The 56834-nt window shown below is 64.9% G+C and carries 52 protein-coding genes (1 of these 52 cut by a window edge); 27 read left to right on the plus strand and 25 right to left on the minus strand.

Going from position 1 to position 56834, the window contains the following annotated elements:
- Together gatA and gatC are read right to left on the minus strand one after the other, a co-directional pair.
- Positions 1–946, minus strand: the 5' portion of a protein-coding gene (gatA, locus tag E1742_RS20080) for an Asp-tRNA(Asn)/Glu-tRNA(Gln) amidotransferase subunit GatA (RefSeq protein ID WP_134386918.1). Its footprint begins 539 nt before the window's first position; 946 of the gene's 1485 nt are visible here — the first part of the coding sequence; it begins with the start codon at positions 944–946; its stop codon lies off the left edge, out of view.
- A gap of 86 nt (positions 947–1032) precedes the next feature.
- Positions 1033–1332, minus strand: a complete 300-nt coding sequence (gene gatC, locus E1742_RS20085) for an Asp-tRNA(Asn)/Glu-tRNA(Gln) amidotransferase subunit GatC (RefSeq protein ID WP_134386919.1) — start codon at positions 1330–1332, stop codon at positions 1033–1035.
- A 280-nt stretch (positions 1333–1612) separates the two neighbouring features.
- Between gatC and E1742_RS20090 the strand changes: the two genes are divergently transcribed.
- From E1742_RS20090 to E1742_RS20115, 6 genes are read left to right on the plus strand one after another with little or no spacing between them, the layout of a single operon-like run.
- Complete coding sequence (locus tag E1742_RS20090; protein WP_050409489.1) at positions 1613–2656, plus strand: rod shape-determining protein; 1044 nt, start codon at positions 1613–1615, stop codon at positions 2654–2656.
- Between the two features lie 46 nt (positions 2657–2702).
- Positions 2703–3842: a rod shape-determining protein MreC gene (gene mreC, locus E1742_RS20095; RefSeq protein ID WP_134386920.1), complete on the plus strand. Its 1140-nt coding sequence runs from the start codon at positions 2703–2705 to the stop codon at positions 3840–3842.
- Positions 3839–4351, plus strand: a complete 513-nt coding sequence (mreD, locus tag E1742_RS20100) for a rod shape-determining protein MreD (RefSeq protein WP_134386921.1) — start codon at positions 3839–3841, stop codon at positions 4349–4351. Before mreC ends, mreD begins: the two co-directional genes overlap by 4 nt.
- A gap of 7 nt (positions 4352–4358) precedes the next feature.
- Positions 4359–6617 (plus strand): penicillin-binding protein 2, encoded by a 2259-nt coding sequence (gene mrdA / locus E1742_RS20105; protein WP_134386922.1) that lies wholly within the window; start codon positions 4359–4361, stop codon positions 6615–6617.
- A gap of 1 nt (position 6618) precedes the next feature.
- Positions 6619–7734 carry a rod shape-determining protein RodA gene (rodA, locus tag E1742_RS20110; RefSeq protein ID WP_134386923.1) on the plus strand — a complete coding sequence of 372 codons (1116 nt, stop codon included), beginning with the start codon at positions 6619–6621 and terminating at the stop codon, positions 7732–7734.
- Positions 7731–8768: a septal ring lytic transglycosylase RlpA family protein gene (locus tag E1742_RS20115; protein ID WP_229466126.1), complete on the plus strand. Its 1038-nt coding sequence runs from the start codon at positions 7731–7733 to the stop codon at positions 8766–8768. The genes rodA and E1742_RS20115 overlap by 4 nt, the downstream gene beginning before the upstream one ends.
- Here the strand turns inward: E1742_RS20115 and E1742_RS20120 are convergent.
- Genes E1742_RS20120 through argS form a run of 7 tightly spaced genes read right to left on the minus strand, consistent with a single transcriptional unit; the run spans position 8765 to position 14970 of the window.
- Positions 8765–9502, minus strand: coding sequence for a hypothetical protein (locus tag E1742_RS20120; RefSeq protein ID WP_229466128.1), 738 nt, complete (start codon positions 9500–9502; stop codon positions 8765–8767). The genes E1742_RS20115 and E1742_RS20120 overlap by 4 nt on opposite strands.
- Entirely contained in the window at positions 9496–10266 is a 771-nt protein-coding gene (locus E1742_RS20125) for a type III pantothenate kinase (RefSeq protein ID WP_134386924.1), read from the minus strand. The genes E1742_RS20120 and E1742_RS20125 overlap by 7 nt, the downstream gene beginning before the upstream one ends.
- A complete protein-coding gene (locus E1742_RS20130; protein ID WP_134386925.1) occupies positions 10263–11060 on the minus strand; it encodes a biotin--[acetyl-CoA-carboxylase] ligase in 798 nt (265 codons plus the stop codon). The genes E1742_RS20125 and E1742_RS20130 overlap by 4 nt, the downstream gene beginning before the upstream one ends.
- Positions 11057–11842, minus strand: a complete 786-nt coding sequence (locus E1742_RS20135; protein ID WP_134386926.1) for an SDR family oxidoreductase — start codon at positions 11840–11842, stop codon at positions 11057–11059. Before E1742_RS20135 ends, E1742_RS20130 begins: the two co-directional genes overlap by 4 nt.
- Before the next feature lie 22 nt (positions 11843–11864).
- Complete coding sequence (locus E1742_RS20140) at positions 11865–12548, minus strand: thiol:disulfide interchange protein DsbA/DsbL (protein WP_229466130.1); 684 nt, start codon at positions 12546–12548, stop codon at positions 11865–11867.
- 22 nt (positions 12549–12570) lie between these two features.
- Positions 12571–13251 (minus strand): SPOR domain-containing protein, encoded by a 681-nt coding sequence (locus E1742_RS20145; protein ID WP_134386928.1) that lies wholly within the window; start codon positions 13249–13251, stop codon positions 12571–12573.
- 6 nt (positions 13252–13257) lie between these two features.
- Positions 13258–14970 (minus strand): arginine--tRNA ligase, encoded by a 1713-nt coding sequence (argS, locus tag E1742_RS20150; RefSeq protein WP_134386929.1) that lies wholly within the window; start codon positions 14968–14970, stop codon positions 13258–13260.
- A 421-nt stretch (positions 14971–15391) separates the two neighbouring features.
- On the opposite strand from argS, the gene rsmB reads away from it, so the two are divergent.
- The 8 genes from rsmB to E1742_RS20190 all read left to right on the plus strand — a co-directional run bounded on the left by rsmB (position 15392) and on the right by E1742_RS20190 (position 23601).
- A complete protein-coding gene (gene rsmB / locus E1742_RS20155; protein ID WP_229466862.1) occupies positions 15392–16777 on the plus strand; it encodes a 16S rRNA (cytosine(967)-C(5))-methyltransferase RsmB in 1386 nt (461 codons plus the stop codon).
- Between the two features lie 92 nt (positions 16778–16869).
- Positions 16870–17445: a DUF4390 domain-containing protein gene (locus E1742_RS20160; protein WP_229466132.1), complete on the plus strand. Its 576-nt coding sequence runs from the start codon at positions 16870–16872 to the stop codon at positions 17443–17445.
- The gene (locus tag E1742_RS20165) at positions 17446–19734 is read left to right on the plus strand and encodes a sensor histidine kinase (protein WP_134386931.1); all 2289 of its coding nucleotides are present in this window, start codon (positions 17446–17448) and stop codon (positions 19732–19734) included.
- A gap of 136 nt (positions 19735–19870) precedes the next feature.
- Positions 19871–20590, plus strand: a complete 720-nt coding sequence (locus E1742_RS20170; protein ID WP_134386932.1) for a response regulator — start codon at positions 19871–19873, stop codon at positions 20588–20590.
- A gap of 11 nt (positions 20591–20601) precedes the next feature.
- Entirely contained in the window at positions 20602–21000 is a 399-nt protein-coding gene (locus tag E1742_RS20175) for a GTPase (protein WP_134386933.1), read from the plus strand.
- A 116-nt stretch (positions 21001–21116) separates the two neighbouring features.
- A complete protein-coding gene (locus E1742_RS20180) occupies positions 21117–21374 on the plus strand; it encodes a BTH_I0359 family protein (RefSeq protein ID WP_134386934.1) in 258 nt (85 codons plus the stop codon).
- A gap of 99 nt (positions 21375–21473) precedes the next feature.
- Positions 21474–22244 carry a class II glutamine amidotransferase gene (locus E1742_RS20185; protein WP_134386935.1) on the plus strand — a complete coding sequence of 257 codons (771 nt, stop codon included), beginning with the start codon at positions 21474–21476 and terminating at the stop codon, positions 22242–22244.
- Between the two features lie 79 nt (positions 22245–22323).
- Positions 22324–23601 carry an EAL and HDOD domain-containing protein gene (locus tag E1742_RS20190; protein ID WP_134386936.1) on the plus strand — a complete coding sequence of 426 codons (1278 nt, stop codon included), beginning with the start codon at positions 22324–22326 and terminating at the stop codon, positions 23599–23601.
- 22 nt (positions 23602–23623) lie between these two features.
- On the opposite strand, the gene E1742_RS20195 is transcribed toward E1742_RS20190, so the two are convergent.
- Positions 23624–24703, minus strand: coding sequence for an NAD(P)H-dependent flavin oxidoreductase (locus E1742_RS20195; protein ID WP_134386937.1), 1080 nt, complete (start codon positions 24701–24703; stop codon positions 23624–23626).
- A 3-nt stretch (positions 24704–24706) separates the two neighbouring features.
- On the minus strand, positions 24707–25306 hold the full coding sequence (gstA, locus tag E1742_RS20200; protein WP_134386938.1) for a glutathione transferase GstA: 600 nt from the start codon (positions 25304–25306) through the stop codon (positions 24707–24709).
- A gap of 157 nt (positions 25307–25463) precedes the next feature.
- On the opposite strand from gstA, the gene E1742_RS20205 reads away from it, so the two are divergent.
- Complete coding sequence (locus E1742_RS20205) at positions 25464–26420, plus strand: LysR family transcriptional regulator (protein WP_134386939.1); 957 nt, start codon at positions 25464–25466, stop codon at positions 26418–26420.
- Positions 26421–26438: 18 nt separating this feature from the next.
- On the opposite strand, the gene metH is transcribed toward E1742_RS20205, so the two are convergent.
- The 4 genes from metH to def all read right to left on the minus strand — a co-directional run bounded on the left by metH (position 26439) and on the right by def (position 32866).
- Positions 26439–30218 (minus strand): methionine synthase, encoded by a 3780-nt coding sequence (metH, locus tag E1742_RS20210; protein ID WP_134386940.1) that lies wholly within the window; start codon positions 30216–30218, stop codon positions 26439–26441.
- Positions 30219–30462: 244 nt separating this feature from the next.
- Positions 30463–31068, minus strand: coding sequence for a PEP-CTERM sorting domain-containing protein (locus E1742_RS20215; protein ID WP_134386941.1), 606 nt, complete (start codon positions 31066–31068; stop codon positions 30463–30465).
- A 278-nt stretch (positions 31069–31346) separates the two neighbouring features.
- Positions 31347–32312 (minus strand): methionyl-tRNA formyltransferase, encoded by a 966-nt coding sequence (gene fmt / locus E1742_RS20220; RefSeq protein ID WP_134386942.1) that lies wholly within the window; start codon positions 32310–32312, stop codon positions 31347–31349.
- A 14-nt stretch (positions 32313–32326) separates the two neighbouring features.
- A complete protein-coding gene (gene def, locus E1742_RS20225) occupies positions 32327–32866 on the minus strand; it encodes a peptide deformylase (RefSeq protein WP_134386943.1) in 540 nt (179 codons plus the stop codon).
- Positions 32867–33168: 302 nt separating this feature from the next.
- Between def and E1742_RS20230 the strand changes: the two genes are divergently transcribed.
- The 4 genes from E1742_RS20230 to E1742_RS20245 all read left to right on the plus strand — a co-directional run bounded on the left by E1742_RS20230 (position 33169) and on the right by E1742_RS20245 (position 38986).
- Positions 33169–34263 carry a LysM peptidoglycan-binding domain-containing protein gene (locus E1742_RS20230; protein ID WP_134386944.1) on the plus strand — a complete coding sequence of 365 codons (1095 nt, stop codon included), beginning with the start codon at positions 33169–33171 and terminating at the stop codon, positions 34261–34263.
- 8 nt (positions 34264–34271) lie between these two features.
- Positions 34272–35510, plus strand: a complete 1239-nt coding sequence (gene dprA / locus E1742_RS20235; protein ID WP_134386945.1) for a DNA-processing protein DprA — start codon at positions 34272–34274, stop codon at positions 35508–35510.
- A 53-nt stretch (positions 35511–35563) separates the two neighbouring features.
- Positions 35564–36028 carry a Smg family protein gene (locus tag E1742_RS20240; RefSeq protein WP_134386946.1) on the plus strand — a complete coding sequence of 155 codons (465 nt, stop codon included), beginning with the start codon at positions 35564–35566 and terminating at the stop codon, positions 36026–36028.
- A gap of 291 nt (positions 36029–36319) precedes the next feature.
- A complete protein-coding gene (locus E1742_RS20245; protein WP_134386947.1) occupies positions 36320–38986 on the plus strand; it encodes a DNA topoisomerase III in 2667 nt (888 codons plus the stop codon).
- A gap of 57 nt (positions 38987–39043) precedes the next feature.
- Here E1742_RS20245 and E1742_RS20250 read toward each other — a convergent pair whose 3' ends face one another.
- Positions 39044–39739 (minus strand): hypothetical protein, encoded by a 696-nt coding sequence (locus E1742_RS20250; protein WP_229466136.1) that lies wholly within the window; start codon positions 39737–39739, stop codon positions 39044–39046.
- 207 nt (positions 39740–39946) lie between these two features.
- Between E1742_RS20250 and E1742_RS20255 the strand changes: the two genes are divergently transcribed.
- Positions 39947–41485, plus strand: coding sequence for a methyl-accepting chemotaxis protein (locus tag E1742_RS20255; RefSeq protein WP_134386948.1), 1539 nt, complete (start codon positions 39947–39949; stop codon positions 41483–41485).
- A gap of 168 nt (positions 41486–41653) precedes the next feature.
- Here E1742_RS20255 and E1742_RS20260 read toward each other — a convergent pair whose 3' ends face one another.
- From E1742_RS20260 to E1742_RS20275, 4 genes are all read right to left on the minus strand, one after another.
- Positions 41654–42106 carry a DUF3597 domain-containing protein gene (locus E1742_RS20260; protein ID WP_134386949.1) on the minus strand — a complete coding sequence of 151 codons (453 nt, stop codon included), beginning with the start codon at positions 42104–42106 and terminating at the stop codon, positions 41654–41656.
- A 29-nt stretch (positions 42107–42135) separates the two neighbouring features.
- Positions 42136–42642: a hypothetical protein gene (locus tag E1742_RS20265; protein ID WP_229466138.1), complete on the minus strand. Its 507-nt coding sequence runs from the start codon at positions 42640–42642 to the stop codon at positions 42136–42138.
- A 77-nt stretch (positions 42643–42719) separates the two neighbouring features.
- Positions 42720–46307: an ABC transporter permease/M1 family aminopeptidase gene (locus E1742_RS20270; protein ID WP_229466140.1), complete on the minus strand. Its 3588-nt coding sequence runs from the start codon at positions 46305–46307 to the stop codon at positions 42720–42722.
- 1 nt (position 46308) lies between these two features.
- Positions 46309–47199 (minus strand): ABC transporter ATP-binding protein, encoded by an 891-nt coding sequence (locus tag E1742_RS20275; protein WP_134386950.1) that lies wholly within the window; start codon positions 47197–47199, stop codon positions 46309–46311.
- Between the two features lie 261 nt (positions 47200–47460).
- On the opposite strand from E1742_RS20275, the gene E1742_RS20280 reads away from it, so the two are divergent.
- From E1742_RS20280 to ypfJ, 3 genes are all read left to right on the plus strand, one after another.
- A complete protein-coding gene (locus E1742_RS20280; protein WP_134386951.1) occupies positions 47461–47937 on the plus strand; it encodes a hypothetical protein in 477 nt (158 codons plus the stop codon).
- Positions 47938–47984: 47 nt separating this feature from the next.
- The gene (gene coq7, locus E1742_RS20285; RefSeq protein WP_134386952.1) at positions 47985–48626 is read left to right on the plus strand and encodes a 2-polyprenyl-3-methyl-6-methoxy-1,4-benzoquinone monooxygenase; all 642 of its coding nucleotides are present in this window, start codon (positions 47985–47987) and stop codon (positions 48624–48626) included.
- 106 nt (positions 48627–48732) lie between these two features.
- A complete protein-coding gene (gene ypfJ / locus E1742_RS20290) occupies positions 48733–49605 on the plus strand; it encodes a KPN_02809 family neutral zinc metallopeptidase (protein WP_134386953.1) in 873 nt (290 codons plus the stop codon).
- On the opposite strand, the gene E1742_RS20295 is transcribed toward ypfJ, so the two are convergent.
- From E1742_RS20295 to E1742_RS20315, 5 genes are read right to left on the minus strand one after another with little or no spacing between them, the layout of a single operon-like run.
- Entirely contained in the window at positions 49606–50148 is a 543-nt protein-coding gene (locus tag E1742_RS20295; protein WP_134386954.1) for a hypothetical protein, read from the minus strand.
- 10 nt (positions 50149–50158) lie between these two features.
- On the minus strand, positions 50159–50581 hold the full coding sequence (locus E1742_RS20300; protein ID WP_134386955.1) for an OsmC family protein: 423 nt from the start codon (positions 50579–50581) through the stop codon (positions 50159–50161).
- Positions 50582–50629: 48 nt separating this feature from the next.
- Positions 50630–51820 carry an ABC transporter permease gene (locus E1742_RS20305; protein ID WP_134386956.1) on the minus strand — a complete coding sequence of 397 codons (1191 nt, stop codon included), beginning with the start codon at positions 51818–51820 and terminating at the stop codon, positions 50630–50632.
- Positions 51817–52551, minus strand: coding sequence for an ABC transporter ATP-binding protein (locus E1742_RS20310; protein WP_134386957.1), 735 nt, complete (start codon positions 52549–52551; stop codon positions 51817–51819). The genes E1742_RS20305 and E1742_RS20310 overlap by 4 nt, the downstream gene beginning before the upstream one ends.
- A complete protein-coding gene (locus E1742_RS20315; protein WP_229466142.1) occupies positions 52548–53969 on the minus strand; it encodes an alpha/beta fold hydrolase in 1422 nt (473 codons plus the stop codon). Before E1742_RS20315 ends, E1742_RS20310 begins: the two co-directional genes overlap by 4 nt.
- Before the next feature lie 245 nt (positions 53970–54214).
- On the opposite strand from E1742_RS20315, the gene rplM reads away from it, so the two are divergent.
- The 4 genes from rplM (at position 54215) to erpA (ending at position 56710) form a co-directional block, all read left to right on the plus strand.
- Positions 54215–54643 (plus strand): 50S ribosomal protein L13, encoded by a 429-nt coding sequence (gene rplM / locus E1742_RS20320; RefSeq protein WP_107140762.1) that lies wholly within the window; start codon positions 54215–54217, stop codon positions 54641–54643.
- Positions 54644–54652: 9 nt separating this feature from the next.
- A complete protein-coding gene (rpsI, locus tag E1742_RS20325; protein ID WP_134386958.1) occupies positions 54653–55045 on the plus strand; it encodes a 30S ribosomal protein S9 in 393 nt (130 codons plus the stop codon).
- Positions 55046–55196: 151 nt separating this feature from the next.
- Positions 55197–56234, plus strand: a complete 1038-nt coding sequence (gene argC / locus E1742_RS20330; RefSeq protein WP_134386959.1) for an N-acetyl-gamma-glutamyl-phosphate reductase — start codon at positions 55197–55199, stop codon at positions 56232–56234.
- A gap of 113 nt (positions 56235–56347) precedes the next feature.
- Complete coding sequence (gene erpA, locus E1742_RS20335; RefSeq protein WP_134386960.1) at positions 56348–56710, plus strand: iron-sulfur cluster insertion protein ErpA; 363 nt, start codon at positions 56348–56350, stop codon at positions 56708–56710.
- Positions 56711–56834: the final 124 nt, after the last annotated feature.

Here is a 56834-nt window from a genome sequence, read left to right on the forward strand (position 1 = left end):
CCTCGGCCGGCGCGATCATGTAATAGGCCGGAATCGAGTGAGCCGTATTGGGCAGGGAGATGTCGACGAGCGTGGCGCCCAGTTTCACGAACTGGTCCAGCGCCGCGCGCACGGCCGCCTCGACGTCGCTTGCCAGGCCTTCGCCGAAGTATTCCTTCGGCACGCCGATGCGCAGGCCGGTCAGCGGCTCGTTCAGGTTGCGCGTGAAGTCCTCGTGCACGCCGCCCTGTTCCGGTGCCAGGCTGGTCGAGTCGCGCTCGTCGTAGCCGGCCATGGCGGACAGCAGCAGGGCGCAGTCCTCGGCGGTCTGCGCCATCGGGCCGCCCTGGTCCAGCGACGACGCGAACGCGATCATGCCGTAGCGCGACACGCGGCCGTAGGTCGGCTTGATGCCGGTGATGCCGCAGAACGAGGCCGGCTGGCGGATCGAGCCGCCCGTGTCGGTGCCGGTGACGGCAGGCGCCAGGCGCGCGGCCACGGCGGCAGCGGAACCGCCCGACGAGCCGCCCGGCACGGCCGTGCGGTCCCACGGGTTTCTGACGGCACCGAAGGCCGAGTTCTCGTTGGACGAACCCATGGCGAATTCGTCGCAATTGAGTTTGCCCAGGTGGACCATGCCGGCCGCATGCAGTTTCTCGACGACGGTGGCGTCGAACGGACTGACGTAGTTCGCCAGCATTTTCGAGCCGGCGGTGGAGCGCCAGTTGCGCGTGACGAAAATGTCCTTGTGCGCAATGGGGATGCCCGTCAGCGGATGCGCATTGCCGGCAGCCAGGCGGGCATCGGCCTCGGCGGCCTGCGCCAGCGTCAGCGCACGGTCGACGTGCAGGAATGCGTTCAGGTCGGAGGCTTCGATGCGGTCAAGGAAATGCGTCGCCAGTTCAGTGGCGGAAATTCCCTTACTGTGCAACAGCGTGGACAACTCTTTGATAGTCTTCGTATGCATTGTGTGTGGGGCGTTCGTGAAACCGGCGTTTGCCGCGGTGTGGACCGTGTTCCGGACCTGGTTGTGTACCTTCGGCCGTCGGACAGTTATTCGATGACTTTCGGGACCAGATACAGGCCGTCTTCGGTTTTTGGCGCCACTTGCTGGTAATCGTCGCGTCGGTTCGGCTCGGTCGGCACGTCTTCGCGCAGGCGCAGGGCGACGTCCATATGGGCCGCCAGCGGATGCGACAGCGGCGCGACGCCTTCGGTATCGACCGAACGCATCTGTTCGGCCAGCGCGAAAATGCCGTTCAGCTTGTCCAGCATGGCATCGGAATGCTGCTCATCCATTTCCAGCTGGGCGAGGTGGGCAATGCGTTTTACGTCGGAGAGTGTCAGGGACATGGCTGGAGCGCGATGCGCGTTTAATTGTTGAAACAGTTTATTTGTTGAATCGCTACGGTATTTGTAAAATCGGCTATCTCGCGTTAAAACCCTGTCAATAACGTGCAAAACGCCAGTTGTTGGCATGCACGTTTCGGTGGATTTAGGGCAAATAGCCTGTAAATTATAAGGTAGAATGGCGGGTTGATGCGTTGCTGGCGCTCCATGGGCTGCGTCACCGCCTCTGCACAGGACACTTTGAACAACTGCCCACGCGCGGGCATAGCGCTACAGGATACTCATGTTTGGTTTTTTACGCAGGTACATCTCGTCGGATCTGGCCATCGACCTCGGCACGGCAAACACCCTTATTTACGTACGCGGTTCCGGCATCGTCCTTGACGAGCCCTCGGTCGTTGCGATTCGCCAGGAAGGCGGCCCGAACGGCAAGAAGACCATCCAGGCGGTAGGCAAGGAAGCGAAACAGATGCTGGGCAAGGTACCCGGCAATATCGAGGCGATCCGCCCGATGAAGGACGGCGTCATCGCCGACTTCACCGTCACGGAGCAGATGCTCAAGCAGTTCATCCGCATGGTGCACGATTCGAAATTCTTCCGTCCTTCCCCCCGCATCATCATCTGCGTGCCGTGCGGCTCGACCCAGGTCGAGCGCCGCGCCATCCGCGAATCGGCGCTGGGCGCGGGAGCCTCCCAGGTCTACCTGATCGAAGAACCGATGGCCGCCGCGATCGGCGCCGGCCTGCCGGTTTCCGACGCCACCGGCTCGATGGTCGTCGACATCGGCGGCGGCACGACGGAAGTCGGCATTATCTCGCTGGGCGGCATGGTCTACAAAGGGTCCGTGCGCGTGGGCGGCGACAAGTTCGACGAAGCGATCGTCAACTACATCCGCCGCAATTACGGCATGCTGATCGGCGAACAGACGGCAGAGGCGATCAAGAAAGCCATCGGTTCCGCGTTCCCTGGCTCCGAAGTGAAGGAAATGGAAGTCAAGGGCCGCAACCTGTCCGAGGGTATTCCTCGTTCGTTTACGATCTCGTCGAACGAGATCCTGGAAGCGTTGACGGACCCGCTGAACAATATCGTCTCGGCCGTCAAGAACGCGCTGGAACAGACCCCGCCGGAACTGGGCGCGGACATCGCCGAAAAAGGCATGATGCTGACCGGCGGCGGCGCGCTGTTGCGCGACCTGGACCGCCTGCTGATGGAGGAGACCGGCCTGCCGGTGCTGGTGGCGGAAGACCCGCTGACCTGCGTGGTGCGCGGCTCCGGCATGGCGCTGGAGCGCATGGACCAGCTCGGTTCCATCTTCTCCTACGAGTAAGCATTAGCAAGAAGGGCGGCGCAAGCCGCCCTTGTTCAATGGGTCTATGGAATACAGTCCACCGCCACTTTTCAAGCAAGGCGCGTCGGCGCGCGCCAAGATGATGATCTTTGCGTGCATCTCGATTGCGCTGCTGCTGGTCGACTCGCGTCTGGACGGGCTGAAGATCGCGCGCCAGGTGGCCGGCACCGTGCTCTATCCGGTGCAGGTGGTGGCCCTGCTGCCGCGCGATGCCATGGTCCACATGGGTAACTACTTTTCTTCGCTGTCGGCGCTGGAAAAGCAGGTGAGCGAACTAAAACAGCAGCAGATCGCCATGTCGCAGACATTGCAGCAGGCGCAGCGCACCCAGGCCGAGAACAGCCAGCTGCGCAAACTTCTCGAAGCACGCGAAAAACTGCCCGGCAAGACGATGCTGGGCGAGATCCTCTACGACGCGCGCGACGTCTTCACCCGCAAGGTCATCCTCGACCGCGGCAGCCAGCAGGGCGTCAAGGCCGGCCTGCCCGTGATCGACAACCAGGGCGTCGTCGGCCAGGTCACGCGCGTGTTTCCGTTCACGTCCGAGGTCACGCTGCTGACCGACAAGGAGCAGGCCATCCCCGTGCAAGTGCTGCGCAACGGCTTGCGCAGCATCGCCTATGGCCGCGGCCAGTCGGGCTACCTCGACCTGCGCTTCATGGAACCGAATGCCGACGTCGTCGTGGGCGACATCCTCGTCACTTCCGGCATCGACGGCGTCTACCCGGCCGGCCTGGCCGTGGCACGCGTAACGCAGGTCGAGAACAATGCGAACGGCGCGTTCGGCCGCATCGTCTGCCAGCCGCTTGCCGGCATCCAGCGCAATACCCAGCTGCTGATCCTGATGTCGCTGCCGGAAATGCCGCCCCGGCCGCCGGCAGAGGAAGTCGTCAAGCCGGTCAAGAAGAAGAAAGAGGCCAAGGACGCCGCCGCACCTGCCGCTGCCACGGCACCGGCCTCTGGCGGTGCGCCGGCAGCCCGTCCGGCCGGAACGCCCGCCGCGGCGGCAGCCACCACGCCTGGCGCGACGGCACCCGCGACGACGACGCCAGCGGGCCGCGCCGTCGTGCCGGCCACCGCACCCGCTACCCGTCCGGCCGCGCCGGCCACCGCGCCCGCCGCCGCAGCTGTCACCCGTCCGGCCGCCACCCAGGAGGCACGATGAACCGTCCCCAATATATCCTGCTGCCGGTCAGCCCCGTCTTCATCGCCTTCAGCCTGCTGATCGCGTTCCTGCTCAACCTCCTGCCGTGGGGCCGATTCATCGGCGCACCGGACTTCGTCGCGCTGGCGCTGGTGTTCTGGGGCATCCACCAGCCGCGCAAGGTCGGCATCGGCACGGCGTTCTGCCTTGGCCTGCTGATGGACGTGCACGACGCCACCCTGCTGGGCGAGAACGCGCTGGCCTACACGCTGCTGTCGTATTTCGCGATCATGATGCACCGCCGCGTGCTGTGGTTCCCGCTGACGACGCAGGCCGTGCACGTGCTGCCGCTGCTGTTGCTGGCGCAGGCCGTGCAACTGCTGGTGCGCTTCGTCGTCACCGGCAAATTCCCCGGCTGGTTCTACTTCCTCGAAAGCGTCGTCTCGGCCATCCTGTGGCCCTTCGTGACAATGCTGCTGCTTGCGCCGCAGCGTCGCTCTGTCGATAAAGACCATACCCGACCGATCTGATGGCGCCATGACTGAGCTGAAGAACAACGAACGCGACCTGTACCTGTTCAAGGTGCGGCTGTCGCTGCTCGGCGCCCTGGTCTTTGTCTGCTTTGCCTGCCTGCTCGCGCGCTTCGTCTGGCTGCAGGTGATCAAGCACAACGACTATGCCGCGCAGGCCGAGGACAACCGTATCGCCATCGTGCCGATCATGCCCAACCGCGGCCTCATCCTGGACCGCAACGGCGTCGTCCTCGCGCGCAATTACTCGGCCTATACGCTCGAGATCACGCCGTCGAAGCTGCATATCCCGCTGGACGAGATGATCGACCAGCTGTCAACGCTGGTCGAAGTGACGCCGAAAGACCGGCGCCGCTTCCGTAAGCTCATGGAGGAATCGAAGAACTTCGCCAGCGTGCCGCTGCGCACCCGGCTGTCGGACGAAGAGGTGGCCCGCTTCACGGCGAACCGCTTCCGTTTCCCCGGAGTGGAAGTGCAGGCGCGCCTGTTCCGCAACTATCCGCTGGGCGAAGTCGCGTCGCACGTGATCGGCTTTATCGGCCGCATCAACCAGAAGGAGAGCAAGGTCATCGAAGCATCCGAGGATGCGGCCAACTACAACGGCACCGACTACATCGGCAAGGAAGGCCTGGAGAAAAGCTACGAGCGCCGGCTGCACGGCGTGACGGGCTATGAGGAAGTGGAAGTGTCGGCTGGCGGCCGGGCCATCCGCACGCTGTCGCGCACCGCGCCCACGCCTGGCAGTAACCTGATTCTGTCGATCGATATCGAACTGCAGAAGATCGCCGAGGAGGCGTTCGGCGAATGGCGCGGCGCGCTGGTCGCCATCGAACCGGAAACGGGCGACGTGCTGGCCTACGTTTCGCGCCCCGGCTACGACCCGAACCTGTTCGTCGACGGCATCGACGCGCAGAGCTGGAACGAACTGAATACGTCGCTCGACCGTCCCATGGTGAACCGGCCGCTGTCCGGTACCTACGCGCCAGGGTCCACCTTCAAGCCGTTCATGGCGCTGGCGGCACTGGAACTGGGCAAGCGTACCGCCAGCCAGTCCATGTTCGATCCGGGCTTCATGTACCTGGGCACGCACAAATTCCGCGACGATAAAGTGGGCGGCCACGGCACCGTCGACCTGCGCAAATCCATCGTCGTCTCCTGCAATACCTACTACTACCAGCTGGGCCGCGAAATGGGGATCGATTCGATCCACGACTTCATGAAGCCCTTCGGCTTCGGCCAGAAGACGGGCATCGACCTGGAAAACGAGAAGACGGGCGTGCTGCCGTCGCAGGAATGGAAGCGGGCCCGCTACAAGAAAAATCCGGCGGCAGGTCGCTGGGTCGGCGGCGACACGATCTCCGTCAGCAACGGCTCGGGCTACAATTCGTACACGCCGCTGCAGATCGCCCACGCGGTGGCCAACCTGGCCAACAACGGCATCGTCATGAAGCCGCACCTGGTCAAGATCATCGAGGACGGCGGCACCAAGGCCCGTACCCTGACGGTGCCGAAGGAAAGCTACCGCATCCCGCTGCAGCAGAAGAACATCGACATCATCAAGGATGCGATGGTGGGCGTGACCAGTGAACCTGGCGGCACGGCCTACGGCGTGTTCAAGAACGTCGGCTACACGGTGGGTGGCAAGACCGGTACGGCGCAGGTGGTCGGCATCAAGGCCAACGAAAAGTACAACGCGGCGTCGCTGGCCGAGCGGCTGCGCGACAACTCGCTGTTCACGGCATTCGCGCCGGCGGACAAGCCGAAGATCGTGCTGGCCATGGTCGTCGAGAACGCCGGTTTCGGCGCCGCCGTGGCCGCGCCGATCGCCCGAAAGGTGCTCGACTATTGGCTGCTGGGCAAGCGGCCGACGGAAAAGGAAACCACGCCGGTGCCGAAGGAGGATGCCGAAGTGCTGGCCCCTGTCGAAGGTCCGGCCGCGGAAGAGGAAGCGGCCATCGCGCTGGAGCAGCGCGCGGCCATGCAGGGCGGCCAGGTGGGCGTCGCCGCGACGGCGGCGCCAGTGCCGCCCGGCGTGACGACGCCGCGCCCGGCCGCGCCGGCGAAGCCGCAAGCCCCGGTCTCCCCGGGACTGATCCCGGAGCGGCCGAAAACGCCGGCCGCGCCCAAGGTGACGCAACCGAACGTGCTGGCACGCCCGCCTTCCGAGCAGCCCGCGCCCACGGCCATTCTGCCGGCGCGGCAGGCACCGCCGGCGCGTGCGCCCGTCCAGCAACCGGCGGCCCAGCCGCCGCGCAACAAGGAATAATATGCGCATCAATGAACGACGCTCGCTGTGGCGCCGCCTGCGCCCGTACGTGACGGTGTTCGATCCCGCGCTGACGACGGTGCTGATCGTGCTGCTGACGACCAGTCTCGTCACGCTGTACTCCGCCAGCCTGGGCATCCCCGGCAAGATCGAGGACCACCTGCGCAATATCGCCATGTCGTTCATGGTGATGTGGGTTGTGGCGAACATCTCGCCGCAGAACATGATGCGCGTCGCCGTGCCGGCATACGTCGTGACGGTCCTGCTGCTGGTCGCGGTGGCGCTCGTGGGCACGATCAAGCTGGGCGCGCGGCGCTGGCTGCACATCGGCGTCATCGATATCCAGCCATCGGAGTTTGCCAAGCTGGCCGTACCGCTGATGCTGGCGTGGTACTTCCAGCACCAGCAGGGCCAGTTGCGCTGGCATACGTACGCGATCGGCGCGGCGCTGCTGCTCCTGCCCGTGTTCCTGGTCGCCCGCCAGCCCGACCTGGGCACGGCGCTGCTGGTCGTGGCGGCCGGCTTCAGCGTGATTTACCTGGCCGGCCTGCCATGGAAGGCGATCCTCGCGCTCGCGGGCGCCGGTGCCGCCAGCATGCCGGTGGCATGGTCGATGCTGCACGACTACCAGCGCGAACGCATCATGACGCTGATCGATCCGACGACCGACCCGCTGGGCAAGGGTTTCCACATCCTGCAGTCGATCATCGCCATCGGCTCCGGCGGCATCATGGGCAAGGGCTGGACCCGCGGCACGCAGGCCCACCTGGAGTTTGTCCCCGAGCGCACCACCGACTTCATTTTCGCCGTCTATTCCGAGGAATTCGGATTGGCCGGCAACCTGTTCCTGATGCTGCTGTATCTGCTGCTGATCGGGCGCGGCCTGATGATCACGGCCAATGCCCCCAATTTATTCACCCGCCTGCTGGCGGGCGCTACCACCATGATCTTCTTTACCTATGCATTCGTTAACATGGGGATGGTGAGCGGCATCCTGCCCGTCGTGGGCGTGCCGCTGCCGTTCATGAGCTATGGCGGCACGGCCGCCCTGACCCTGGGCGTCGCTTCAGGCATCCTGATGAGTGTCCAGCGCAACCGCAAGCTGGTGCAGACGTGACGGGCCGCCGCATCAATCGGGCCGGCAGTTGCGCGCTGCTGGCCGCACTTCTTGCGCTGGCCGGCTGCGGCACGGGCCCCGGCCTGATCGCACTGCCCGGCGCGCCCAAGGTCAAGCCGAACAAGCGCGAGCCGGGCGTGCCCGATCTGCCGCCGGCCAATTCGGGCCGGGGCGGCTACTACAAGGACGACGGCCCGGGCGACGATCCGCCCCCGAACCTGATGCAGACACCGGATGCGGAAGTGCGCAACGATCCGCCTCTGCCCCGTTCCAACCGTCCCTACGTGGTGTTCGGCACCACCTACACGCCGATCCCCAACGACCAGCCTTTCACGCAGCGCGGCATGGGCACGTGGTACGGCAAGAAGTTTCACGGCCAGCGCACGTCGTCCGGCGAACTCTATGACATGTACAAGATGTCGGCCGCGCACCCGACCTTGCCGATTCCTTCGTACGCCCGCGTGACGAACCTCAGCACGGGCAAGACCGTGGTCGTGCGTGTCAACGACCGCGGCCCGTTCCACTCCAGCCGCGTGATCGACGTGTCGTACACGGCCGCGCTGAAACTGGGCCTGCTGGGCAACGGCAGCAGCCAGCTGGAGGTCACCCGGATCATGCCGGACGAGATCGACCGCATGGTTGCGGCGCGCAAGGCCGGTAGGCTGATCGCGTCGGTCGAGGGGCTGCCCGTCGCGGCACCGGGACCGATGCCGGTGCTGTCCGCCTCGACAGGGCCGGACGATATCGAGAATTTCGTGCTGGCGCTGGGCACCGCGCCGGACAAGGCGGCCCCGGAAGCAGGCGGCTACTACTTGCAACTGGGCGCGTACTCGCGCGAGGAAAGCGCCGCTTCCATGCGCGAGCGCCTCGCCAGCGCCACGCGCGGCAGCGATTTCTCGGTCGTGCAGGCGGGCAGCGTGTATCGCCTGTATGGCGGGCCGTTCGGCAGTCGGGAGGAAGCGGCAACGGCCGCGGCGCGGCTGCCGTCGGCGCTGCGCCTGAAACCCCTGATCGTGCAGCGGCAGGTGAACTAAAAAAACACTGGGTACAGGTGACTGTCCCCAGTGTTTACTCGGAAACTACCGGCAACCCCGCACCTGCTGCTCCGGAAACTTCGCCGCAATCCGCTCGATTCGCGCACGCGCATCGGCATCGATTTCGCGGAACTGGAACAGCATCTGCTTGCTGGGCGAGTAGCGGGGCGCGACGCGGGCAGCCGTGACGCCTTGTTTGGCGAGGGCTGCCAGCAGCGTCTGCGCGGCCGTTTCCGCCTTGAAGACCCCATCGAAATGCCGTTCTTCTGCGGCCCATCCGGGATGATGTAGAAGTTCGCGATGTCTTTCGCCTTCAGCTCCGCCGCGCGCTTTTCGGCCGTTTCGCGGTTCGCCGCAGGCGGGATCATTACCATATAGCTCGATACTTCCTGACCCTGCACGTTGCGGCGTGCCTGACGGTCGCCCAGCTCCAGCGATGCCAGTTGCGCTTCGAACCGGCGCGCGTCGACCAGGCCGAAATTGCCGACTTCGATGCAGGCGACACTTGCCGCTTGCGCCGGAGCCGGGGCCGGGGCCGGCGCTGGCTCCGGCGCGGCCTCAGCCAGCGCAAGGGCCCGTGAGGCAGGTATCACCGTCAGTGCCTTGGCGTTCAACTGATTCTTCAGGCGCGCCGGCTCGTGTTCCTCGCTGTCGAAATGGCCCAGGTAGCCCTGACCGTACGCGAACAGCGCGGCATTCACGCCCAGCAGCACTCCAAAACAGATCTTCAGCACGCGTTCTCCTCCGCCCGCACAACCGCTTGCAGCCCGATCATGACGAGATTGTCGACGTGGCGCAGCGTGCGCCCCAGGTCCGGGCCCAGCGTCGGCACGATGTACTGCGCGGCGCCACCCGATATCACGCATTCTACGGCGCCGTGCCGGGCAAAGGCGCGCTCGATGGCGCCGGTCTGCGCGGACAGGCAGCCGGCCAGGATGGCATCGTCGGTGTTATCCGCGAACGGCGAACGCAGCGTGGCGCCCGGCGCGATCTGCGGCAGCTGCGCCGTGTTGCGGGCCAGCGAGCTGGCCATCAGACCCAGCCCCGGCAGGATCATGCCGCCGATGAAGGTGCCGTCGGCGCCGACAGCATCGATCGTCGTCGCCGTACCGCAGTTGGCGACGATCAGCGGGCGGCCCGGCGCGAGCGCGCGCGCGCCGATGGCCGCGGCGAACCTGTCGCAGCCCAGTTGCGCCGGATTGCGGTAGCCGTTGACGAGTCCAGCGCGTTCGGCGGACGACGCAAACCATTCCACCTGCGCCGCAGGCGCGGCGATGTCCAGCGCAGCTTCCAGCCGGGCGCGCACGGCGGCGCCGGCCACGTTGGCCGCCAGCACGCGCGTGGGCATGGCCGACGCGAACGCAGCGAGCCATTGCGCTTCCAGTCCGGCGGCGTCGGCATGCGCGACGGCACCCTGCGCCAGCCAGCTTCCAGTCGATGCCGTTACCGCCCACTTGACGCGCGTGTTGCCCGCGTCGACCAGCAGCCACGTCGTCATTGCGCAAGCCTCAGCGAGACGTCGCCGGACAGCACCGCGACGAGGCCGGCCGGCGTGTCCAGCAGCAGGCGGCCCTGATCGTCCACACCGGCGGCGCAGCCATGCTGCACGACGACGTCATGGTCCAGGATGTTCACAGGCTCGCCGCGCCAGCCCTGCAGCGCGTTCCACCGTTCGGTAAACGGCGCGAATCCGGTATCGTCGAATTCGGCCAGGACGGCCGCCAGACGGCTCAGCAACTTGGCCATCAGCACGTTGCTGTCCATCTGCGCCAGCCATGGGGCCGACGCGACGGGCCGGCCGACGGCCGCCTCCAGTTCATCCGGCAGCAGCAGGTTGATGCCGCAGCCGATCACGGCCCAGATGGCGCCGTCGGCCGCGGCCTGCGTTTCGACAAGGATGCCGGCCAGCTTGGCGCCGTCGCGCATGACATCGTTCGGCCATTTCAGCTGCACGGGCATGCCGAGTGTCGCCAGCGTTTCGGCCAGCGCCACGCCGACGGCCAGCGGCAGCCCGGCCATGCGGTGCAGCGGTCCCTGGAAGCGCCACGCCAGCGAGAATGTCAGTGACGCGCCCGGAGCGGACAGCCACGAACGCCCGGCGCGACCGCGACCGGCGGTCTGCCGCTCGGCGATGCGCAGCACGGGCGCGGCCAGCGCGGGCAGCCGCGCCAGCAGGTCGGCATTGGTGGAACCCGTCTCGGGCACGACTTCGATGGCGATATGCGATGCGCTGGCGGCGCAGCCGGCATGGATGGCGGCCGCGTCGAGGGGCAGGATGGCGGTGTGGTTCATGGCGGGGGAGTACTGGTCTGCTTGCGCGGCTTGTGCGGCGCCCGGGCAAAGGCGAAATCATACAGCGCGTCGGGCAGCATGCGCAGCAGCTTCGCCACGACGCCCATCTGCCACGGAATGACGCGGTAGCTGACGCCCTGCGCGATGGCGCGCGCGGCGCGCGCGGCAAAGACTTCGGGCGCCAGCAGGAACGGCATCGGATAAGGGTTATGGCGCGTCATCGGCGTGTCGATATAGCCCGGCGCGATCGTCACGACGCGGATGCCATGGCGACGCATCTCGACACGCAGCGATTCGCAATACGTCATGACGGCCGCCTTCGAGGCGCTGTATGCGCCCGCTCCGGGCAGGCCGCGAATGCCGGCAACGCTGCCGATGCCGACCAGGGTGCCGGTGGTGCGCTGCGCGCGCATCGCGGTGATGAAAGGGGTGAATGTGGCAACGCTGGCCGTGACGTTGGTGGCGACGATGTCGGCGAACACTTCCAGGTCGTCGCCGCGTTCCGTCAGCGTGCCGTGCGAGATGCCGGCGTTGGCGATGACGATGTCGATGCCGCCCGCATCATCGAGGAAAGCGGCAGCGGCGGCCTGCAGCGCGGCGTGATCGCGCACGTCGACGGCGTACGTCCGGTGCAGATGGGGGTTTGGAAGAGAGGCGGCGAGGGCGTCGAGCGCCTCGCCGCGCCGCGCCAGCAGGCCGAGGGTGGCGCCGGCGCGGGCATACTGCGTTGCCAGCGCCGCGCCCAGGCCGCTGGAGGCACCGGTGATGAAGACGCGTTGCATCAGCTCGCGTATGGTTGCACGCTTACTTCTTCCCGGCGCGGGCTTTGGCGACCAGTGCGTCCAGCACCTGCAGTGTGGCCTGCTGCTGCTTCGCCTCCGTGTCCAGGTCCTTGTTGGCCTGGCCCGTCAGGCTGGGGGAAGCCTGCCAGCGGCCGTCGACGACCAGCAGCGGCCAGTATTCGACCTTGTAGCTCTCCATCATCGCGCCGGCGCGGCGGATCTTGCCGGCCACGCCAAACGAGCGGTACGTCTCAACGAACTTCGCCTTGTCGATGCCGTTCTTGGCGACCCAGTCAAACACCGCTTCGTCGCGGGTGAACTGCTGGCGCTCCTCGTGCAGCGCCTTCAGCACTTTCGGCTGGTACTGGTCCGTCAGGCCCATCGACTCCAGCGTGTAGTACAGCTTCTGCTGCGGCGCCAGGCGCTCGTCGTACGGCACGTGCACGCGTTTGAAGGCGATGTTCTCGCCCTGCTTTTTCACCCATGCCGTCAGCAGCGGGTCGAACGTATTGCAGTGCGGGCACCAGTAGGCGAAGAACTCGATGACTTCGACTTTCTTGCCGGTGTCGGTCGGCTGCGGCGTCGCCAGCGCCTGATAGTCCGCGCCTTCTTTCGGCGCGGTAGGCGAGGCGGCGGCGCCAAAGGCGACAAAGGAAAGCGTGACAGCGGACAGGAACTTTTTAGCGGACAGGATCTTCTTCAGCATGGGCATCGTGCTCCGGACAGGATTATTTCTGGTTGCGGACGACGGCGACGTCGACGCCGTTTTCCGACAGCTTGCCGCGTACCTTGTTCATCGCTTCCACCTGCGTGAACGGGCCGACGCGCACGCGGTGCAGCACGCCGGAATCGGTGGTGCGGTCCGTGACGCTGGCTTCGAAGCCCAGCAGCGCCAGCTTGGCGCGCACGGCTTCCGCGTCGGACGTCTCGCGATAGGCGCCGGCCTGCAGGTAGTACACCCACTTGTCGTCGCCCGGTGCCGATGGCGCCGGCGCTGCGGCCTGCGACGGCGGCGCGGCCGTATTCAGCGGTGCCGGCGCCTTGTGCGGTTCCGTCGGCTGCGCCTGGATCTTGTCCACGACGGCCTGCAGCGGATCGGGGGCAGGCGCCGCCGGCGCAGCCGGAGCGGCCGGCGCGGCGGGATGCGCTTCCTTCTCGAAGCTGCGGTTGGCGTTGCGCGTGGCGTCCCGGTTGCCGTACATCGGCTTGTTGGGGTCCGAGATCTGACCCGTAGCCTCGGCCGGCCTGGCTGGACGCGGCGCCTTTTCCGTAAACGGCGACTGGCCCTTGGTGATCATCAGCGCGACGACGACGGCGATCGCCAGGCCGATGACGAGCCCGATGATGATGCCGACCAGCGTGCTGCCCTGCTGGCGTTGGAACGGGGTGAAGCGGGAGCTTGGTGTCATGGTTGCTTACATCTGGTTGGGCGCGGAAACGCCGATCAGGGCGAGGCCGTTGCGCAGCACCTGGCGCACGGCGACGGCCAATGCCAGACGGGCCAGCTTCAGCGGCTCGTCGTCGTCCAGCAGCCACTTGTGCGCGAAGTAGTAGCTGTGCAGCTCACCGGCCAGCTCGCGCAGGTAGAACGCGACCTGGTGCGGCCCGAGCTCGCTCTGGGCGCGTTGCAGCATTTCAGGATAGGCGGCCAGCTTGGCCAGCAGCCCCGCTTCGTGCGGCGTCGTCAGCGGCGACAGGTCGACCCCGGCCAGCGTGGCTTCGTCGCCTCCCCAGTTGGCGAGGGCCGAGCAGATGCGCGCGTGCGCATACTGGACGTAGTAGACCGGGTTCTCGTCATTGGTGGCCAGGGCCACGTCCACGTCGAACACGAACTCCGTATCGGCTTTACGGGAAATCAGGAAGAAGCGCACGGCATCGCGGCCCTTGGTGATATCGCCGCCGCCGGACCATTCGATCAGGTCGCGCACCGTCACGTACGAGCCGGCACGCTTGGAAATCTTCACTTCGGCGCCGTTCTTCATGACGGTGACCATCTTGTGCAGCACGTAGTCGGGATAACCCTGCGGGATGCCCATGTTCACCGCCTGCAGGCCGGCGCGCACGCGCGCGATGGTGCCGTGGTGGTCGGAGCCCTGGATATTGATCGCCTGCGTGAAGCCGCGCTGGAACTTGACGATATGGTACGCCACGTCCGGCACGAAGTACGTGTACGTGCCGTCCTTCTTGCGCATCACCCGGTCCTTGTCGTCGCCGTAGTCGGTCGTACGCAGCCACAGGGCATCGCCTTCTTCGTACGTGTGGCCGTTGGCGACCAGCGCGCTGACGGCTGCTTCGACCTTGCCGTCCGTGTACAGCGAAGACTCGAGATAGTAGTTGTCGAACTTGACGCCGAACGCCTGCAGGTCGGTGTCCTGCTCGCAGCGCAGGTAGGCGACGGCAAACGCACGGATCGATTCGAAGTCGTCGACGTCGCCGGAAGCCGTGGCGGGTACGCCATCGCTCGCGGCCACGGTTTTCCTGGCCAGGAAGTCGTCCGCGATGTCCTGGATGTAGTCGCCGTTGTAGGCCGATTCCGGCCATGCGGCGTCGCCCGGCTTGATGCCGCGTGCGCGCGCCTGTACCGAGGTGGCCAGCGTCTGGATCTGCACGCCCGCATCGTTGTAATAGTATTCGCGCGTGACGTCGAAGCCCTGCGCCTCGAACAGCGACGACAGCGCATCGCCCAGCGCCGCCTGGCGGCCGTGGCCCACGTGCAGCGGGCCGGTCGGGTTGGCCGAGACGAATTCGAGGATCACTTGCTTGCCGGTGCCGGCATTGCTGCGGCCATACGCGGCGCCCTGTGCCAGCACCGTCTTCACGACGGCCTGCTTGGACGCGTCCGTGACGCGCAGGTTGATGAAGCCCGGACCGGCGATGTCGGCGCTGGCGATCAGGTCCTTGCCGGCCGGATTTTCCAGCAGCGCGGCAACGACCTTCTGCGCCAGTTCGCGCGGGTTCATCTTGAGCTGCTTGGCCAGCTGCATGGCGATATTGCAGGCGACGTCGCCGTGGGCGGCATCGCGCGGACGCTCCAGCACCACATTGGGGGAAAGACCCGATCCGGCGAGGATGGGGGCGAGGGCGGCCTGGAACAGGTCGACGATCTGTTGTTTTTGTTGGGCGAGCATGAGCATGGGGCGGCTTGGCCGCGCAGGTAAGCAAAGAAGGTACAAAGAAAAACATTATACAAGCTTGCCGGGGCCATTTGCGGCCCGGCCGGCGTCCCGGCAATTCGCTGCCTGCGGCACGCCGTGCGCGGAAGGACCGGGCCCGCACTGATACAATCCCGCCTTTAATACCGCATCGCGAAAGAACCGTATGAACAAGCGCCCGACGCTGTCCCTGAAGGCCAAAGCGGCCCCGGCCAAGAAGCCCGCCACGCCGCGTCCACCGCGGCCTGCGAACAGGGCGGATGCCGCGCCGAAGGCCGACGCGGCAGCGCGCCCACCCCAGCCGCCGCGCAGCCCGGACGCGCCGTCCGCTTCACCATGGAACAAGGATGCGATCCGCCACCACAAACCGCGTGAAGGCGTGGGGCGGCCGCCGCTGATGGGCACCGCGCCGGCGCCGCAGGGCGAACGCGGCCTGCGCCCCAGCTACCACCGCGACCTGAAACCGGCGCTGCAGACGGAATTCAAGGCCGAACTGAAGGCCGATTCGCTGGCGTTCGCGCTGCTGGGTGCCGCGACGGCCGTTGTCCAGGTCCGCGGCGGCATGGCGCTGCCACAGGCGCTGACGGGCGTGTTCGGGACGCTTGACGCCACGCCGCAGGGCCGCGGCGCCATCCAGGACATCGCCTACCGTGCGATGCGCCAGCTGGGCCGCAGCGATGCGCTGGTGGGCGCGATGACGGAAAAGGCGCCGGAACCGCTGGCGACGGCGCTGCTGGCCTGCGCGCTGCCGCTGATGCAGCTCGACGCTGCCGGCAACGCACCGTATGAGGCGTTCACGGTGGTCGACCAGGCCGTCACCGCCGCCGGCTCGCATCCCGACACGGCACGTGCCAAAGGCATGGTCAACGCATTGCTGCGCCGTTTCCTGCGCGAGCGCGACGCGCTGCTGGCGTCGGTGGCACGCCAGCCGGTCGCGCGCTGGAACTATCCACAATGGTGGATCGACGCGGCCGTCACGGCGTATCCGCAGGACTGGCAGCGCATCCTGGCTGCCGGCGACGAAGCGCCTCCGCTGACCCTGCGCGTCAACGCGCGTAAAAGCCCGGTGGACGACTATCTGGCCGTGCTGGCCGAAGCGGGCATCGGTGCGCGCCGCATCGGTCCCCATGCGGTGCGGCTGGACAAGCCGATGGGCGTGCACGGCATTCCCGGCTTCGATGCCGGCATCGTCTCGGTGCAGGACGCGGCCGCCCAACTGGCCGCGCCGCTGCTGGACGTGCAGGACGGCATGCGCGTGCTCGATGCCTGCGCGGCGCCGGGCGGCAAGACGTGCCACATCCTGGAGCTGGCCGATGCGCACGTGACGGCGCTCGATGCGGATCCGCGCCGGCTGGCACGCGTGGGCGAGAACCTGGAGCGTCTCGGCCTGTCGGCCACGCTGCAGGCGGCCGAAGCGCAAACGCGCGGCTGGTGGGACGGCGAAGGCTACGACCGCATCCTGGCCGACGTGCCGTGCACGGCCTCCGGCATCGTGCGCCGCCATCCCGATATCCGCTGGCTGCGCCGCAAGGCCGACACGCTCCAACTTGCAACACTTTCGGGCGAAATTCTCGACAATCTTTGGCAGATGCTGCGGCCCAATGGTAAATTGCTGTTCGTGACATGTTCGTTGTGGCCGCAGGAATCCGAGGCGCAGGCGGCCGCTTTCGCGGTGCGCAATGGCGCCACGCGACTCGATGCGCCCGGTCAGCTGCTGCCTGTGGGCGGTGCCGAACAGGATCACGATGGTTTGTTCTACGCGCTTTTCCAGAAGGTCGCGTAACAGATGCGCGCAGGCGCAGCCAGTTAGCGTCCTGTATTTTTGCGCCCTGTTTATAACCACTCGGCTCCTCAACCACTGACTATTACGCGCACGTGACCTTACGATTTGTTCGACTCCTGGCATGCCAGCTGCTGCTGATGCTGGCCTGTGCGCTGCCGGGGCCGGCACGCGCCGCCGAAGAGACCGTGGAGATCACCCGGGCATACATCGAAGCGGCGGAAGAAGGCTACCGCCTGTCGGCCGCCTACTCGTTCGATCTGAATCACGGCCTGGAGGACGCGTTGCAATATGGCGTCCAGCTGTACTTCACCACCCAGATTTCCTTTACGCGGCCGCGCTGGTACTGGTTCGACGAGAAAGCCGTCACCAACAAGCGCACCCACCGTATCTGGTACGACGTGCTGACGCGCCAGTACCATGTGACGATCCTGGGCAGCGTGTCGCAGAACTTCGCCTCCCTCGACGATGCGCTGTTCTTCATCCGGCGCCCGACGCGCTGGGTGGTGGCGCCGCGCGGCGCGCTGAAGGTCGGCGAGGTGTACAACGTCACCGTCAGCATGGGCATGGACCGAAACTATCTGCCCAAGCCGATCCAGGTGAGCGCCTTCAACAACAGCGAATGGACGCTGGCCTCGCAGAAGAAAACCTTCCAGTACAGGGCCGAGTAAGTGACCCAGGCATTGCGGTATCTGTTCGTTGTCGCGGGAGCCATCTGCAGCATCCTGCTGTTCCTGCTCGCCTCCGCCTCCGACAACTCCGGCTTCTTCGACCGCTATTACTCCTGGCTGCTGGCGATGAACGCCACCGTGGCCTTCGCACTGCTGGCACTGGTTGCCGTCTCGCTGTTCCGGCTGTACTCACGCTACAAGAGCGGCAAGTTCGGCTCACGGCTGATGACGCGGCTCGTGATGCTGTTTGCCGCCATCGGCGTGCTGCCCGGGCTTGTCATCTTCCTCGTCTCCGTGCAGTTCGTCTCGCATTCGATCGAATCGTGGTTCAACGTGCGCGTCGAGGAAGCACTGGAGGCCGGCCTGGATCTGGGGCGCTCAGCGCTGGATGCGTCGCTGACGGAACTGCGCGCGAACGCCGAGCGCACGGCGGACGAGCTGGCCGCGCAGCCTTTCTATGCGGCGCCCGCCGAACTGGCGCGCTTCGTCAAGACGCATCCACGGGTGCAGAGCGCCATCATCGTCGATGGCGACGGCGGCCTGATCGTCTCGGCGATGGGCGAGCGCCGCATCAACCTGTCGGCCGACCTGCCCACGGCAGCCATGCTGGCCAAGGCGCAGTCCGACCCGCCGTACGCCGTGCCCGAAGGCGGCAGCGAGCTGCGCGACGAGACGGCCAATACGACGGGCCCGCAGATGCCGGACCCGAACAACGCCCTGCGCCTGCGCGTGCTGTTGCCCATCCCCGATGCCAGCACGGGCACGCGTTTCGCGCCGCGCTACCTGCAGGTGATCCAGGCAGCATCGCCGCGCCTGGCGGCCGATGGCGAGACCCTGCGCACCGCCTACAGCGAATACAAGGAGCGCTTCGTGGCCCGGGTAGGGCTGCGGCGCATGTACATCGAGACGCTGACATTGACGTTGCTGCTGGCGGTGTTCGGCGCCATCGCCGCCGCGTTCCTGATCGCCAACGACCTGGCGCAGCCGCTGCTGCTGCTGGCAGAAGGCACGCGCGCCGTGGCCGAGGGCGACCTGTCGCCACGCCCGATCGTGGCCAGCTCGGACGAACTGGGCACGCTGACGCAAAGCTTCAATACGATGACGCGCCAGCTGTCCGAGGCGCGCACGGCCGTCGAACGCAACCGCCTGGCGCTGCAGAACGCCAAGGCCCACCTGGAATCGGTGCTGGCCAATATGTCGGCCGGCGTGATGGTGCTCGATGCGGAGTTCCGCCTCGTCACCTGCAACGATTCGGTCGAACGCATCCTGCAGAAGACGGGCGTGTCACTGGTCGGCAAACCTCTGGCCGAAGTCGACGGCATGCACGAATTCGCCGGCGCCGTCACCGCGGCCTTCTCGGCACAGAGCGCGCAGTCGGCGGCCGGGCGCAACGCGCAGCGCCTGCACTGGCAGCGCCAGCTCGAGATTTCGCGCCCGGGCGGCGGGCCGGACGAAAACGCGCTGATCCTGCTGACGCGCGGCTCGCGCCTGCCGCAGGAAGGCGGCGGCGGCTACATCGTCGTGTTCGACGACATCACCGACGTGATCTCGGCCCAGCGTTCGATCGCCTGGGGCGAGGTGGCGCGCCGGCTGGCGCACGAGATCAAGAACCCGCTCACGCCGATACAGCTGTCGGCCGAGCGGCTGCAGATGAAGCTGGAAGACAAGCTCGATAAAAAGGACGTCGAGCTTCTGAACAAGAGCACCAGCACGATCGTCAACCAGGTCAGCGCGATGAAGCGCATGGTCGACGATTTCCGCGACTATGCCCGCACGCCGCCGGCGCAGCTGCTGCCGCTGGATCTGAATGCGCTGGTCGAAGAGATTCTCCACCTGTACGTGGGAGACGAGGGCAACGACATCATCCACGCCCACCTGGCGCCGTTCCTGCCGATGGTGATGGGCGACGAGACGCAGATGCGCCAGGTGATCCACAACCTGCTGCAGAATGCGCAGGATGCCCTGGCGGACATGCCGAACCAGCCGCACGCGCCGCGCATCGACGTGGTGACGGAAGCGATTCATTACCAGAGCGCCGATGGCGGCACGCGCATTGCGGTGCGGCTGTCGATCGCGGACAATGGTCCCGGCTTTGCGCCGAAAATCCTGGCGCGTGCATTCGAACCTTACGTCACGTCGAAAGCGCGCGGCACGGGATTGGGACTGGCAATGGTGAAGAAAATCATCGACGAGCATGGTGGGCGGATCGATATCCAGAACCATGCCGATGGAAGTGGCGCTTCGGTACTGATTTTACTGTTAAAGTTGGCACCGGTGCAGTTGGCATAATATTCGGAACACTAATAAAATCATTGTCGCGAGGGCAGCAGTTTTACCTGTTTTTTTATTCCATTCCCAAAAGCATTAATGGGTGCGCAGGTGAGGCAAGCCGTCCGAAGGGCCAAGTGAGAAGAGGGCAGGGTAGATGGCAAACATTCTGGTAGTAGATGATGAAATGGGCATCCGGGAACTCCTCTCGGAAATCCTGGGCGACGAGGGACATGCGGTCACGCTGGCGGAAAACGCCCAGCAGGCCCGCCAGGCCCGCGCCGCCGGTGCGCCCGACCTGGTCCTGCTCGACATCTGGATGCCGGATACGGACGGTGTCACACTGCTGAAGGAATGGCAGCGCGACGGCCTGCTGACAATGCCGGTCATTATGATGTCCGGCCATGCCACGATCGATACGGCCGTCGAGGCCACCCGCATCGGCGCATTGAATTTCCTGGAAAAGCCGATCGCCATGCAGAAGCTGCTCAAGGCGGTGCAGGCCGGGCTGACCCGTGCCCAGGAAGTCGTGCGTGCGCCCGTGATTGCGCAACGCCCCGCGGCGCTGCCGCCGGTGGAAGAGGCGGCGCCGCCCACGTTCGGGGCCCCGCCGGCACCGCCCCCGGGCGCGCATGGCATCGCCATGTCGCGCGGCAGCGGCGAAGGCCATACGTTCAACCTGTCGTTCGACCTGCCGCTGCGTGAAGCGCGTGACGCGTTCGAGCGCATGTATTTCGAGCACCACCTGGGCCGCGAAGGCGGCAGCATGACGCGGGTGGCCGAAAAGACGGGCCTGGAACGGACCCACCTGTACCGCAAGCTGAAGCAGTTGGGCGTCGAGCCCGGCAAGCTGGCGAAGAAGAACCAGCAGGTCTGAACGCTTCCATCATGACCTGCACCACCCCGGCCGCGCCGCCGCGGCCGGGGCTTCCCACCACCCTCGTCACGGGCGCGCGCGCAATCGACCGCGAGCGTGCCATCGCCGCGCTGCTGCAGCCTAGTGTCGACACGGCCGTCATCATCGAAGGGCTGGCCGACCCGAATACGCCCCTGGCAGATGCTGAGGGCAACGCTGCAGGCCCCACGCTGCTGCGTATCGCGCCCGGTTGCCTTTGCTGCGCCGGCAATCTGGTCTTGCGTGTTACATTGAATCGTCTCTTGCGCCGCCCGCCAGCGCGACTCTTTATCAGCCTGGCCGACGCCACTCATGTGGGACAGCTGCGCGCCCTTCTGTCAGCCCAGCCCTACGACAGCCTGCTGTCCCTCTATGACGACGTCACGGCGTGATGGCCTCAGGTTCTGTGCCGGATTTCTGAAGCTCTTGAAAAGAATCCGTACAGCCCCACTTCGAAACTGAACGCGAAACCCAGCCCGGTTTCGCACCCTGCAGAGAAGGAAGCGATATGAACCTCATTTATAACAGCGAGCAGTACAGCGTCGTCGAATTCGGGCCAGATCGTGAACTCGAAGCCCTGCGTTTCGGCGGCTACGAAATTGTCGACAAAGGCGGCAAGCGGGAAATCTTCATCGCCGGCCAGCTGGCGCAGAACTTCCGCCGCGACGTCAACCAGCTCATCGCCAACGAGCCCACGATGGAGGAGATCGACGAGTTTCTCGGCAGTTATGACTCCCTGATGAGTCAGCCGGTGCTGCTGCATTAATTTGCGCAACAAACTGCCTCGCGGGGCAGGGCCGGCGTTCGCCGCGGGGGCGGCGACCGTGATATGGTGACGGTCGGGTAGACCATTTTCACGCAGACCATGTGCCAACTTCTGGGAATGAACTGCAATGTGCCGACCGACATTGTGTTCAGCTTTACCGGCTTCGCCATGCGCGGTGGCCGCACCGATACCCACCACGATGGCTGGGGCATCGCTTTCTTCGAAGGCGCCGGCGTGCGCCATTTCGTCGACCACCAGGCCGCGGTCGATTCGCCGGTCGCCACCCTTATCAAGACTTATCCGATCAAGTCGCGCAACGTCATCGCCCATATCCGCAAGGCCACGCAGGGCGAGGTCGCGCTGGAGAACTGTCACCCGTTCGTACGCGAGCTGTGGGGGCGCTACTGGGTCTTTGCCCACAACGGCGACCTGAAAGCGTTCGACCCGGCTCTCGATGGCGCGTTCCGCCCCGTCGGCAGCACCGACAGCGAACGCGCCTTCTGCTGGCTGCTGCAGCAATTGCGGCGCCGCTTTGGCGATACGCGGCCCGGCAGCCGTGAGCTGGCGGCCGAACTTGCCATACTGGTGCGCGACATCGCCGCCCACGGCACCTTCAATATGATGCTGTCCGACGGTACCGCCCTGTTTGCGCACTGTTCGACCAGCCTGCATTACCTCGTGCGCCAGCACCCGTTCGACACGGCCATCCTGTCCGATGAGGACGTGCGGGTCGATTTCTCCCAAGTGACGACGCCGAACGACAGGGTCGCCATCATCGTCACGCAGCCGTTGACCGCTAACGAACGCTGGACGGCTTTCCAGCCGGGCGAGCTGCTGTGCTTTGTCGACGGGCTTCCGCATGGGGCTTAGGGAAAATATATTTTTGCAGGGAAACTCACCGTTTTCCGTCGATTGATGTCAAAATGGCAGGATAACCAGGACGCACGCCATGATTGATCTTTCCAGTTCCGACTCTTCCCGCAATCTGCGCGTCCGCGAGTTCTATCTGGGACGCCAGCCGATCCTGGACCGCAACCAGGCGCTGGTCGGTTACGAACTGCTGTTCCGCAACGCACCCGTCGGACCGGCGCAGATCGATACTTCGGCCCTGTCGGCCACCGCCGCCGTCATCGCGCATGCCTCGCAGCTGGGCCTGGAGCGGGTCATCGGCGAGTCGCTGGCGTTCGTCAACGTCGATGCCGATGCAATCCTGAGCGATATCTTCGGCTTCCTGCCGCGCGAGAAGACGGTGCTGGAGATTGTCGAGACGATGCAGGCGACGCCGCCCGTGCTGGCGCGCATGTCGGACCTGGCCAGCCACGGCTTCCGTTTTGCCCTGGTGGACGTGCGCGGCGAAACGGCGCAGATGCAGGCCATGCTGCCGATGATCGAATACGTCAAGATGAGCATGCGCACGACCTCGGCGGACACGCTGGCGCGCACGGTGCCGCGCCTGAAACGCGACGCCAAGAAGCTGATCGCGGAAAAGGTCGAGACGCGCCAGGAGTTTCAGGACTGCCTGGACCTGGGCTTCGACCTGTTCCAGGGATTCTATTTCGCCCGTCCCGTCATCATGAGCGGCAAGAAGCTGACGCCGTCGCAGGTGGCGCTGCTGGAGCTGATGAAGCTCGTGACGTCGGATGCCGACAATCCGGACATCGAACGTGCCATCAAGCGCGACGTGTCGCTCGCACTGAACCTGATCCGCCTCGTCAACACGCCGGCCGTGGGCGCGCGCCAGCGCATCGATTCGCTGAGCCAGGCCGTGACGATGCTGGGCCGGCGCCAGTTGCAGCGCTGGCTGCAGATCATGCTGTACGCCGAGCCGGGCAAGCGCGCAACGAGCATGACACCGCTGCTGCTGCTGGCAACGACACGTGGCCGTCTGCTGGAACTGATGGCGCAAAAGCTGCGGCCGGCGCACCGCCACGTGGCCGATATCGCCTTCACCGTCGGCATCATGTCGTTGATGGACACGCTGTTCGGCATCCAGATGGCGGAGATCCTGACGCAGATTCCCGTCAGCGAGGAAGTATCGGATGCGCTGCTGTACCGGGCCGGCTTCTTCGGCGACCTGCTGAAACTGGCCGAATCGATCGAACGGATGGATGGCGAGGAAGTGATCATCCCCGCCCTGGCCGATCTCGCCATGTCGACCCACGAGCTGGTCGAACTGGAGATGGCCGCGTTCGAGTGGAGCGACAGCGTGGTGCGCTACGCGGTCTGATCGCGCGGCGCCTCCACTGCCTTCACCCCTTATCGAGCAGCGCCGACGTTTCGTTCACCAGCGCGGTCATCAGCGAGCGCGCATCGCGGTGCCGGAGCAGCGCTGCGGACTGGCCGCACCACAGTGACATCAGGTCGCCGCGCTCCTGCTCGGCGGCCGCTTTTTTCAACGCTCCCATGAACCAGTTCTGCACCGGATACCCCGGCAGCCGATCGGCGTGCGGCTGCAACTCGCGCATCAGCCGGTTCTCGATCCCACGTGCCAGCCTGCCGCTGAAGACCCGCGTCAGACCCGTGTGGCGGGCGTCAGGGCTGAACAGCAGGCCGCGATGAGCCGGATTGGCGTTCGACTCTTCGCATGCGAGAAACGCGGTGCCGATCTGTACCGCGTGTGCGCCCAGCGTCAGTGCGGCCGCGATACCGCGCGCGTCCGCGATGCCACCGGCGGCGATCACGGGGATGCGCACGGCATCGGCCACCTGCGGAACGAGCGAGAAGGTGCCCGACAGCGACTCGTCGGCGCCGCGCAGGAACGAGACACGGTGCCCGCCAGCTTCGGAGCCGGTTGCCACGACCATATCCACCCCAGCCTTCTCCAGGGCGATGGCCTCGTCCACGGTCGTTGCCGCGCCGAGTGTGACGATGCCCAGCTCGCGGCAGCGCGCCAGCACCTCAGGCGACGCAATGCCGAAGACAAAGCTGAACACCGCGGGACGCGCTGCCAGCACCGCCTCGATCTGCTCCGCGTATCGCGGGGCGAACCGTTCCGGACGCGGCGGCATTGCCAGCCCCAGCTCCGTGAAGTACGGCTGCAACAACGCCGCATTGCGGGCAAATTGCGCGTCATCGATGCGCGGGTCGTCGGCATCGTCCAGCGGTATCCATAAATTCAGTGCGAACGGGCGCGACGTGCGCGCACGAATGCGCCCGGCGACATCGCGAATGCCCGCAGCGCCGAGGTGATGGACGCCGAACGAACCAAGGCCCCCGCTTTCGCTGACGGCCACGACCAGTTCGACCGATGAAATGCCGCCGCCGAACGGTCCCTGGACGATGGGCGCCGCCAGGCCGAGGCGGCGCGTCACTTCAGTATCTTTCCACATGGCTCAGGTCTCCGCCGCCAGCGCTGCCTGCACGGCCGGGCGTGACGCTATGCGCTCGAGGTAAGCCTGCAAGGGTTCGAGGTCGGACAGGTCGAGGCCGACGTGCTTGCCCCAGCCGGCGACGGTAAACAGGTAGGCATCGGCCGCCGTGAAGCCGTCGCCCGTCAGGCTCGCCTTGTCTTGCAGCTGCTGCGAGACCCAGCCGAATTTCTTGCGCAGCAGGGCGACGAAAACCGCCTTGGCCGCCGCGTCCAGCGCGGGATTGAACAAGGGACTGAACGACTTGTGCAGCTCGGAGGTGATGTAGCCCTGCCACTCCATCACGCGGTAGCGGGCAATCGTTCCGGCGGCCGGCATCAGGTCTTCGCGGCCGCTGTGGTCCGCGATGTATTGCGCGATGACGGGTCCCTCGGTCAGGCGCTGGCCGTCATCGAGTTCCAGGACCGGCACGTATCCTTTCGGATTGATGGTGTAGAAGTCTGTTCCGTCCTGCGTCTGGTGCTTGCCTGTGTTGACTTTCACGAGCGTGTGCGGCAGGCCGGTTTCTTTCAGCAGGATATGCGGCGCGAGCGAGCAGGCGCCAGGCGCGAAATACAGTTTCATCGTGTTCTCCGTTGGTTCGTGCCGCCGATACCGGACGGTATCGAATGTGGCCGATTGTGCGATTCACAATATGGGGTAGTCTACGCACGCATTTGTCGAAGATAAATGCCCAGCCGTGAGATTTATCCGATACACCATGTAATCAATCCACAGAAACATGAGACGACATTTCGAGGATGTCCTGGTCGGCAGCATCGAGCTGTTCTGCGCCGCTGCCGAATACCGGAGTTTTACCGCCGCCGCCAGTGCCGTCGGCGTAACGCCCGCCGCCGTGAGCCGCTCCGTTTCGCGGCTGGAAGCACGGCTGGGCGCGCGGCTGTTCGTGCGCACCACGCGGCAGATCAGCCTGACGGAAGACGGGCGCCGCTATTTCGAGCAATGCCGCCAGGCGCTGGGGCAGCTGATCGATGCGGAGCGGGCGATCGCTGGCCTGCAGGACCGGCCATCCGGCGTACTGCGGATCAGCGTGCCGACGACGTACGGCCACCACCGGGTACTGCCGCTGCTCCCGGCATTTCGGGCGCGGTATCCCGAGGTCAGGGTCGATCTGCACATCAGCAACCGCAATATCGACTTTGTCGACGAAGGGTATGACCTCGCCATCCGCGCGCGCGCGCCTGCCGACTCCAGCTTCGTCGCCCGCAAGCTGGAGGACGCCGAGCTCGTTGTCGTGGCCGCGCCCGGCTATCTCGCGCGTAACGGCCTTCCCGATTCAGTGGCGTCGCTGGCGCAGCACGACTGCATCAACTTCGTGTTGCCAAGTACCGGCCGGCCGATTCCATGGCTGCTGCGCGAAGACGGCAAAGTAGTGGAGGTGGCGCCGACCGGCAACTACTGCCTGTACGAAGACGTCCTGGCCGGGGTGACATTGGCGCGCAGCGGCGCCGGCCTGTTCCAGGCCTACCGGTTCACGCTCGAGGCGGAGTTACGCAACAACGCACTGGTCGAAGTGCTGGCCGCGCATGGTGGCTGTTCGCGGCCGTTCTCAGTGCTGTATCCGCACGGGCGGCACCTGGCGCCGAAAGTGCGGGCGTTTGTGGATTTTCTGGTAGAGGCGTTGCGCCAGGAAGGTCGGGGACAGGCACCTGGTTCAGGGTCTTCGACCCTGAAATAGGTGCCTGTCCCCAGCGGATCAGAGGTTTGGCGCCAGCCAGCTTTCCAGCTGCGCCTTCGCCACGCCCCGCCGGGTGGCCATGTCGTTCAGCTGGTCCTCGTTGATCTTCCCGACCGTGAAGTATTTCGACTGCGGATGGGCGAAGTAGAAGCCTGCGACTGCGGCGCCCGGGAACATCGCGAACGACTCCGTCAGTTCCATGCCGATTTCCTCGGCGTTCAATACGCGGAACAGGTCCGCCTTGACGGTGTGCTCGGGGCAGGCGGGGTAGCCCGGTGCAGGCCGGATGCCGCGGTATTCTTCTTTGATGAGCGCTTCGTTCGACAGCGTTTCGTCGGCGGCATAGCCCCACAGGTCCTTGCGCACCCTTTCGTGCAAATACTCGGCAAACGCTTCGGCCAGACGGTCCGCCAGGGATTTCAGCATGATCGACGAGTAGTCGTCGTGCGCGTCTTCAAAGCGCTTTTCGTATTTCTCGATGCCCAGGCCGGCCGTCACGGCAAACATGCCGATATAGTCCTTGATGCCCGAATCCTTCGGCGCGATGAAGTCGGCCAGGCACTGGTTCGGGCGCTGCACGCCGTCGATGACGGGTTTCACGCCCTGCTGGCGCAGGCCATAGTACGTGAAGGCCACTTCGGTGCGCGTGTCGTCCGTGTAGACCTCGATGTCGTCGTCGCCCACACTGTTGGCGGGCAGCAGCGCGACGGCGCCGTTGGCCGTCAGCCAGCGGCCCTCGATCAGGCGCTTCAGCAGTGCCTGGCCTTCCTCGAACACCTTGGTGGCCGCTTCGCCCACCACTTCATCCGTCAGGATGGCGGGGTAGGGGCCGGCCAGATCCCACGTCTGGAAGAACGGGCCCCAGTCGATGTACTGCGCCAGCAGCGCCAGGTCCACGTTGCGGAACAGGCGACGGCCGATGAACTTCGGTTTGACGGGCGCGAACTCCAGTTTCGCCTTGTTGGCGCGCGCGGCCGCCAGCGTGACCGTCGGCAGCGCCTTCTTGTTGGCGTGCTGCTCGCGGATGCGGGCGTAGTCGTGCTCCACTTCTTCGATGTACCTGTCGCGCGCTTCCGGCGTCAGCAGCGACTGCGCGACCGAGACGGAGCGCGACGCATCGGGCACGTAGACCACAGGCCCTTCATAGTTGTGGGCGATCTTCACGGCCGTGTGGGCACGGCTCGTCGTGGCGCCGCCGATCAGCAGCGGAATCTTCAGCATGCGGAAATGCGGGTCGCGCTGCATCTCTTTCGCCACGTGCGCCATCTCTTCCAGCGACGGCGTGATCAGGCCGGACAGGCCGATGATGTCGGCGTTTTCCAGCTTGGCACGCGCCAGGATCTCCGAGGCAGGCACCATCACGCCCATGTTCACCACTTCGAAGTTATTACACTGCAGGACCACGGAGACGATGTTCTTGCCGATGTCGTGCACGTCGCCCTTCACCGTGGCGATGACGATCTTGCCCTTCGGTTTGGCGACGATGCCCGTGCGGCGTTCCTCTTCGGCCTTTTCTTCCTCGATATACGGAATCAGGTGGGCGACGGCCTGCTTCATCACGCGGGCCGACTTGACCACCTGCGGCAGGAACATCTTGCCCTGGCCGAACAGGTCGCCGACGACGTTCATGCCGTCCATCAGCGGACCTTCGATGACGTTGATGGGGCGACCGCCGTTGTGCAGCAGCTCCTGGCGCGCTTCTTCCGTGTCTTCCACGATCCACTGCGTGATGCCGTGCACCAGCGCATGCGACAGGCGCTGCTGCACGGTGCCCTTGCGCCATTCGAGGTTCGCCGTTTCCGTCTTGCCGCCGGCCTTCAGTGTGCCGGCGATCTCGATCATGCGTTCCGTCGCGTCGTCGCGGCGGTTCAGCACCACGTCCTCCACGCGCTCGCGCAGTTCCGCCGGCAGGTCGTCGTAGACGCCGACCATGCCCGCGTTGACGATGCCCATCGTCATGCCGGCCTTGATCGCGTGGTACAGGAACACGGTGTGGATCGCCTCGCGCGCCGGGTCGTTGCCGCGGAACGAGAACGACACGTTCGACACGCCGCCGGAAATCTTCGCGTGCGGCAGGTTGTCCTTGATCCAGCGCGTGGCGTTGATGAAGTCCACCGCGTAGTTGTTGTGCTCCTCGATGCCGGTGGCGATCGCGAAGATGTTCGGGTCGAAGATGATGTCCTCTGCCGGGAAGCCCACGGTTTCGGTCAGCACCTTGTAGGCGCGCGCGCAGATCTCGATCTTGCGCTCGTACGTGTCGGCCTGGCCCTGCTCGTCGAAGGCCATGACGATGACGGCGGCGCCGTAGCGGCGGCACAGGCGCGCCTGACGCAGGAACTCTTCCTCGCCTTCCTTCAGCGAGATCGAGTTGACGATCGACTTGCCCTGCACGCATTTCAGGCCCGCTTCGATGACGGACCATTTCGACGAGTCGATCATGATCGGCACGCGCGAGATGTCCGGCTCGGAAGCGATCAGGTTCAGGAAGCGCGTCATCGCGGCCTGGGAGTCCAGCATCGCCTCGTCCATGTTGATGTCGATGACCTGGGCGCCGTTCTCGACCTGCTGGCGGGCCACCGACAGCGCCTCGTCGTACTGCTCGTTCAGGATCATGCGCGCGAAGGCTTTCGAGCCCGTCACGTTGGTGCGCTCGCCCACGTTGACGAACAGCGAGTCGTCATCGATCGTGAACGGCTCCAGGCCGGACAGGCGCTGCGCCACCGGCACGTGCGGCAGGGCGCGCGGCTTGACGTCCTGCAGCAGCGCCGCAATCGCGCCAATGTGGTCGGGCGTGGTGCCGCAGCAGCCGCCGGCCATATTGATGAAGCCCGCCTCGGCGAATTCGCGCAGCAGGGCCGAGGTGTCGGCCGGCAGTTCGTCGAAGCCCGTGTCGCTCATCGGATTAGGCAGGCCCGCGTTCGGGTAGATACAGACGAACGTATCGGCGATCTGCGACAGCTCCTCTGCGTACGGGCGCATCAGCGCCGCGCCCAGAGCGCAGTTCAGGCCAATGGTCAGCGGCTTGGCATGGCGCACCGAGTTCCAGAATGCGGGCACCGTCTGGCCGGACAGGATGCGGCCGGAGGCGTCGGTGACGGTTCCTGAAATCATCAGTGGCAGGCGCTCGATGTCCGGATGCTCGTCGAAATACTGGTCGATGGCGAACAGCGCGGCCTTGCAGTTCAGTGTGTCGAAAATGGTTTCGACCAGCAGCACGTCGACGCCGCCGTCCATCAGCCCGCGCACCTGTTCGTAATAGCCCGCGACCAGCTGGTCGAAGGTGACGTTGCGGGCCGCCGGGTCATTGACGTCCGGCGAGATCGATGCCGTCTTCGGTGTCGGGCCCAGGGCGCCGGCGACAAAGCGCGGCTTCTCAAGCGTGCTGTACTTGCTGGTGGAGGCGCGAGCCAGCTTGGCCGCCTGCACGTTCATTTCGTAGGCCAGGTGGCCCATGTGGTAATCGTCCTGGGCGATGCTGGTGGCGCCGAAGGTGTTCGTTTCAATCAGGTCGGCGCCGGCCGCCAGGTAGCGCTCGTGGATTTCCTGGATCACGTGCGGCTGCGTCAGCGTCAGCAGTTCGTTATTCCCTTTGACGAACAGCTCGCGCGCGCCGCTGCCAACGGGCGCGGCAAAGTCGATGAAGCGCCCCTGCGGACCGCCGCGGTAGGCCACTTCGTCGAGCTTGTACTGCTGGATGATCGTGCCCATCGCGCCGTCCAGGAACATGATCCGGCGCGACAGGATGTCGCGCAGCTGGGCTTCGGTCCGGGAGGCGGGGCGGGTGGCGGGCTTGTTCATGGATGTCAGTCGGCGTACGGGGAGGGGCTTAAGATTATACGGCAAAGCCGTATTCCACTCGGCCATGGGGCTGCGCCAGCGTCGTTTTTCGACGGTTTCGTGCGCATTTTCAGGGAATTGGAGGTCCCCGGAGGCGACGGGCAGGCCGTCTGTATGAGGTGCAGCAGAAAATGAGGTGCAGCAGAGAAGAGAGCGCAAGAGCCTGCCAGTCGCGGCGGACTGGCAGGCGGAGACGTCGGATGCGTCAGCGCGCCGCAGGCTGGCCGCGGCGGCGCGATGCCGTGGCGCCGACCAGCAGCAGGCCGGTTGCCAGCATCGCCCAGGTGCCCGGTTCCGGCACGGGCGAGACGGCGCCGGACTTCATCATCGGGGCAATCTGGAACCTGGTTTGCTCGGTCCATACGTTACCCAATTCGGTGTACTCGAATGGATTGTAGCGATAATCGTATTCGCCAAAGCCCGCATGGATGTAATGACCGCTGCCTGCCATGCCTTCCGGATCGCGCCCGTCGGTCGATGCATAGAATTCGAGCTTGCCCCCGACTTGATAGCTGAAGTTGGACATGCCGCATGTATAGTAGGGATTGCCGGTATCGCCGCAGGTCAGATAGTTTGTACTGCCCAGAGTGAACGACGTGATCTCGTTCAGGCGAACAAAGCCATCGCGATCCGCATCCATGCCCGTAAACGAACCGGCGAGACGATAATCCTTCACGAATGCATCGGCCGCTTGGTTAAAGAAACCGGTATAGGCAAACGTCCATGTTATAGGCCCAGCCGCGGCGCTGGCAGCGCTGCTGGTAGCGAAGGTGGCGGCAAATAGGGCAGCAAAGGCAACGGATTTGAACATGATGCATCTCAGCGAAGGGAAGAAAGAGTAGTCATCTTAGAGCTTTATTCCGTTAGGCAAAACACTTTAATGCAAGGCTGTGTGCGGAAACAACGATATAACCTATGTTGCAGGGCCGAAATACCCTTGCGAAAAATAGTTCCCAATAAGAATCCCGACAAAATCTTCGGCTGAGAAATAATAATTTCCAAACGGAACCTTAATTTCCAAAAAATAAATGCCGCCTGCAGTGCGCTCGGAGCGCGCTGAAAGCGGCATTACAGGCAGTTGCAGCGGAATCAGGCAGGGGTATCGAAGCGCAAGCCTTCCAGAGGGAAGCCTTTGATGAACTCGGCGGCAGGCAGGCGCTTGCCGCCGGGTTTCTGCAGTTCCGTCAGGCGCAGGGCGCCGGTGCCGCACGCGACCACGATGCCGTGCTGCGCATCGGCCGCCAGTATCTGGCCGGCCGGGGCTTCGCTGCCGGCGCCCAGCAGTTCCGCACCCCACAGCTTGACGACCGTACCGTTAACGCTGCCATGCGCGCCGGGAAACGGATTGAAGGCGCGGATCTTGCGGTCGATCTCGCGTGCGGCCTGGCTGAAGTCCAGCACCGCTTCTTCCTTGGCGATCTTGGCGGCGTAAGTGACGCCGTGCTCCGGCTGGCGCACCGCCTCGACGATGCCGTGCTCCATCTTGCGCAACACCTTGACGACCATCTGCGCGCCCATCGCCGCCAGGCGGTCGTGCAGCACCGCGGTGGTGTCATGCGGCCCGATCGGAGTGCGCTCGATCAGCAGCATCGGGCCCGTGTCGAGGCCTTCTTCCATCTGCATGATCGTGACGCCCGTTTCCGCATCGCCCGCTTCGATGGCGCGGTGGATCGGTGCGGCGCCGCGCCAGCGCGGCAGCAGGGAGCCGTGGATATTGATACAGGGCTTGATGTCGAGGGTGCTGCGCGGCAGGATCAGGCCGTACGCCGCGACCACCATTGCGTCGTAGTCTGTCGCCAGCAACAGCTCGTGCGCCTGTTTCGCTTCCAGCGCCCGCTGCGGGTCCTTCGCATCCATGCGCAGCGACAGCGGCTGCGCGACCGGCATGCCGTGCGCCAGTGCGTATTGCTTGACGGCCGAAGGCTGCAGATGCAGGCCACGGCCGGCCGGACGGTCCGGCTGCGTCAGCACGAGCGGCACGTCGAATCCGGCCTCGTGGATGGCCTGGAGCGCGACGGCGGCAAATTCTGGCGTACCGGCAAAGACGACTTTCATGGCTTGGCCCGGGATCAACGGCGGCCGGCGGTGCGCAACTGGCGTTCGCGCTCCATGCCGCGCTCTTCCTTCTGCAGCTTGGTCTTGATGCGGTTACGCTTGAGCGGGGACAGGTATTCGACGAACACCTTGCCGGCCAGGTGATCCATTTCATGCTGGATGCACACGGCCAGCAGGCCATCGGCGTCCACTTCGAAGAATTCGCCCCTGGCGTCCTGCGCGCGAACTTTTACCTTGGCCGGACGTTCCACGTCGTCATAAATACCCGGCACGGACAGGCAGCCTTCGTCGTAGACCTGCTTCTCGTCGCTGGCCCACAGGATCTCCGGGTTGATGAAGACCGTCAGCTGATCCTTGGTCTCGCTGATGTCGATGACGATCACTTGCTCGTGCACATCCACCTGGGTGGCGGCCAGGCCGATGCCGGGTGCGTCGTACATGGTCTCGGCCATGTCGGCCACAAGGCGGGCGATGCGCTCGTCGAAGACTTCGACAGGCTTGGCGACCTTGTGCAGGCGGGGATCGGGATAGCGGAGGATGTTCAGTATGGACATTGGTAACTGGTTAATAGTGATGCTGATGAAATGATGTTGCCAAATACAGCGCAAGCCGGACCCGGTGGAAGACGGAGCCGCCGCGGTCCCGGCAAAAAAGCAACGGAGACCAGCAGAAGCAACGCACGCCGCGGCGCGGTTTCGCTTGCTAGTTAAGGGTAAAGTGGGCAGAATTTAGTTCAGTGCGGCAACCTTTCCCGGCCTTTCCGGGAACCGCGAAGCGACACCGCCGAGGTAGCGCGGGCGTCTGTTGAGGGATCGACGGCGTCTGCCAGGTGCCTCCGTCAGTAACGGACATATTCATGAAAAATTTTAGCACAGGTGGCGTCGTCCTGTTGGCGGCAACCCTGTTCTCTGGCGTCGCCGCCGCACAGGCACCCCAGCCCGCCTGCACCTTCCGCGCGGACGCCCCAGACCAGCACCAGGTCGCGCCGGGCGACACCCTGTGGGACATCTCCGCCAGGTTCCTCGACAAGCCGTGGTGCTGGCCGCGCGTATGGGGCATGAACCGCGCCGAGATCGCCAATCCCCACTGGATCTATCCAGGCCAGATCGTGTACTTCGACCGTGCCGCCGGGCGCCTCCGGCTGGCCAACCAGCTTGCGCCGGCGACGGACGTGCCGGGCACGGTCAGGCTGTCGCCGCGCGTGCGCACGGAAGGTCTGGGCAAGGATGCGGTGCGCTCGATTCCGCCCGGCGCCATCGAACCGTTCCTGACGCAGCCGCTGATCGTCGAGGCCGACGAACTGAAGAACGCGCCGCGCATTATCGCCACGCCGGAAAACCATGTGTTTATCGGCAAGGACGACAAGGCCTATGTGCGCGGCAATCTGAACGGCGGCACGTCGTTCCAGGTTTTCCGCCCTGGCAAGCCGCTGATCGATCCGGAGACGAAAGCCGTGGTGGCAACGGAAGCGTTCTATCTCGGCACGCTCAAACTGCTGCGCGAAGCGGCGCCGGGCAGCGACGTCCATACCTTCGTGGTCGCCAGCGCAAAAGAAGAAATGGGTGTGGGCGACCAGCTGATGCAAATGCCGCCCACGCCAATGCAGCACTACGTGCCACATCCGCCGGAAGGAAAAATTGCGGCGCGCGTGCTGGCCATCTATAACGGCGTCACGCATGCGGGGCAGAACCAGGTTGTCAGCATCAATCGCGGCAAGCTTGACGGACTCGATATCGGTGCCGTTCTGCAGTTGTACCATAAGGGCCAGACGGTGAAGGACCCGGGCGCCAGCAAGGGCTGGCACAACCTGGGCAACCCGCAGGTCAAGCTGCCGGATGAAGAAGTGGGCAGCCTGTTTATCTTCCGCGTGTTCAGGCACGTCTCGTATGGCCTGATCATGCAGGTGACGGAACCGGTGGTTGTCGGGGATGTCGCCCGGACTCCGGAGTAACCTACGCCGTGCAAGCCGCGGACTCCCCCTCTGCCCAGCGTCCCCGGTGCCACGACTTCGACAGCGTTGCCGCGTGGCTGCGCCTGACCTGTACGCCCGGACTCGGACGCCTCGCCGCAGCAAGGCTGCTGCAATATCACGGCACGCCGCAGGCCGTGCTGGCGGCCAGCCATGACACACGGTCGTCACAGAATGCAGACAATAATAGCGACGATAATAATGACGATGAGACGCCGTCCCTGACAGCGGCGCAGGCAGGCGCGTTACGCGCGCCGCTGTCGGCCAGGGCGCGTGCGTTGATCGATGCCACGTTGTGCTGGACAAACCAGCCCGGCCACCACCTGCTGACGTATAACGACGACGGCTATCCGCCGCTGCTGCGCCATATACCGGATCCGCCATTGCTGTTGCATGCGCGGGGCAATGCGGCCTTGCTGACGCGTACGGCGATCGGCGTCGTCGGCAGCCGCAATGCAACCACGCAAGGGCGCCTGAATGCGGAGCGCTTCGCGCGCAGCCTGGCCGAGGCCGGCGTGACGATCGTCTCGGGCCTTGCGCTGGGCATCGATGCGGCGGCCCATGCGGGTGCGCTGTCCGGCGCGGGGTCGACGATTGCCGTCATCGGCACGGGCATCGACATCGTTTATCCGGCTGCGAATGCGGTGCTGGCCGCGCGCATCGCGGAAGGCGGCTGCGTCGTCAGCGAGTTCACGCTCGGCACGCCCGCGCGTGCAGCGCACTTCCCGATTCGCAACCGCACCATCAGCGGCATGGCGCGCGGCGTGCTGGTAGTCGAAGCGGCCGAGCGATCGGGCTCGCTGATCACCGCGCGCTGCGCCAACGAGCAGGGACGCGACGTGTATGCAATTCCCGGTTCGATCCATGCAACGCTGTCGAAAGGATGTCACCGGCTGATCCGCGAGGGTGCGCAGCTGGTGGAAACGGCGGACCATATCCTGGCCGCATTGGATGTACGTGAAAGCATGATGCATGCAACCATGGACCGTGCAGGCACGCATGATGTAAATACCGGAAACGCAAGTTGCGAAGACGCCATGCTGACGTCATTGCAGCAAGCCGCGCGGCCCTTGCTTGAGGCGCTGTCGTTCGATCCCGTCAGTGCCGACGACCTCGCAACACGCTTGCAACTCGATGCCGCCGATACTCAGGCAAGTTTGTTGGCATTGGAGCTCGCAGGTGTTGTGGAACGGCTGCCTGGTGGGGCTTTTCAACGACTGAAACGATGATCGCAATGGTGTGGGACTTGTGCCGCGCCGAGCGATGCTGATAGAGTAGCGCCATGTTCGACATCCTAGTTTATCTCTACGAGACCTATTACAGGCCCGACGCATGCCCGGAACCGGCAGCGTTGGCGAAGAAGCTTTCGGCCGTCGGTTTCGACGACGTGGAGATCTCGGAGGCGCTGGTCTGGCTGAACGACCTGACAGAAATGGCAGGCGACGATGAAGACGTTATCGCCGCCTCGACCGGCACGCGCATTTATGTCGAAACGGAACAGGATGTCCTGGGCGCGGCGGCCATCGGCTTCATCGCGTTCCTGGAAAGCGCGCGCGTGCTGTCGCCGCTGCAGCGCGAGATCGTCATCGAACGGGCGTTGTCGCTGGAAGAGTCGCCTGTCAACCTGGGCAAGCTGAAGATCATTGTGCTGATGCTGTTGTGGAGCCAGGGCAAGGAGCCGGACGCGCTGATGTTCGACGACCTGTTCGGTTCCGACGAAGAGCAGGCTCCCCGCCTGCTGCACTGATCCGCGCCTTCCCCGAGGGCGCATGCGTGCGCTATGGTGCGGTTACTATTTCATTAGAGAATCAATCGGTGGCCAGGTGCCAGCCGCAGGCGTTGCCGCAGCTTGCGAAGTTTGACGCAACGCGCTTATGATTGGCCCTTTTGCAAGGCGACAGGCTTGCCGTGCGGTGCTGAAATTGTCGGCGTCCGGCGGCAAAATATGCATCGTCATCGCATCGACTCCGCAATGTCCATGTATGATGCGCCTGCTCCGAGTCAGAGCGTTTTAGCAAAGCAACCGAGAACAACAACCATGAGCAAAACCCTCATCATCGCCGAGAAGCCTTCTGTCGCGAACGATATCGCGAAGTCGCTTGGCGGCTTCACCAAGCACGATGAGTACTTCGAATCCGACGAATACGTGCTGTCTTCCGCCGTGGGCCACCTGCTGGAAATCGCGGTGCCGGAAGAGCACGACGTCAAGCGCGGCAAGTGGAGCTTCGCGCACCTGCCGATGATTCCCCCGTACTTCGCGCTGAACCCCATCGCCAAGACGGAAAGCCGGCTCAAGGTCCTGAATAAACTGATCAAGCGCAAGGACGTCACGGCGCTGATCAACGCATGCGACGCGGGCCGCGAAGGAGAGCTGATCTTCCGCCTGATCGCGCAGAACGCGAAGGCGAAGCAGCCTGTCAAGCGCCTGTGGCTGCAGTCGATGACGCCGAACGCGATCCGCGAAGGTTTCGCGCGGCTGCGCTCGGACGAAGAGATGCTGCCGCTGGCCGACGCCGCGCGCTGCCGTTCCGAGGCCGACTGGCTGATCGGCATCAACGGCACCCGCGCCATGACGGCCTTCAATTCGAAAGAGGGCGGCTTTTACCTGACGACCGTGGGCCGCGTGCAGACGCCGACGCTGTCGATCGTGGTGGAGCGCGAAGACAAGATCAAGAAGTTCGTCCCGCGCGACTACTGGGAAGTGCGCGCCGAATTCGTCTGCGCCGCCGGCGTGTACGAAGGCCGCTGGCTGGACACGAATTTCAAGAAGGACGAGAACGACCCTGAAAAGCGCGCCGAGCGCCTGTGGAGCAAGGCAGCCGCCGATTCGATCGCGCTGGCCTGCCGCGGCAAGCAGGGCATTGTCACCGAGGAATCGAAGCCGACGACGTCGATGGCGCCCGCGCTGTTCGACCTGACGTCGCTGCAGCGCGAGGCCAACGGCCGCTTCGGCTTCTCGGCCAAGAACACGCTGGGGCTGGCCCAGGCGCTGTACGAAAAGCACAAGGTGCTGACGTATCCGCGTACCGATTCGCGTCACCTGCCGGAAGACTATCTGCCGACCGTGCAGTCCACGCTGGAAGTGGTCAAGCAGAACCCGAACTATCACCAGTTCGCCAAGACGATCCTGGACAAGGGTTGGGTCAAGCCGAACAAGCGCATCTTCGACAACACGAAGATATCGGACCACTTTGCGATCATCCCGACCGGCATCGCGCCGAAAGGCCTGTCCGAGCCCGAACAGAAGCTGTACGACCTCGTCACGCGCCGCTTCATGGCCGTGTTCTTCCCGGCGGCCGAATTCCAGGTCACCACGCGCTATACGGAAGTCTCGGGCCACCAGTTCAAGACCGAAGGCAAGGTCATGACGAACCCGGGCTGGCTGGCCGTGTACGGCAAGGACACCACCGACGACAAGGAAGGCGGCGGCAACCTGGTGCCGGTGGCGAAGGGCGAGAAGGTGCTGACGGACCAGGTCAACGCCAATGGGCTGGTGACGAAGCCGCCCGCACGCTACACGGAAGCGACGCTGCTCTCCGCGATGGAAGGCGCCGGCAAGCTGGTGGACTCGGACGAACTGCGCGACGCGATGGCCGGCAAGGGCCTCGGCACGCCAGCCACGCGCGCGGCCATCATCGAGGGCCTGCTGACGGAGAAATACCTGATCCGCGAAGGGCGCGAACTGATCCCGACCGCCAAGGCGTCGCAGCTGATGACGCTCCTGCGCGGCCTCGGCGTCAACGAACTGACGGCACCGGAGCTGACGGGCGAGTGGGAATACAAGCTGTCGCAGATGGAGAAGGGCCGCATCTCGCGTGAGGAGTTCATGCGCGAGATCGCGCAGATGACGCAGATTATCGTCAAGCGCGCCAAGGAATACGACAACGACACCATTCCCGGCGACTACGCGACGCTGCAGACGCCATGCCCGAACTGCGCCGGCGTCGTCAAGGAAAACTACCGCCGCTTCGCCTGCACGAAGTGCGACTTCTCGATGGGCAAGACGCCTGGCAGCCGCCAGTTCGAGATCGCCGAAGTGGAAGAACTGCTGAAGAACCGCACCATCGGTCCGCTGCAGGGCTTCCGCTCGAAGATGGGCCGGCCGTTCGCCGCCATCCTGCGCATCGTGCGCGACGAGGACATCAACAACTACAAGGTCGAATTCGACTTCGGCCAGAACGACGAGGGCGAGGACGGCGAAGGCGTCGACTTCACCGGCCAGACCGCGCTGGGGCCGTGCCCGAAGTGCAATGGCGGCGTCTACGAAATGGGTCTGGCGTATGTGTGCGAGCACAGCGTCGCCAAACCGAAGACGTGCGACTTCCGCAGCGGCCGCATCATCCTGCAGCAGGAAATCCTGCCGGAGCAGATGGCCAAGCTGCTCAACGAGGGCAAGACGGATCTGCTGCCGGGCTTCGTCTCGCAACGCACGCGCCGGCCGTTCAAGGCATTCCTGACGCGGGGCAAGGACGGCAAGATCAGCTTCGAGTTCGAACCGCGCAAGGAAAAGCCGGGCGCCAAGCCGAAGGCCGCGGCCGAACCTGTGGCAGAGGGTGAAGAAGCCGCGGTGCCGGCGAAGAAGACGGCGGCGAAGAAGACCGCCGCCGCCAAGCCGGCTGTCAAGAAAGCTGCCGCTGCGAAGGCGCCTGCCAGGAAGGCTCCCGCGAAAAAGGCGGCGGTGAAGAAGGCTGTCGCGACGGAATAAAACTAAAACGGGACCTGCGGGTCCCGTTTTTATTCGCTGTCGGCCGTTACATCGGCTTCAGCGCAGGTCGTCGGTATGGAAATACACCGTGCCGCCGATGGTCGCAGCCGGCACCTCCAGCGCCGCGGCCAGCTCGCGCGCGGAAGGCTGCTTCAGCCCCACCTTGGGTACCGTGACAGAGGCTGAATCCGCCCCCGGCGCGGCGCGATAGGCGACGATATGGTCAAAGTCCGGGCGGCTGTCGATCGTCTTGACGAGGAAGCGCAGGCGGCCCGCGCCGACCTGCAGGTAGCGCGCGCTGGCGTTCTCCAGCGTCTGCGGCGAGAGCCGGCGGAACAGCAGCACCTCGTCCACCACGATTTCCACGTTCCTATACTGCGGCTTGCCGCCCTGTTCGAAGTGTCCCTGGACAACGGTGGCACGGAAGGCGCGCAGCGGCGCTGGCGCGGCGGGTGCCAGCCGGTCCAGCTCGAACTTTTCCGGATCGATCGTCCACAGCGCCGTGTGTCCGTCCAGCCGCTGACGCAGCTCGCCATCGAGTCGGGCATCGGACAGCCGCACGCGCAGGATCACCTGGTAATCGTGCGGCGCGTGGAACATCGGCAGGTGCGATGCATACAGCGCTTCGCGGCCACCGAACAGCGCCATGCCGTGCGTGCCGTAGGTCACGCCGGCGGCGTGTACGGGAACAAACGGCAGCATGGCGGCCAGCAGCAGCGCGCGGCGCAATGGAGAAAAAGGGCGTGTGCTCATGCCGCGATGGTAAGGCCGTTGCTGCCGTAGAGGCAAGGCATAAACTGTGCGCGCATCGCACGGTTGCATCGTGTTGCTGGACGATGCGAAGATGCCGCAGGAACCAGAAATTTCCAAGTGGAAACCAAGAATATGCTAGACTTGCCTCCCTTTTGAGCAACTCGCATCTTGTCGCTGAGATTTCTGCGGCGACAATATTCTCACAACATGAACAATCTGAAAATCGGCACCCGCCTCAGCGCGGGCTTCGGCCTCGTTCTCGCCCTCATGATTCTGATGACGGGCTTCGGCATCTATCACATGCAATCGGTGGCCAGCGCGACGCGCGAGCTGACCCATGTGCCGCTGGCGAAGGAGCGCATGGTGTCCGACTGGTACCTGCGCATTCACACCAGCGTGCGCCGCACCACCGCCATCTCGAAGAGCGCCGACCCGTCGCTGGGCGCGTTCTTCTCGGAGGAAACCGCCAACTCGACAAAGGAAGTTTCCGCGCTGCAGAAGCAGGTCGAGCCGCTGCTGGTGAGCGGACCGGAAAAAGAAGCGTTCAATCGCATCGTCACGGCGCGCAAGGCGTACCTGGCGTCGCGTGACGGTATCGTTGCACTGAAAAAAGAAGGCAAGATCGAGGAGGCCAACGAGCTGCTGATCAAGACTTTCGTGCCGGACGGCAAAGCCTATCTGGACGCGCTGGGCGACCTGCTGCAGCTGCAGCGCCAGGTCATCGACAAGGAAGCCGAGCGCATCGAGCACAATTACCAGAGCAGCCGCAGCTTCATGATCGTGTTCGGCACCGTCGTGCTGGCATTCGGCGCATTCTGCTCGTGGTGGCTGACGCGCGGTATCGTCGTGCCGCTGAACCGCGCCGTGGAAGTGGCGTGGTCGGTGGCGAACAACGACCTGCGCAGCGATATCCAGAGCACGACGAACGATGAAACGGGCCGCCTGCTGGGCGCCCTCAAAACGATGAACGACAACCTGGCACGCATCGTCGGCCAGGTGCGCAACGGCACGGAGCACATCTCCAGCGCGTCCGGCGAAATCGCCGCCGGCAACCTGGACCTGTCGTCGCGCACGGAGCAGCAGGCCAGCGCGCTGGAAGAAACCGCGTCGTCGATGGAAGAACTGACGTCGACCGTGCGCCAGAACGCGGACAACGCACGGCAGGCCAATCAGCTGGCCGTGAGCGCGTCCGATGTGGCCGTGCGCGGCGGCGAGGTGGTCGGCCGCGTGGTCGAAACGATGGATTCGATCAACGCCTCGGCACGAAAGATCGTCGACATCATCTCCGTGATCGACGGCATCGCCTTCCAGACCAACATCCTGGCGCTGAACGCTGCCGTGGAAGCGGCGCGGGCCGGTGAACAGGGCCGTGGCTTCGCCGTCGTTGCCAGCGAAGTGCGCAACCTGGCACAGCGCTCGGCCGCCGCCGCGAAGGAAATCAAGGTGCTGATCGGCGATTCGGTCGACAAGGTCGACACGGGCAGCAAGCTGGTGGGCCAGGCCGGCACGACGATGGCCGAAGTGGTGCAGAGCATCCACCGCGTGACGGACATCATGGGCGAGATCACGACGGCCAGCGTGGAGCAGAGCGCCGGGATCGAGCAGGTCAACAGCGCCATCGCCGACATGGACAGCGTGACGCAGCAGAACGCCGCGCTGGTCGAGGAAGCCGCCGCCGCCGCCGCGTCGCTGCGCGAGCAGGCCGCCGCGCTGGCGGGCGTGGTCAGCGTCTTCAAGCTGCAGTAAATAAAAAAACCGGTGACAGGCTCCGTTTTTGAACAATCGGAGCCTGTCACCGGTTCAGTGGGCTCTGACGCCGCGCACTGCGAATCAGTTCTAAAACCGGTGACAGGCTCCCTTTTCTAATAGGAGCCTGTCACCGGTTTCTTCATGTCCGGGGCGGCGGCGCCCGCGTCAGTCCTTCAAATCCGCCGGGACCTTGCCGCCATTGGCGGCCAGCTTGTTCATCACCTGCCGGTGCAGCCAGATGTTCATCTTGGCCGAATCGCCCATATCGCCCGAATAGTGCAGTTCCTGCGCCAGCTCCTTGCGCGACTGCAGGCTGCTGTCCAGGTCCAGCAACTTCAGCAGGTCGACGATCGACGTGCGCCAGTTCAGCGGCTGGCCGGCCTGCTGGGCTTTCTGGTTCAGGATCGCCTCGACGTCCACCTCGGCCATCGCGGCGGGGGCGGCAGCCGCTTGTGCCGAAGGCGCCGCCGGTGCCGGTGCCGGCGCGGCAGGGGAGGCCGCAGCCGGCGCGGTCTGAGGCGCAGGTGCGGGCGCAGCGGCAGGAGCGGCCGGCTTCTGCTGCACGGCCGGATGCGACGACGGGAAGATCTTGTGGAAGATATTGCTCAGGATACCCATATGCAGCTCCTTGTTCGAGTTGGAAGAAATCAGTTCCGGTGCGACTGGGCGATCTTGCCCAGCACGATGGCCAGCGCGGCGCCGCCCAGCGCTTTCACCAGCGTGGGATGTTCCGCGTAGAAGTTGCCCATGTGGTCGACGATGCCGGGGTTGTGCTGTTCGGCCGTGGCGGCGATTTCCTGCACTTGCGCCGGCGTGATCTGTTCGGCCTGTTCCGGCGTCACCTGCGGTTGCGCGCCGCCCTTGAACAGGCTGCCCACGCCACCGGCCAGCGAGGCCAGCATCGCCGGGCTGACATTGGCCAGCAACTGGTTCAGCATGCCGGCGCGCTGGGTCGGATCGCTGCGGCCGAACAGCTGGCTGACCAGCGTTGCGAACGGCGGCGTCTGGTCCGAGCGCAGCGCTTCCGTCACGCCTTGCGCCACCGATGCTTTCGGCGCCTGCTGCGCGACGTTGCCGAAGTCCTTCTCCGCCCGCGCAGGGTCGGCTGCGCCTCCCAGGTACTGCTGCAGCATGTTACCGAGATCGAATGCCATTGCTCACTCCTGTGTTGTCTGCAAAACGCCAGCGTAGGGCAGCGGCAGGGCGGGGTCTGTTCGCGGTTTAACCCAGGCTATGGCGCGGTGGTTTCGACAGCGATCATGTTGTCGCCGGGCTTGCGATCGATCAGCTTGTTGTCCGGGTCGATGCCGGCGCGAGCCGGACGTCGGGCCACGATCGTCCTGTACGTGGTCTCGCGCTGGTTCATCAGCTTGCGTTCGCGCGCCAACGGCTTGCCGTCCTTGTCGTCCACGCCGATGTCGATGAAGTCCGCCAGCGGCGCTTCCTTCTCGGACCCGAGGCCGTCCGCGCGCAGCTTGGCCGCGTGTACCGTCAGCGTCACGTCGTAACGGCCGTCCGCGCGCCTGCCGTACGTGGCCGTCAGCGCCCGGTTGTCGTACAGGACGATGGCGTTGAACAGGTCGTCGACGAGGTAGGCCTGGGCTGGCGGCACGACGGCACGCAGGCCGTCCACCAGCGCTGTCACGCTCGGGTAAGGCCCGTTGCGGAAGGCGTACTGCCGCAGCAGTTGCCGCAGCAGTGCGTTGATGCGTTCCTCGCCGACGATGTCCTGCAGCTGGTACATCGCCAGGCTGCCCTTGCGATAGTGGATGTAACCCTGGTTCTCGTTGTCGGCCAGCGGCAGCTCCGTCTTGTTCTCCATCGCGCGGCCCATCAGGTACATGTCGAGGTCATAGCGCAGGAAGCGGCGCATCCGTTCCGGGCCGAACGTTTTCTTCATCACCATCAGCGCCGAATACTCCGCCAGCGTTTCGGAAAGCACGGTGGCGCCGCGCGTATTGCCGCCCACCAGCTGGTGTCCCCACCACTGGTGCGCCACCTCGTGGGCCGTCACATAATAGGGATAGTCGATGTCTTTCGGATTCTTCTCGTCCACTTTGGCGATGAAGCCCATGCTTTCCGAGAAGGGCACCGTGTTCGGGTAGGACTGCGCATATCGCTCATACGCCGGGAATTCGACGACGCGCAGGATCTTGTGCTGGTACGGCCCGAAGTTGCGGGTGTTGTAATCGAGCGCGTCGCGCACGCCGCGCGTGATGCGGTCCAGGTTGTACTCGTGGCCAGGATGGTAGTAGACCTCGATGCCGACGTCCTGCCACCAGTCGTGCCGCGTGGCATAGCGCGCCGACTGGAACGAATAGAAGTTCAGGATCGGCTTGTCCGTCCGATAGTGGAAATAACGCCGCCCGGCGCGCGTCCATTCCTTCACCAGCGTGCCGGGAGCGATCGCGGTCTGGCCGGCGGCGGTGCCGATGACGGCGTCGAACGTGGCCCAGTCGGCGTCGCTGCTCATCACATTGTCCGCCAGCCCTTTCGGATCGTCGCGCGCGGGCTGGCGTGCCTGCGGTTGCAGGCCGTGCCTGCGGCGGTCGCGCGGGTCGGCCAGTTCGTAGTCGCGCTGGTAGCCGATGTGCGGCAGCACGCTGTTGTTGAAGAACGTGCCGTTGGCAACGACGGGCGTGTCCTGGCCCAGGCCGAATATGCCCTTCGGTTCGTAGACGACCTCGAACTCCAGCGGCAGCGTGGCGCCCGGCGCCAGCGGCGTCGCCAGCGCATAGGCATGCATGCCCAGCGCCGCATCGTTCAATGTCGCGCGGGCCGGCACGCCGAAGCGCAGCGGCCGCATCGCCGCATGCGGTTCCTGCGTGACGTAGACGGTGCCGATCGGCTGCGTGCCGCGGTTCTCCAGCAGGTAACGGCCACGCGCCACGAGGCGGCGCTGGTCCGGCATCATCTCCACGCTCAGCTTCACATCGGCGATGCGCGGCTGCGGCAGCGCGGCGATCTTCTTGTACTGCTTCTCGTAGTCGGCCCGGTTGGCGCCCTGCCGATAAGCCGTCTCGAACTTGTTGGCGACGTTCAGGTTGTAGAACAGGACGGCGCCGGTAGCAGCGAACAGCAGGGCGCCGGCGCCGAACGTGGCGATCACGGGCATCGTCAGCGCGTGGCGTGCGAGGCGGCGGCGTGTGTGCCATTCCTCGCTCACGCCGCGCGGCCAGAACACCAGCGTCAATACGGACAGCATCAGCGCCGCGCCGCCCCAGTACAGCTGGTACCAGCGCTCGCGCAGCAGGAAGTGGCCGTAGCCATTCATGTCGGAATAGCGGATTTCCGGAGTGACGCCGTACAGCACCAGCGGGTGTTCCAGGCCCAGGCCGGCCAGCGTGATGGTGGCGATGTAGTAGAGGATCATCGCGCAGTACGCGACATATTTGTGGCCAAGCAGGACCTGCGCGGCAATCGCCAGGACGGCAACCAGCGCGTAATACGGCAGCTCGATGGTGTACAGCTGCGTGAGGTACAGGCCGGGCTCGAAATCGAAGTAGCCGTTGAAGACCTGGATCGACATCCCGCACAGCATGACGACCAGCAGCAGCAGCGCCTGCAGGCCGATCAACGCGCCCAGTTTCGACACCATCGGCAGCCAGCTCGGCACGGGCAGCGCGTCGAGCAGCTGCGACATGCGGTGCTCGCGCTCGCGCCAGACCAGCTCCCCGGCATAGAACGTCGTGATGACGAGCATGAACGGCGTAAACGTCTTGCGCACCATTTCCAGCACCACGTACGTCAGTGGATAGGTGTTGGTGCCCCAGATCGAACCCATGTCCAGCGCACCGGCGTACATCGTCAGCACGCCCGCCAGCACCAGCACGAAGAAGTAGATGTTTTTCGTCGTCTCGCGCAGGTTCAGCCAGGTGAACTGCGCCAGCAGCAACGGCAGGCTGCGGGCCTTGAAGTCGGGCGGCTCGACGGAGCGGGCGGCCGTCGTCGTAATGCGCAGCGGGGCGTCGCTGTCGCCGCGGGCGGCCGTGCCGCCGTCGAGCGTGCCGACGAAATGGAAGCGCCAGTAGCCCAGCATCAGCGCGACCAGCGAGAACGAGCACCAGATGACGCGGTTGAGAAGGTAGACGCCTTCGGGCAGCACCAGGCGCGTATTGCGTTCCGCGATGGGCCAGTATTCCGTCAGGCGGATCACGGCGGCCGTGCCGAACGGATCGATCAGCGCGGCCAGGGTCTTGTAATCGAGGTCGCGCGCCAGGCTGGGCGCGACGATGTACCCGATCAGCATGACGACGCTGCTGACGTAGACGGGCAGCATGCGCCGCGTCAGCGCCGCCAGCACGTAGAAGATGGCGCCGAAGATGAACAGGTTGGGCAGCAGCGCGACGAAGTACGACAGCACGTACGCCTGAAGCCGGAACGGGCCGAGGCGGTCCGGGTCGACGCCCGGCAGCCAGGTGCCGAGCACATGGCCCAGCGGGACGCTGAGGAAGATCGCGGCCAGCACCAGCCACGCACCGAGGAAGCGGCCCAGCATGTACTGGTGCTTGCGGATCGGCGCCGTGAAGAAGAAGTGGTGCATGTCGTATTCGAAGTCCTGCTGCACCGCGCGGCCCATCATCGCCGCGACGACGACGACGCCCAGGCACGCCAGCGCGCTGGCCGTGAACATGATGGGCATGGGCGCGTTGATCAGGACCCGGCCGCCGAAGGAAACGGTGGCGTTCTTGAAGACGCCGCCGGCCGCGCCGGCCCAGAGCAGCGACAGCGACAGGAACATCAGGAAGTAGACCCACGTCGAGAGCAGGCGGAATCGCTGTCTTGCCTCGAACAGCGCGATGGAGAGCAATGCGGTCATGTCAGTCGCAGGCGTTCACCACGTGGCGGCCGGCGATGGTCGCGAAGTAGACGTCCTCCAGGTCGCCGATGGCTTCCTCGAAGCCGTCGCCCGGGTCGTCGTCGCTGTAGGCGTGAATCAGCGTGCGCCCGGACAGCAGGCGCGTGGAAATGATCGTGTGGCGCTGCGTGAAGTAGGGCAGGTCCTTCTTGTCCACGAAGCGCGCCCAGATCTTGCAGCTGATGTCGTCGATCAGCCCCTGGGTAGCGCCCGTGACGAGCAGCTCGCCCTTGTTGATGATCGCCATATTGGCGCACAGGTCGGCCACGTCGCTGACGATGTGGGTGGACAGGATCACGGTGCGCTCGTCGCCGATGTCGGACAGCAGGTTATGGAAGCGGACGCGCTCCTGCGGGTCGAGGCCGGCCGTGGGCTCGTCGACGATGATCAGTTTCGGGTCGCCCAGCAGCGCCTGGGCGATGCCGAAGCGCTGGCGCATGCCGCCGGAAAAAGTGCCGAGGCGCTGGTTGCGCACGTCGAACAGGTTGGTCTGCTGGAGCAGGCCGTCGACGACTTCGCGCCGGCGGTTCCGGTGCGACAGGCCCTTGAGCACGGCGAAGTGATCTAGCATCTCGTACGCGGTGACCTTCGGATACAGGCCGAAGTCCTGCGGCAGGTAACCGAGCTGGCGGCGCACTTCGTCTTTTTCGTCCAGCACGTCCAGGTCGCCGAAGAACACGGAGCCCGCATCGCATTCCTGCAGCGTGGCAAGGATGCGCATCAGCGTCGACTTGCCCGCACCGTTCGGCCCGAGCAGGCCGAACATGCCGGACGGGATCGTCAGCGAGATATTGTCCAGCGCCACGACGCCGTTGGCGTAGGTCTTGGACAGGTTGCGGATGCTTAACTCCATGCTCACTCCTTGAAACTATTGCAGCGCAGCATGGGCCGCCGCAGGGACCGTCATGCCGACCTTTCACATGATGGCATTGTATTGAAACGACGACACATCGGTTGCCCCCTTGCGACAGGGTGCGCTTTCGCCGCGCCAGAGTGTGGATTCCGGGGAGTGGGCGCAGCGCCCGGAGGCAAGGGTTGAAAAAGCGTCAAGGGTAACGTGCCCGACCGTGGGAGGCAAGCCGCAAACCGTCCGCCTTGCGCTATAGTGCTCCCCATGAGCCAGCAAAACGCCAAACTCGATGCCGCCCTGCAGGAAAACATCCTGGGGGTGACCCGTTGCGGACTGACGGTCAAGGAATCGACGGGCTTCTTCCGCGTCGCGCTGGGCCTGTGCTACCTGGCCACCCTGATGACGAAGGAGTCGCTCGACTTCAAGAAGCTGGACAAGGAATTCAACCGTTTCATCTATCGTGCCATCGGCCCGGGCCACAGCATCACCAGCATCCTGCAGTACATGAGCGGCGAAGGCGTCGTCAAGGTGCTGGACTCGCCCCGCTTCATGCGTGCCTTTGGCGATTACTGCCCGCATGTGCCGCTCGAATCGATCCCGTTCCTGCTGGGCCTGAACCTGGGCGTGGCCAAGGATTTTTCCGGCCTGGACGTGCGCGGCCCCGTCGCCGACTGGATCGAACGCCAGCGCATCGTGCGCGAGGAAAGGGAAGCCGGGGCTAGCCGCGCGACGCCAGAGTGACCCGATGCTTATAATGATGGTCTTCTGAACCAGCACGACAGAATCCCATGAGCTCCCGATATCACACTCCGTTCGACCGTTTCATCTGCAGCGCGGACAAGGCGCTGCGCGTCATTTCGGGCGTGGCGTCCGCATCGCGGCCGACGCCCGCCGTCCACGTCGACGATGCCCACATGACGGACGAAGAGCGCAAGCACAGCGCGGGGCTGATCCGCGTCGACCACGTGGGCGAGGTGATGGCGCAGGGGCTGTACAACTCGCAGGCCCGTTTCGCCAGGAGCGATACCCTGCGCCAGCAATTCGAGAAGGCCAGCCGCGAGGAAGAGGATCATCTGGCGTGGACGGCACAGCGCCTGAAGGAACTCAATTCGCAGACCAGTGTACTGGCGCCGCTGTTTTACGCCGGCGCCTATGCACTGGGAACGGTCGCCGCCAAGATGGGCGATCCGCACAGCCTGGGCTTCGTCGTCGAGACGGAACGCCAGGTGGAAAAACACCTGGAATCGCATATGCAGCGGCTGCCGGCCAACGACGCCAAGTCGCGCGCGATCGTCGAACAGATGCGCCTTGACGAAATCGCCCATGGCAAGGCGGCGCAGGACATGGGCGCGGCCGATACGCCGCTGCCCGTGAAGCTGGCAATGACGGCGATGTCGAAGCTGATGACCGGGACGACTTACTACATCTGAATGTCGGAGCCGGGCGAGCCCGACCTCGAAATGTGACAAGGCGTAACTTGCGCCACCGAACCCAGCGCACCCCTTATAGTGGCGAAAACACTAACAGGAGTTACTCATGCGTTGGGAAGGCAACCGGGAAAGCGATAATGTGGAAGACCGCCGTGGCGACGGCGGCGGAGGCGGCGGAGGCTTCAGCCTTGGCGGCGGCTCGCTCGGCATCGGCGGCGTCATCGTCGCACTGGTCGTGTCATATGTGTTCGGCATCAATCCGGCCACGGTACTGGGGTTGATGAACGGCAGCGCGCCCGTGCAGCAGCAGGCGCCGGTACGCCAAACGCCGGCGACCGACGAAACGACACGCTTCGTGCGCACCGTGCTGGCAGATACGGAAGACGTCTGGGGCGAGTTGTTCCGCCAGCAGGGCGAGACATACGTGAAGCCGAAGCTCGTGCTGTTCAGCGGCAGCACGGGGACCGCATGCGGCACGGGGCAGTCCGCGACGGGCCCGTTCTATTGCCCGCCCGATCAGCATGTCTACCTCGACACGGATTTCTTCAAGCTGATGCAGCAACGGTTCCACGTTTCCGGCGAGTTCGCCGAGGCCTACGTCATCGCCCATGAGGTGGGCCACCACGTGCAGAACCTGATGGGATTGTCGGACAAGGTCCACAACGCCCAGCAGCGCATGAGCGAAGCGCAGGGGAACGCATTGTCCGTCAAGCTGGAACTGCAGGCCGACTGCTTTGCCGGCGTCTGGGCCTTCCACGCCAACCGGTCGCGCCAGATCCTCGAACAGGGCGATATCGAAACGGCGTTGGCGGCCGCCACGGCCATCGGCGACGATGCGCTGCAGCGCCAGGCGCAAGGCCACGTCGTGCCCGACTCGTTCACGCACGGCACCTCGGCCCAGCGCGTGCGATGGTTCAAGCGCGGCATCGACAACGGTGAAGTCGCGCAGTGCGACACGTTCAGCGTGCGGCAGCTGTAATCACCACTTGCACCCGGTATCCGTCAACGTATCGTAAATCAGCGGGATCAGTTTCAAGGGATCGAATCCGCCACCGGCGTAAGCCTTGGTGCAGTCGGTGCGCCCTGCTTTTTTGATGGCACGGGCGACATCGCTGTCGTCCCTACCTCGTACGCGCTGCTCATCTTGCACCAGCTCGACTCCTGAGCGGACGCGCTGGCTTTCATGTTCGGCTGCCGACGCGCGCATGGCTGCCAGGTCGAGCGTGGGCGCCGGGGTGGCTTCTTCGAGGGAGGCGGCTATGGCAGGCGGCGTGGCTGGCGACGCGGTAGCCGCCGGCCCGTCCGGGCGCGCTGCGTGAATGACGCGTGGCGGTGTACGCGTTACGCGAGCGGACGTGGGGACCGGCTCCGGCACCGGCGGCACGAAAGGCGCCGGCACGAGTATCAGGTTGGCATACATCACGGGGCCGTCATTCGGCAGTGCGACGGTGGCGCGCCACATCAGCAGTGCGCCGGCCACGTGCAGGCCGGCCAACACCGCCAGCAGCGCATGGCGGCGCACGGTCGAAGAATCAGACCTCGACAATCTCGACGGAATGCGTAAACTCGGCCGTCTTGGCCAGCATGATGCTGGCCGAGCAGTATTTGTCGTGCGACAGGCTGACGGCGCGCTCCACCGCTTCGGGCTTCAGGTCGCGGCCCGTGACAACGAAGTGGAAATTGATCTTCGTGAAGACCTTCGGGTCCGTCTCGGCGCGTTCGGCCTGCAAGGTAACGTCGCAGCCACGCACGTCCGCGCGGCCCCGTTTCAGGATCAGCACGACGTCGTACGCCGTGCAGCCGCCCGTGCCCAGCAGGACCATTTCCATCGGCCGCGGCGCCAGGTTGTGGCCGCCGCCTTCCGGCGCGCCATCCATCGTGACCATATGGCCGGAACCGGTCTGCGCCCGAAAACTCATGCCCGACGGGCCGTTCCAGCTGACTTTGACTTCCATCGTTACTCTCCGAATGCGGTTACAGGTACGTCGATTGTAATGCAGTGTTCACAGCGACATCAGGTAGCGGTCGCTCTGCATGCGCCGCTGCGTGAAGGCGACGCACAGCAGCGCGAGCACGAGGCTGGCGCCGAAGGTCAGCACGAACGGCAGCAGGCCGACCGCCTGGCCCTTGGCCATCTCGCGCAGCAGGGTCTGGTGCGACAGCACGGGCACCAGGTACATCCACGTGGCCGTGTTCAGGTTCAGCATCGGTACGACGATCACGGGCACGATGGGCAGCATGATGGCAAAGCTGGCCGTTGTCTGGGCTTCCTTGAACGTGCGCGCGTTGATCGACAGCGCAATTTCCAGCGCTGCGGCAAAGAGGGGTAATGTCAGCGACACGACGCAGACATACAACAGGTCCAGCCATGACAGCCGCCACGACATGCCGATTTCCTCCAGCGGCAGGTATTTCAGCACGGCGTGGGCGATGCACAGTTCCAGGGTCAGGCCGACGATCGACACGCAGCTGGCCGCGAGCCATTTGCCCATGACGAGGTCGCGCGTGTGCGCCGGCTGCGCCAGCAGCACTTCCAGCGAGCGGCGTTCGCGTTCGCCGGCGGTGCTGTCCACGGCGGTGCTGAGGCAGAAGAAGAACGCGGGAATGAAGAACATGCCCAGCATCGTGCCGATGACGGAGGCCGAGCGCGATGCGCTGGTGCCGGTGTCGTATTTCTGCAGCTGCACGGGGTGCAGCGTGGCGGGCGAGACGCCATGCGCCAGCAGGCGCGCCCCGGCAATCGTGTTGCCGTAGCTGCGCAGCACGTGCTCGATGTCGCCGACTTTCCGGCCGTTGTCGGAGGCCGAGTCGTACCACAGCTCCACGCGTGCCGGGCGCATGCTGCGGTAATCGTCCACATACGAGTCGGACAGGCGCAGCACCGCCGCCGTCTTCTGCGTGCGCAGCAGCGCCGTGATGGCTTCTTCCGTCATCGGCCCGGCGGTCGTGATGTTGACGTTTTTCTGTTTCAGCTGCGCCATCAGCGTGGGCGCGCGCGCCGCGCCGATGACGGTCAGCTCGATGCCTTCCTTTTCGGGTTTGAGCGCGCGGCTGATCTGCTGCTGCAGCACGCCGCCCACCAGCATCGGATACATCAGCACGAACAGCAGCACCATGCCGAGCGCGCGCTTGTCGCGCAAGGTTTCGCGCAGCTCCTTGAAGAATACGACGACGAACTTGGCACGGCCACTCATACGGCAATCCCTTCCTCGGTGCCCACCAGCTTGACGAAGGCGTCTTCCAGGCTGGCGATGCCCGTGCGTTCGCACAGCGACTGCGGCGTGCCCTGCGCCACGGTGCGCCCGCCCGCGATGACGATGACGTCGTCGCACGAATTCGTCACTTCCTGCATCACGTGCGTGGCCATGATGACGCAGCAGCCGTCGGCGCGCAGCGCGGCCAGCGCGCGGCGCAGCGCCCGCGCGCTCATGACGTCCAGGCCCCGGCTTGGTTCGTCCAGCAGCAGGTTGCGCGGCCGGTGCAGCAGCGTGCGCGCCAGCGCTACCTTGATGCGCTGGCCCTGGCTGAAGCCTTTGGCGCGACGCTCGAGGATGTCGCCCAGCGCCAGCAGCTCCGTCACTTCGTCGATGCGGCGAGCCAGGGCAGCGTCGTCCATGCCGTTCAACTGGCCGAAATAGCGCAGGTACTCGCGCGTCGTCAGTTTTTCGTACAGCCCGAACTGGTCGGTCAGGAAGCCGATGCTGCGCCGGACCGTCATCGGATCCGTGCCGGGGTCGACGCCATCGACGGCGATGGTGCCGCCATCGCGCCGCAAGAGGCCAACCAGCATGCGCAGCAGCGTCGTCTTGCCGGCGCCGTTGGGGCCGAGCAGGGCGGTGACGTGGCCGTCGCGGGCGACAAAGCTGGCACCGGACAGCGCGTGGACCTTGCCGAAGTGTTTGGTGACGTCGTGGATTTCAATCATGGCTGCGGTCCCGCGGCATCGAGCTGGAAAGTGGGGGCAGGGATCTCGTTGACGCAGTCGCCCTGCACGGGGCGGCCCGGCTGGTCGAGGAATTCGCGCAGCAGCCGCGGCACGCAGCCCAGGGTGGAGACGATATGGCCGCCGTTGGGCACGACCAGGTGCTGCGACGCCTTCATCCAGCGCGCGGCGCTGACGGCGCGGCGCGGCGGCGTGACGGGGTCCTGCGCGCCGGACAGCATCAGCACGGGCGCCGCGATCACGGTAGGCGCCGGATAGCGCACCGGCCTGACGTTGATGACGGGGCACAGCGCCGCCAGCTGCGAGGCCAGCGGTGCGCCGAGGAACGAGCCGCGCGTGTCGGCTGCGGCCAGTTCCGGCGTCAGCAGTGGATAGTCCTCGGCGCAGACGACGGCCAGGTACAGCGGGCCGGACATGCTGCCGTCGGCCGAAAAATCGGTGTCGCGGTTGCTGCGGGCGACGAACGGCTCCCAGCGGCCGTTATAGGCACTGTGGACCAGGAAGGGCAGGCTGTGCGCGTCCGGCTGCGCGTACAGCACGCGGTGCACGGTGGCGGCAAAGCGCCGGCTGCTGATCTGCACGGGCCGCACGGCCGTGGTGCGCGGGTCGGCCATCGTCAGCGTCAACGGACCCTTGTCCAGTTTTGCCGACAGGCTGGCGAACTCGCTGCGCAAGGCAGGGAAGGCACGCTTGCACGCCGCATCGCTTTCGCATTGGCGGAACGTCGTCTCCAGCGCCGCCTGGGCATCGCGGCCGCCGGCGGGGATGATCTGGTCCGGTGCCGCCACGCCGTCCAGGATCAGCGTGCGCACATTGGCCGGATACAGGCGGGCGTAATGCTGGCCGAGGCGCGTGCCGTACGAGCCGCCCCACAGGTTGATCTGGCGGTAGCCGAGGGCCACGCGGACCTTCTCGATGTCGCGGGCGGCGGCGTCGGTGGTGTACCGGTCGTATGGCGCGCCGATCTTCTCGATACAGCGGCGCACCTCGGCATCGAGCTGTTCTTCCGACATCGTGTCGATATCGGGTGGCGACTTGCAATCGAGCTTGCCGGACAGGCCCGTGCCGCGCTGGTCGATCAGCACGATGTCGCGGGTGGCGCGCACGCGGCGGAAGGCGGCGTCGATCACGGGCAGGATATCGCTGCCCGCCTGGCCCGGGCCACCCGCCAGCACGAACAGCGGATCGGCCCGCGCCGCCTCGCGGTAGGCGGGCGCCACGGTGGCGTGGACAACGATGGTCTTGCCGGGCTTGTTGTAGTCGAGCGGCACCGTCACGTTGAAGCAGCGCAGCGCCTCCTCGGCGCCGGGCAGGTGGCACGTGCGCCCGGCGGGCGCCGCCATGGCGGTAGCGATGGGCAGCATGGCCATCAGCAGGGTCAATTCGATACGGACGGTCACGCTGCGCTCTCGGCAATAGCAATCCGGCAATACTAGCGCGCTGTTGGTTTTTCGGCAACGGATATCGCCCGGTTGATCTCCCTGTCCGGGGTTGACCGGCCATTGCCGGTCGCGCTATAATCGCCAGCTTTCCGTTCGCTCAGGAAAAGTCAACAACAAGGATGCGTCCGCTGCAGTACCGGGGCGGAACCGCCATTTGAGCGTTTTAACCGGTGATTAAATTCATCTTCATTAGGAAGTCAAACATGAAAACATTTTCCGCTAAGGGCCATGAAGTCCAGCGCGACTGGTTCGTGATTGACGCGACGGACAAAGTCCTCGGCCGTGTTGCCAGCGAAGTGGCACGCCGACTGCGCGGCAAGCACAAGCCAGAATTTACCCCTCACGTCGACACGGGCGATTTCATCGTCGTCATCAATGCAGGCAAACTGCGCGTGACCGGTACCAAAGCCACCGAGAAGACGTACTACCGTCACTCGGGCTACCCAGGCGGCATCTACGAAACGAACTTCCTGAAAATGCAACAGCGTTTCCCAGGCCGTGCTCTGGAAAAAGCTGTCAAGGGCATGCTGCCAAAAGGCCCACTGGGCTACGCAATGATCAAGAAGCTGAAAGTGTACGCCGAAGGTTCGCACCCGCACGCTGCTCAGCAACCTAAAGCACTCGAATTCTAAGGAACTGACATGATCGGTAACTACAACTACGGCACCGGCCGTCGCAAGAGTGCAGTGGCTCGTGTGTTCATCAAGGTCGGCACCGGCCAAATCATCGTGAACGGCAAGCCAGCGTCGGAGTACTTCTCCCGCGAAACCGGCCTGATGGTCATCCGTCAGCCGCTGGAACTGACCGGCAACGTCGAACGTTTCGACATCAAGGTCAACGTGCATGGCGGCGGCGAGTCCGGCCAGGCAGGTGCAGTGCGCCACGGTATCACCCGTGCACTGATCGACTACGATGCAGGCCTGAAGCCTGACCTGGCAAAAGCCGGTTTCGTCACCCGTGACGCGCGTGAAGTCGAGCGTAAAAAAGTCGGCCTGCGCAAAGCACGTCGCGCCAAGCAATTCTCGAAGCGTTAATCTGCTTCCTGCGGCCCGGTTCTGCCGGGCTGTATCGAAAAGCCGTCGGTTCGTCCGGCGGCTTTTTGCTTTTTGGATAGGGTAAAACGTCTGTCACAGGACGCTGCTAAAATCCCCTTTCACTTACCCATCTTTCGCAAGGAACAAGAACATGATCAAAGTTGGCATCGTTGGCGGCACCGGCTACACCGGAGTGGAACTGCTGCGATTGTTGGCCGTCCATCCCGAAGTGCAGCTGACGGCCATCACGTCGCGCAAGGAGGACGGTCTGCCGGTGGCCGACATGTATCCTTCCCTGCGCGGCCGCGTCGACATCGCGTTCTCCGCCCCGGACAAGGCCGACCTGACGCAATGCGACGTCGTCTTCTTTGCCACCCCGCACGGCGTGGCCATGGCCCAAGCGCCGGAACTGCTGGCCAAGGGCGTCAAGGTGATCGACCTGGCGGCGGACTTCCGCATCAAGGACCGTGCCGTGTTCGAGAAGACGTACAAGATCGACCACACGGCACCGGAGCTGCTGGAGCAGGCTGTCTATGGCCTGGTCGAGCTGAACCGTGAAGAGATCCAAAAGGCGAACCTGATCGCCAACCCGGGCTGCTATCCCACGACGATGCAGATCGGCTACGCGCCGCTGCTGAAAGCGGGCATCATCGATGCCGGCAGCCTGATCGCCGACTGCAAGTCCGGCGTGTCCGGCGCGGGGCGCAAGGCCGAGATCGGCATCCTGTTCTCCGAATCGAGCGACAACTTCAAGGCGTACGGCGTCTCGGGCCACCGTCACACGCCGGAAACGTCGGCGCAGCTGCAGCGCTTCACGGACGAGAAAGTGTCGCTGATCTTCACGCCGCACCTGGTGCCGATGATCCGCGGCATGCACGCAACGCTGTATGCGAAGCTGACGAAGGACATCAGCGACGAGGCGCTGCAGCAGCTGTTCGAGGATGCCTACAAGGGCGAAAAGTTTGTCGACGTGATGCCGTTCGGCTCGCATCCGGAAACGCGCACGACCAAGGGCTCCAATATGCTGCGCCTGGCGGTGCACCGTCCGGACGGGGGCGACACCGTCATCGTGCTGGTGGTGCAGGACAATCTGGTCAAAGGTGCATCGGGCCAGGCCGTGCAATGCATGAACCTGATGTTCGGTTTGCAAGAGGATCTGGGCCTGAACACGATAGCCCTTCTCCCATAAAGGTTTATATGCGGCATAAACGCCGCATATTCCCTCCAGAAACAGAGCGGGCCTGAGCGGCACTCTGTGCAAAGGTCTATAATGGACCCAACGATTTCTAGTAGGAGTTCCAAATGAATGCAGTAGCCGAAGCACAAGACGTCATCCCGGCACCGATCGTTTTCACCGACAGCGCCGCTGACAAGGTGGCCCAGCTGATCGAGGAAGAAGGCAACCCTGACCTGAAGCTGCGCGTGTTCGTGCAGGGCGGTGGCTGTTCCGGTTTCCAGTACGGTTTCACGTTCGACGAGATCGTCAACGAGGATGACACGACGATGGTCAAGAACGGCGTCCAGCTGTTGATCGACTCGATGAGCTACCAGTACCTGGTGGGCGCCGAGATCGACTACAAGGACGACCTGGAAGGCGCGCAGTTCGTCATCAAGAACCCGTCGGCCACGTCGACCTGCGGTTGCGGTTCGTCGTTCTCCGTCTAAGCACACCGGCATTACCGAAACGGCGGTCAGCGCGAGCTGGCCGCCGTTTTTACGTTGACGACTGCGTTGTTTCGGCATCACGGGTCAGTTCGTGTCCCACATCGGTGTCAGGTACCGTTGTGGG

Source organism: Pseudoduganella plicata, assembly GCF_004421005.1.
Taxonomy (GTDB): domain Bacteria; phylum Pseudomonadota; class Gammaproteobacteria; order Burkholderiales; family Burkholderiaceae_D; genus Rugamonas; species Rugamonas plicata.

What these genes read in the sequence shown, in the direction of transcription:
- def (WP_134386943.1), bottom strand. Translation starts at nt 32,866, where the DNA reads ATGTCCATACTGAACATCCTCCGCTATCCCGATCCCCGCCTGCACAAG.
- E1742_RS20135 (WP_134386926.1), bottom strand. Translation starts at nt 11,842, where the DNA reads ATGCAACGCGTCTTCATCACCGGTGCCTCCAGCGGCCTGGGCGCGGCG.
- E1742_RS20175 (WP_134386933.1), top strand. Translation starts at nt 20,602, where the DNA reads ATGACCTGCACCACCCCGGCCGCGCCGCCGCGGCCGGGGCTTCCCACC.
- rsmB (WP_229466862.1), top strand. Translation starts at nt 15,392, where the DNA reads ATGGGCACCGCGCCGGCGCCGCAGGGCGAACGCGGCCTGCGCCCCAGC.
- E1742_RS20265 (WP_229466138.1), bottom strand. Translation starts at nt 42,642, where the DNA reads ATGGCATTCGATCTCGGTAACATGCTGCAGCAGTACCTGGGAGGCGCA.
- E1742_RS20090 (WP_050409489.1), top strand. Translation starts at nt 1,613, where the DNA reads ATGTTTGGTTTTTTACGCAGGTACATCTCGTCGGATCTGGCCATCGAC.
- E1742_RS20170 (WP_134386932.1), top strand. Translation starts at nt 19,871, where the DNA reads ATGGCAAACATTCTGGTAGTAGATGATGAAATGGGCATCCGGGAACTC.
- mreD (WP_134386921.1), top strand. Translation starts at nt 3,839, where the DNA reads ATGAACCGTCCCCAATATATCCTGCTGCCGGTCAGCCCCGTCTTCATC.
- E1742_RS20195 (WP_134386937.1), bottom strand. Translation starts at nt 24,703, where the DNA reads ATGTGGAAAGATACTGAAGTGACGCGCCGCCTCGGCCTGGCGGCGCCC.
- E1742_RS20250 (WP_229466136.1), bottom strand. Translation starts at nt 39,739, where the DNA reads ATGAGCACACGCCCTTTTTCTCCATTGCGCCGCGCGCTGCTGCTGGCC.
- mreC (WP_134386920.1), top strand. Translation starts at nt 2,703, where the DNA reads ATGGAATACAGTCCACCGCCACTTTTCAAGCAAGGCGCGTCGGCGCGC.
- gatC (WP_134386919.1), bottom strand. Translation starts at nt 1,332, where the DNA reads ATGTCCCTGACACTCTCCGACGTAAAACGCATTGCCCACCTCGCCCAG.
- argS (WP_134386929.1), bottom strand. Translation starts at nt 14,970, where the DNA reads ATGCTCGCCCAACAAAAACAACAGATCGTCGACCTGTTCCAGGCCGCC.
- E1742_RS20140 (WP_229466130.1), bottom strand. Translation starts at nt 12,548, where the DNA reads ATGCTGAAGAAGATCCTGTCCGCTAAAAAGTTCCTGTCCGCTGTCACG.
- E1742_RS20305 (WP_134386956.1), bottom strand. Translation starts at nt 51,820, where the DNA reads ATGAGTGGCCGTGCCAAGTTCGTCGTCGTATTCTTCAAGGAGCTGCGC.
- erpA (WP_134386960.1), top strand. Translation starts at nt 56,348, where the DNA reads ATGAATGCAGTAGCCGAAGCACAAGACGTCATCCCGGCACCGATCGTT.
- E1742_RS20260 (WP_134386949.1), bottom strand. Translation starts at nt 42,106, where the DNA reads ATGGGTATCCTGAGCAATATCTTCCACAAGATCTTCCCGTCGTCGCAT.
- E1742_RS20245 (WP_134386947.1), top strand. Translation starts at nt 36,320, where the DNA reads ATGAGCAAAACCCTCATCATCGCCGAGAAGCCTTCTGTCGCGAACGAT.
- mrdA (WP_134386922.1), top strand. Translation starts at nt 4,359, where the DNA reads ATGACTGAGCTGAAGAACAACGAACGCGACCTGTACCTGTTCAAGGTG.
- rpsI (WP_134386958.1), top strand. Translation starts at nt 54,653, where the DNA reads ATGATCGGTAACTACAACTACGGCACCGGCCGTCGCAAGAGTGCAGTG.
- rplM (WP_107140762.1), top strand. Translation starts at nt 54,215, where the DNA reads ATGAAAACATTTTCCGCTAAGGGCCATGAAGTCCAGCGCGACTGGTTC.
- coq7 (WP_134386952.1), top strand. Translation starts at nt 47,985, where the DNA reads ATGAGCTCCCGATATCACACTCCGTTCGACCGTTTCATCTGCAGCGCG.
- argC (WP_134386959.1), top strand. Translation starts at nt 55,197, where the DNA reads ATGATCAAAGTTGGCATCGTTGGCGGCACCGGCTACACCGGAGTGGAA.
- E1742_RS20275 (WP_134386950.1), bottom strand. Translation starts at nt 47,199, where the DNA reads ATGGAGTTAAGCATCCGCAACCTGTCCAAGACCTACGCCAACGGCGTC.
- E1742_RS20280 (WP_134386951.1), top strand. Translation starts at nt 47,461, where the DNA reads ATGAGCCAGCAAAACGCCAAACTCGATGCCGCCCTGCAGGAAAACATC.
- E1742_RS20255 (WP_134386948.1), top strand. Translation starts at nt 39,947, where the DNA reads ATGAACAATCTGAAAATCGGCACCCGCCTCAGCGCGGGCTTCGGCCTC.
- rodA (WP_134386923.1), top strand. Translation starts at nt 6,619, where the DNA reads ATGCGCATCAATGAACGACGCTCGCTGTGGCGCCGCCTGCGCCCGTAC.
- E1742_RS20270 (WP_229466140.1), bottom strand. Translation starts at nt 46,307, where the DNA reads ATGACCGCATTGCTCTCCATCGCGCTGTTCGAGGCAAGACAGCGATTC.
- E1742_RS20125 (WP_134386924.1), bottom strand. Translation starts at nt 10,266, where the DNA reads ATGACGACGTGGCTGCTGGTCGACGCGGGCAACACGCGCGTCAAGTGG.
- ypfJ (WP_134386953.1), top strand. Translation starts at nt 48,733, where the DNA reads ATGCGTTGGGAAGGCAACCGGGAAAGCGATAATGTGGAAGACCGCCGT.
- E1742_RS20145 (WP_134386928.1), bottom strand. Translation starts at nt 13,251, where the DNA reads ATGACACCAAGCTCCCGCTTCACCCCGTTCCAACGCCAGCAGGGCAGC.
- E1742_RS20230 (WP_134386944.1), top strand. Translation starts at nt 33,169, where the DNA reads ATGAAAAATTTTAGCACAGGTGGCGTCGTCCTGTTGGCGGCAACCCTG.
- E1742_RS20130 (WP_134386925.1), bottom strand. Translation starts at nt 11,060, where the DNA reads ATGAACCACACCGCCATCCTGCCCCTCGACGCGGCCGCCATCCATGCC.
- gstA (WP_134386938.1), bottom strand. Translation starts at nt 25,306, where the DNA reads ATGAAACTGTATTTCGCGCCTGGCGCCTGCTCGCTCGCGCCGCATATC.
- E1742_RS20180 (WP_134386934.1), top strand. Translation starts at nt 21,117, where the DNA reads ATGAACCTCATTTATAACAGCGAGCAGTACAGCGTCGTCGAATTCGGG.
- fmt (WP_134386942.1), bottom strand. Translation starts at nt 32,312, where the DNA reads ATGAAAGTCGTCTTTGCCGGTACGCCAGAATTTGCCGCCGTCGCGCTC.
- E1742_RS20310 (WP_134386957.1), bottom strand. Translation starts at nt 52,551, where the DNA reads ATGATTGAAATCCACGACGTCACCAAACACTTCGGCAAGGTCCACGCG.
- E1742_RS20190 (WP_134386936.1), top strand. Translation starts at nt 22,324, where the DNA reads ATGATTGATCTTTCCAGTTCCGACTCTTCCCGCAATCTGCGCGTCCGC.
- E1742_RS20215 (WP_134386941.1), bottom strand. Translation starts at nt 31,068, where the DNA reads ATGTTCAAATCCGTTGCCTTTGCTGCCCTATTTGCCGCCACCTTCGCT.
- E1742_RS20240 (WP_134386946.1), top strand. Translation starts at nt 35,564, where the DNA reads ATGTTCGACATCCTAGTTTATCTCTACGAGACCTATTACAGGCCCGAC.
- E1742_RS20300 (WP_134386955.1), bottom strand. Translation starts at nt 50,581, where the DNA reads ATGGAAGTCAAAGTCAGCTGGAACGGCCCGTCGGGCATGAGTTTTCGG.
- metH (WP_134386940.1), bottom strand. Translation starts at nt 30,218, where the DNA reads ATGAACAAGCCCGCCACCCGCCCCGCCTCCCGGACCGAAGCCCAGCTG.
- E1742_RS20205 (WP_134386939.1), top strand. Translation starts at nt 25,464, where the DNA reads ATGAGACGACATTTCGAGGATGTCCTGGTCGGCAGCATCGAGCTGTTC.
- E1742_RS20185 (WP_134386935.1), top strand. Translation starts at nt 21,474, where the DNA reads ATGTGCCAACTTCTGGGAATGAACTGCAATGTGCCGACCGACATTGTG.